Genomic DNA, 56,465 nt, shown 5'->3' with positions numbered 1-56,465 from the left:
GCCGATGGATCCGATGCACGGCACGGTCGGGGTGGCGCCGGCCAACCTGGAGGTGCGCTCGGCGCTCGTCCCGGATGCGCACGGCGGCAACATGGACACACCGGAGATGCGCGCGGGTGTCACCTGCTACCTGGGCGTGAACGTCGAAGGGGCGCTGTTCAGCCTGGGTGACGGGCACGCCCGCCAGGGTGAGGGCGAGACCTGCGGCGTCGCCGTGGAGACCGCCATGCACAGCGTCGTGATCGTGGAGCTGCTGAAGGGCGTCGCCACACCGTGGCCGCGTCTTGAGTCGGACACCCACCTCATCTCGACGGGCTCCGCGCGCCCCCTGGAGGACGCGTTCCGCATCTCCCAGCTGGACCTGGTCCAGTGGCTGGCCCGCGACTTCGGGCTGAGCGAACTGGACGCCTACCAAGTCGTCACACAGGCGGTCGAATCGCCGCTCGCCAACGTCTGTGACAGCAACTACACCTGCGTCGCCAAGATCCGTAAGGAGTGGCTGCCACCCGCCGACGTGCACGGCGGCCTGCACGGCGAACTCCGGAGGCGGGCGGCGGCGCTCGGCTGACCCGCCGACGGCTGCCGCGCCGCGGGAACGCGGGGACGCACGGCCTATCGTATGGGCCATGTCCGCCCCTGAGTTGATCCGCATCGTCTCCCGTGACTCGCCGATGGCGCTCGCCCAGGTGGAGCGCGTACGCGCCGAACTGGCCGCGCTCCACCCGCACCTGCGCACCGAAGTGGTCCCGGTCAAAACCACCGGTGACAAGTGGATGGGCGACCTCTCCCTGGTGGAGGGCAAGGGGGCGTTCACCAAGGAGGTGGACGCCGCGCTGCTGGCCGGTGAGGCGGACCTCGCGGTGCACTGCGTCAAGGACATCCCGGCCGACCGGCCGCTGCCGGCGGGGACGACGTTCGCCGCGTTCCTCCGCCGTGACGACGTCCGTGACGCGCTCATCCACCCCGGTGGCCGCACCCTCGACCAGCTCCCCGCCGGCACCCGTATCGGCACCTCGTCGGTGCGCCGCAGGGCCCAACTCGCCGCCTCGCACCCGCACCTGGAGTGCGTGCCGATGCGCGGCAACGCCAACCGCCGGATGGAGAAGCTGGCCGCGGGCGACGCCGACGCGCTGCTCCTCGCCGTCTCCGGTCTGGAGCGCATCGGCCGCGAGGACGTCATCACGGAGGTGCTGTCCACCGAGGTGATGTGCCCGCCGATCGGCGCCGGGATCCTGGCACTCCAGTGCCGCGAGGGCGACACCGACCTCATCGGCACCATCAGCACCCTCGGTGACCCCGCCGCCCACCGCGAGGCCACCGCCGAGCGGATGTTCCTGCACGTCCTCCAGGGGCACTGCAACTCCCCCATCGCCGGGTACGCCCGCTCCGAGCGCGGCGGCGAACTCTCCCTGCGGGCCTGCGTCTTCACCCCCGACGGCAAGACCGTGCTCAACGCCCACGAATGGGCGGGCCGCCTCGACCCGGCGACCCTGGGCACGTCGGTGGCGGTCGCCCTGCTCCGCCAGGGTGCCCGCGAGCTGATCGACGGCATCGGGCACTGACCGGCCGCGGGCACCGGAGCTTCCGGTCGGCCGGGGCACGGTCCGGCCGCGGCGACGGGCCGTGCGCCCCCTATGCGCCCCGGCCCGTTCCCCGGATCGGGTTATTACCCGCGGTATTTACCCGTTGGCCGTTCGTATCGGGAACACGCTTCGGCTGCGAGACGCTGAGCAAGCAGGAGGTGGCCGACATGGGCGAGCGTCAGGACGGCACGAGGAACGGCGAACAGGGGAGCGACGGCGCGGAGTACCGCACCGAGCACGACTCCATGGGTGAGGTGCGGGTGCCCGCGCACGCGAAGTGGCGGGCGCAGACCCAGCGGGCGGTGGAGAACTTCCCGATCTCCGGGCAGCGGATCGAGCGGGCGCACATCGAGGCGCTGGCGCGGATCAAGGCGGCGGCTGCCAAGGTCAACGCCGAGCTGGGGGTGCTCGACAAGGAAGTGGCCGAGGGCATCCAGGAGGCGGCGGGAGAGGTCGCCGACGGCCGGTGGGACGCGCACTTCCCCATCGACGTCTTCCAGACCGGGTCCGGCACCTCGTCGAACATGAACACCAACGAGGTCATCGCGACGCTGGCGAGCGAGCGGCTGGGGCGGGACGTCCACCCGAACGATCACGTCAACGCCAGCCAGTCGTCGAACGACGTGTTCCCCTCGTCGATCCACATCGCGGCGACGGCGGCGGTCACCCGGGATCTGATCCCGGCGCTGGAGCACCTCGCGGCCTCTCTGGAGCGCAAGTCCGCCGAGTTCGCCGAGGTGGTGAAGTCGGGGCGGACGCACCTGATGGACGCCACACCCGTGACCCTCGGGCAGGAGTTCGGCGGGTACGCCGCGCAGGTGAGGTATGGCGTCGAGCGGCTGCGCGCCTCACTGCCGCGGCTGGCCGAACTCCCGTTGGGCGGCACGGCGGTGGGGACGGGCATCAACACCCCGCCCGGGTTCTCTGCCGCGGTGATCGCCGAGGTGGCGCGGACGACGCGGCTGCCGCTCACGGAAGCGCGCAACCACTTCGAGGCCCAGGGCGCCCGCGACGGCATCGTGGAGACCAGCGGGCAGCTGCGGACGATCGGCGTCGGGCTGACGAAGATCGCCAACGACCTGCGGTGGATGGCTTCGGGGCCGCGCACCGGCCTCGCGGAGATCGCGCTGCCGGATCTCCAGCCGGGCTCCTCGATCATGCCGGGCAAGGTCAACCCGGTGATCCCGGAAGCCGTGTTGATGGTCGCCGCGCAGCTCACCGGCAATGACGCGACGGTCGCCGCGGCCGGGGCGGCCGGCAACTTCGAGCTGAACGTCATGCTGCCGGTGATCGCCAGGAACGTCCTGGAGTCGGTCCGGCTGCTGGCCAACGTGGCGCGGCTGCTGGCCGACCGCACGATCGACGGCATCACCGCCAACGCCGAACGGGCCCGGGAATACGCCGAGTCGTCGCCTTCGGTGGTCACCCCGCTCAACAAGTACCTCGGCTACGAGGAGGCGGCGAAGGTGGCGAAGCGGGCGCTGGCGGAGCGGAAGACCATCCGCCAGGTGGTCATCGAGGGTGGTTTTGTCGAGCGCGGGCTGCTGACCGAAGAGCAGCTTGACCAGGCATTGGATGTGCTGCGGATGACGCGTCCCTGACGGCCGGTGCGGTCCGCGTCACGGCGGCCGTAACCCGGCGCCCCTAAGATCTGCGCATGACAGCGGACATGATGAGGACTACGGAAGGCGAGACAGCCGGTACCGGCACCGCGATCGGCACGGCGGAGAACGGGCGGCCGGACCGGGCCGGTCCGGTGCGGTGGTCTCCGGGCGAGCACATCCTGTGGCGTTACCGCGACAACGCCGACAGCCGGCGCATCCACATCTGCCGCCCGATGACCGTGGTCCAGGACACCGACGAGATGCTGGCGGTGTGGATGGCGCCCGGCACTCCCTGCATCAAGCCGGTGATGGCCGACGGCACCCCGGTCCACCGCGAACCGCTGTCCACGCGTTACACCAAGCCCCGGCGCACCGCCCGTGACCAGTGGTTCGGCACCGGAGTGCTCAAGCTGGCGCGGCCGGACGACCCGTGGTCGGTATGGCTGTTCTGGGAACGCGGCTGGCATTTCAAGAACTGGTACGTCAACTTGGAGGAGCCACGGATCCGTTGGGCGGGCGGCGTGGATTCGGAGGACCATTTCCTGGACCTCTGCGTCTACCCGGACCGGCACTGGGAGTGGCGGGACGAGGACGAGTTCGCACAGGCGCAGCGGGACGGGCTGATGTCCCCGGAGCAGGCGGCCGGGGCACGGGCCGCCGGGCGGGCCGCGGTGGACCACATCGCGGCATGGGGACGCCCGTTCGGCGACGGCTGGGAGGACTGGCGGCCGGATCCGGGCTGGACGGTGCCGCACCTGCCGGACAACTGGGACCGTACGCCGGAGCATTTGCGGTCGTGAGCAAACGACGCACATCGGGGCGAGTGAAGAGGGCGAACCGTGGAAAGACGCGCCTATGGGCAACGCCTCTCCTCGCATGGCGAGCAGCGGGAACGAGCCCCCTTGATGCGCCCTGGGTCACAAACCGTAGGATCGTCCTCCGCGAGACTGCACAGGCGCAACTCCGGAACTGGAAACCGAACTTGACCGCGGTCGCGGGAGGGGCGAGGTCGTGAGCGCTGAGAGCTACGACAAATATGAAGGTCTGAACCGGTTAGCACTGGACCGGGCCGGCCAGGCCGAGGCGTTCGACGCGATCGGCGACCGCTACGACGAGGCGTTCCCCCACAAGGACGGCCAGCTGTCGTCGGGTGCCTGGCTGGCGGACGAACTGCCGCCCGACTCGCGGGTGCTGGACATCGGCTGCGGCACCGGCCTGCCGACCGCCCGGCAGCTGTCGGACGCCGGCCACCGCGTCGTGGGTGTCGACCTCTCCCCCGCGATGGTCGAGCTGGCCGGGGACAACGTCCCGAAGGCCGAGTTCCACCGGCTGGACATCGCGGACCTGCGAGGCGGTCGGCTCGGCGGCGCCGGCTCGTTCGACGGCATCGCCGCTTTCTTCACCCTGCTGATGCTGCCGCGCGCAGAGATTCCCTATGCGCTGCGGATGTTGCATGATCTGCTACGACCTGGCGGGCTGCTCGCCCTGTCCATGGTCGAGGCGGACGTGGACGACTTCACGATTCCGTTCCTGGGCAACTCGATCCGGGTATCGGGTTTTCTGCGGGAGGATCTGCGTCGAGTCGTGCACGACGCGGGTTTCGACGTCATCGGGGAGGACTCCTACGCCTATGCCCCGGCCAGTACGGACGTACCACCCGAGATCCAGCTCTTTCTGCACCTGCGACGCGCTTGAGACGTAGCGGGTCAGGCGCGTCCCCCAGGATGTGCTTGAAACGCGGCGCGTCGGGCGCGCAGCCCCGGACGGATGGAATCCCACGCGTGACGGAGCACCCCACCTCCCCCCAACTGCGGCAGTCGGCCACGCCTGCCGCGTCCTCGGCGTCCCCTGTGCGGGGGCCGGCCGGGACGGCGCCGCTGGGCGCGGTCCCCGACCCGCGCAGCGCCCTCCAGCAGCCCGGCGCGCCCGGGTTCGCCCCGCTCCCCGGTGCCGGTTTCGCCATCCGCGGCGGTGACGACACGGGCTTCGGCGACGGCGCGGGACCGGGCGGCAGCGTGCCGCACGATCCTCCTGGCGCCCCGTTCGACGGAGCGGCGGGCCCGGCGGTTCCCCTGAGCGGTCCGCCGGGTGTGCCCGGTGCGGGCGGGGACGCCGCCGCCCGCGCGGGGCGGGCCGACGACGCATCGGCGGCCGGCCACTCACTGCCTGACGCGTCGGGCGAAGGCCGCGGGGGCGGTCCTTACGACGACCACCGGGCGGCACACGGTGCGGTGGGCAGCGCGCAGCCGCCCGAGCCCGGCGAGGGCCACCGCGCCGCCGAAGGGATCGGCAGGCCGCGCGAGGGCGGCAGGTCCAGGCCGCCGGGCGACGGCGCGTCCGTGCCGCCGCCCGCGGGCCCCGGGGATCCGGCGGTGCCGCCTGGCTCGCGCGCCGAGCCGACGCGGGCGGGCGAGGGGTCCATGGCCGCTCCGGTGCCGCCGCCCGCCCGTTCGGCGCATCCAGGCGAGAGCGGGGAGATCGCGGCGGCCCGGCAGGCGGGTGGTGACCGGCTGCGGTTCATCGGGGCGGCCACCCGGCGGATCGCCCGCGGCATAGACCTCGACGAGATCGTGCTCGGCCTGTGCCGGGCGACGGTGCCGACGTTCGCCGACGCGATCCTCGTCTACCTTCGGGATCCGCTGCCGGTGGGCGACGAGCGGCCGACGGGGCCTGTGGTGCTGCGGCTGCGCCGTACCGACCGGATCCCGGAGGAGCCCGACACCAACGGCACCCGGCTGCCGGTGCTGCCCGCGCAGCCCGATCTGGGTCCTGCGATGGGCGGCAGCGCGGCGGAGCTGGCCGAGGTGCGTCCCGGCGGTCCGCTGGCGGAGGTGTTGCGCGGGGTGCGCCCGCTGTTCGGCGAGGTGCAGGCGGCGCGGACCGCGCTGCCCGAGCTGCTGGGCTCCGCCACCCGGCTGCCCGCGGGGAACCGGGTGATCCTGGCGCCGCTGCGCGGGCGCCGGCGGGTGATCGGTGCGGCGGTGTTCCTGCGGCGCCCGGACCGCCCGGCGTTCGAGCCGGACGATCTGCTGGTGGCGGCGCAGCTGGCGACGCACACCGCGCTGGGTGTGGACAAGGCGGTGCTCTACGGCCGCGAGGCGTACATCGCGGACGCGCTCCAGCGCACGATGCTGCCCGATTCGCTGCCGCAGCCGACCGGTGTGCGGCTGGCCAGCCGCTATCTGCCCGCCGCCGAGACGGCGCGGGTGGGCGGCGACTGGTACGACGCGATTCCGCTGCCCGGCAGCCGGGTGGCGCTGGTCGTCGGCGACGTCATGGGCCACTCGATGACCTCGGCCGCGATCATGGGCCAGCTGCGGACGACGGCGCAGACCCTGGCGGGCCTCGACCTGCCGCCGCAGGAGGTGCTGCACCACCTCGACGAGCAGGCGCAGCGGCTGGGCTCGGACCGGATGGCGACGTGCCTGTACGCGGTCTACGACCCGGTGGCGCACCGGATCATCATCGCGAACGCGGGGCACCCGCCGCCCGTGATGCTGCACCGCGGCGGGCGCGCGGAGGTCCTGCGGGTGCCGCCGGGCGCGCCGATCGGCGTCGGCGGGGTGGATTTCGAGGCGGTGGAGCTGGACGCGCCGGCGGGCGCCACCCTCGTGCTCTACACCGACGGCCTGGTCGAGTCGCGGATCCGGGACGTCTGGACCGGCATCGAGCAGCTGCGGGAGCGGCTGGCGGAGACGGCCAGGCTGACCGGCCCCAACCCGCCGCCGCTCGAGCCGCTGTGCGACGAGGTGCTGGACATGCTGGGCCCCGGCGACCGCGACGACGACATCGCGCTGCTGGCCGCCAGGTTCGACGGCATAGCGCCCAGCGACGTCGCGTACTGGTATCTGGACCCGAAGGCGCAGACGGCGGGGCAGGCGCGCCGGCTGGCCCGCAGGGCGCTGGCGCGCTGGGGCCTTGAGGAGCTGACCGATCAGCTGGAGCTGCTGGTCAGCGAGGTCGTGACGAACGCGGTCCGGTATGCGGAGCGGCCGGTGACGCTGCGGTTGCTGCGGACGGATGTGCTGCGGTGCGAGGTCGGTGACGATGTCCCGCAGCTGCCGCGGCTGCGGCAGGCACGGCCGTCGGACGAGGGCGGGCGCGGCCTGTATCTGGTCAACCGGATGGCGCGGCGCTGGGGTGCGACGCGGCTGAGCATGGGCAAGGTCGTCTGGTTCGAGCTGTCGATGCCGCCGGGGGCCGCGCGCCGCTGACGCCGGGGGCGCTCCCCTTGCCGTTCAGGCCCTCGTCCGGGATCGGGCGGGGGCCTTTTCGGTGGTGTGCGGGCACCGGACAGGGTTGCCGACATGCCGTCGGCGGAGTTGACTGCTTGGGTGGGCAAAAGGGACTGACTGCCCCTTTCACCCCCACACCAGTCGACCGGGAGGCGTTCCTCCATGACCAGTTCAGCGCAGAACGTTCCGCGCACGACGAACAACGCCGGCATCCCCATCGGCAGCGACGAGCACTCGCTGTCCGTCGGGGCGGACGGCCCGATCCTGCTGCACGACCACTACCTCATCGAGAAGATGGCCCTGTTCAACCGTGAACGGGTTCCCGAGCGGGTGGTGCACGCCAAGGGCAGCGGCGCGTACGGCGTCTTCGAGGTCACCAACGACGTCAGCCAGTTCACCAAGGCGGACCTCTTCCAGCCGGGCAAGAGCACCGACATGCTGGCCCGCTTCTCGACCGTCGCGGGTGAGCAGGGCTCCCCCGACACCTGGCGCGACCCGCGCGGCTTCGCCCTCAAGTTCTATACCGAGGACGGCAATTACGACCTGGTGGGCAACAACACCCCGGTCTTCTTCGTCCGTGACACGATCAAGTTCCAGGACTTCATCCGCTCGCAGAAGCGCCGTCCCGACAGCGGGCTGCGCGACAACGACATGCAGTGGGATTTCTGGACGCTGTCGCCGGAGTCCGCCCACATGGTCACCTGGCTGATGGGCGACCGCGGCATCCCCAAGACGTACCGGCACATGAACGGCTACGGCTCGCACACGTACATGTGGGTCAACCGCGGCGGCGAGAAGTTCTGGATCAAGTACCACTTCAAGACCGACCAGGGCATCGACTTCCTCACCCAGGAGGAGGCGGACCGGCTGGCCGGTGAGGACGCCGACGTCCACCGCCGGGATCTGTACCAGGCCATCGAGAGCGGCAACGCGCCGTCCTGGACGCTGTACGTGCAGGTCATGCCGTTCGACGACGCCCCGGACTACCGGTTCAACCCGTTCGACCTGACCAAGGTGTGGCCGCACGGCGACTACCCGCTGATCGAGGTCGGCCGGATGACGCTCAACAGGAACCCGGAGGACTACTTCATCCACATCGAGCAGGCGGCGTTCGAACCGTCGAATCTGGTGCCCGGCATCGGCCCGTCGCCGGACAAGATGCTGCTGGGGCGGCTGTTCTCCTACCCGGACACGCACCGGTACCGGATCGGCCCGAACTACGCCCAGCTGCCGCCCAACCGGGCGCACGTCCCGGTCCACTCGTACGCGAAGGACGGCCCGATGCGGTTCGATCCGTCGCGGGCGGCCCGTCCGTACGCGCCGAACTCGTACGGCGGACCGGCGGCGTCCCCGGAGCAGTCCAGGGATCCGGTGGGCTGGCGGACCGCGGGCGAGCTGGTCCGCGAGGCGTACACGCTGCGCCGCGATGACGACGACTGGGGGCAGCCGGGCACGATGGTCCGCTCGGTCCTGGACGACGCGGCCCGCGAGCGGCTGGTGAACAACGTCTCCGGGCATCTGCTGGGCGGGGTGAGCAAGCCGGTGCTGGAGCGCGCGTTCCAGTATTGGCGGAACGTCGACAAGGACATCGGCGACCGGATCGCCAAGCGGGTCAACGGCGGCTGACCCGCACACGGCCGCGGCCCCCGCCTCGTTCCGTACGAGGTGGGGGCCGCGGCCGTGTGCGGTGGGTGTACGCCGGTCACTCGAAGCCGTTCAGGGCGCCGGGTCCGTTGCCGCCGCCGGTGCCGTTGTTGCCGCCCGCGCCGTTCGCGCCGCCGTTCCCGGTGGCTCCGCCGTTCTCCTCGCCGCCGGTCGGTGATCCGGTGTCGCCGCCCGTGGTGGTCGGCGTCGGGTCGGTCGGGGTCTGGGTCGGGTCCGTCGGGGTGTGGGTCGGCGTCGGGTCGGTCGAGGCCGAACCGGTCGGGGTGCCCGTGGGGGTCGGCGGCCCGGACGGGGTGTGGGTCGGGGGCGGCGATGCGGTCTGGGTCTGGGTCGGGGCCACGCCGGCGCCGAGCTCCGTGTCGAGGTCGAAGGTGGCGTTGGCGTCCGCGCCGAGCGCCGCCGCGTTGTAGGCGGCCCACACCTGGGCGGGGTAGCCACCACCGTTGACGCGACCGCCGCCGCCGGTGCCGCGCAGCGTGACCTGCCGGCCGCCCTCCGCCTCGCCGAACATGCCGACGGCGGTGACCAGCTTGGGCGTGTAGCCCACGAACCAGGCCGACTTGTTGTCGTCGGACGTACCGGTCTTGCCCGCGGCCTCGTAGTTGGTGCCCCGCACGGCGGTGGCCGTACCGTCGTCGACCACGCCGCGCAGCACGGAGGTGACGGTGTCGGCGGTCTGCCTGCTGAGGATCTGGTCGCCGATGGGGTCGGGCAGGTCCGGGGCGGGCTCGCTGGCGTGCTCGGCCTTGGTCACCAGCGTCGGGGTGACCTTCTTGCCGTGGTTGTCGAAGGTGGCGTAGACGCCGGCCATCTGGACGGGGCTGGCGCCCATGCTGCCCAGCGTCATGGCGGGCTGGACGTCCATCTTGCTGCTCATGCCCAGGCTCGTCGCCGTCTTCTTGAGGTTGTCGAGCCCGACGTCGGCGCCCATCTGCGCGAACACCGAGTTGACGGAGTTGTTCATCGCCTGCTGGACGGTGATGTTGCCGTAGCTGCGCTGGTCCTCGTTGGGCGGTGCGAAGGCGCCGCCGGTGCCGCCGACGACCGGGCGGCGGTTGTTGCCGTCGTAGATCGTGTTGGGCGTGATCGGAAGCCCGTCCTGGGTCTGGGACTGGTTCTCCATCGCCGAGGCGAGGATCAGCGGCTTGAAGGTGGAGGCCGGCTGGTAGTCCTCACGCGTCGCGTTGTTGATGTAGTGCTGGGTGAAGCCCGCGCCGCCGTACATCGCCACGATGTGGCCGGTCTTGGGGTCGACGGACGCGGCGCCGAGCTGGGCGTCCTTGTCGGCCTTGCGCGTCTTGGGGCTGAGGTCGGCGGTGAGCTTGTCCTTGACGGACTTCTCCAGCGCCAGCTGCTTGTCCTTCTCGATGCCGAGGGTGATCGTCCAGCCGCCCAGCTCGAACTTCTTCTCGTCGACGCCGTGGGCGAACAGCTCGTCCTTGGCGGCCTTGACGAGATAGCCGGTGCGTCCGGTCAGGCCCTCTTCCGGCTTCGGGTCCTTCGGTATGTCGAACTTCTGCTTGTCGCGCTCCGCCTGGGACAGCCACTTCATCTCGACCATGTTGTCGAGGGTGTAGGCCCAGCGCTGCTTGACCAGCTTCTTGCCCGCCGGGGTCGCCTGCGCCCAGTCGTACTGGTTCGGCGCCTGGAGCAGCGAGGCGAGGTAGGCGCCCTGCGAGACGGTCAGCTTGTCGGCGTCCACGTGGTAGTACGCCTGGGCCGCGGCCTGGATGCCGTACGCGCGGCGGCCGTAGAAGCTGGTGTTGATGTAGCCGGCGAGGATCTTCTCCTTGGAGAACTTGGCGTCCACCTTGAGCGAGATGACCATCTCCTGGAGCTTGCGGGAGACCGTCTGCTCCTGGCTCAGGTAGTAGTTCTTGACGTACTGCTGGGTGATGGTCGAGCCGCCCTGCTTGCCCTCGCCGCTGAGGGTCTTGAGTACGCCGCGCAGGGTGCCCTTGAGGTCGATGCCGGAGTCGTCGAAGAACGTCTTGTTCTCGGCGGCCACGAAGGACATCTGCACGTCCTTGGGTATCCGGCTCAGCGGCACGCTCTCGCGGTTGACCTTGCCGGTACGGGCCAGGACCTTGCCGTCGGCGTACTTGTAGACGTTGCTCTGCGCGACGGCGAGTTCGTTGCCCGCCGCGGGGACGTCCACGTAGAGGTACAGCCCGACGACGGACGCGATGCCCAGCAGGCACACGCCGAAGAACGTGCCGAGCATCTTCTTCCAGGTGAAGAGGCGGCGTATGCGGCCCTTCTCCTGCTTCTTACCGCCAGGGCGGGCACGACCTTGTTCCGCCCGCCTCACGTCCGCTCGGCCCATCGCTCCCGCAACTCCAGTCGTTCCGCCCCCAGCTAACTCAGCTGTTGAAGCTAACACCGCATCTGTCAGCAAATCCTCATCGATCAAGGCTTTTCCCGACGTGACAATCAGCACCTGTCAAGAGGGGAACCGTCGCGCAGTGGTTGCGCATCCAGAGCGGCAGTGGAATAAAGTGATATCACTTTGCTAGATTGGTGACATCGTGATCGTCACGATGACCGGCACCACGAGAAACGGGGGATCCCCATGTCCGACCAGACACCGGGCGGCAGCACCACAAGGCCGGCCGCCGACGCACCCGAGATGCCCGAACCGCAGGTCCGCGAGAAGCCGGCGCACAGCATCCCGGGCGGCGTCGCCCTGCTGCTGACCGTGCTCGGCGTCTTCCTCGGGATCGCGCTCATCATCGGCGGCGGCGTGCTCGGCTCCGGCGGCCACAACGCGGTGGGTGTGCCGATGCTGGTCGTCGGCATCCTGATGCTGCTCGGCTCGTTCTTCTGCATGACCGGCGTGAAGATGGTCGCGCCCGGCGAGGCCCGCGTCATCCAGCTCTTCGGCCGGTACGTCGGCACCATCCGCACCGACGGGCTGCGCTGGGTCAACCCGCTGACCAGCGCGCGGAAGATCTCCACCCGGGTCCGCAACCACGAGACCGCGGTGCTGAAGGTCAACGACGCCTACGGCAACCCGATCGAGCTGGCCTCGATCGTCGTCTGGAAGGTCGAGGACACCGCCCAGGCGCTCTTCGAGGTCGACGACTTCCTGGAGTTCGTCGCCACCCAGACCGAGGCGGCCGTCCGGCACATCGCGATCGAGTACCCCTACGACGCGCACGACGAGGACGCCCTGTCGCTGCGCGGCAACGCCGAGGAGATCACCGAGAAGCTCGCCGTCGAACTGACCGCCCGGGTGCAGGCCGCCGGCGTCCGGATCATCGAGTCCCGCTTCAGCCACCTCGCCTACGCCCCCGAGATCGCCTCGGCGATGCTCCAGCGCCAGCAGGCGGGCGCGGTCGTGGCGGCCCGCCAGCAGATCGTCGAGGGCGCGGTCGGCATGGTCGAGCAGGCGCTGGTCAGGATCAGCGAGCAGGGCATCGTCGAACTGGACGAGGAGCGCAAGGCGTCCATGGTCGGCAACCTGATGGTGGTGCTGTGCGGCGACCGCGCCGCCCAGCCGGTCCTCAACACGGGCTCGCTCTACCAGTGAGTGCCGACACCCCCGGGGAGTCCGGAGCCGACGGCGACCGGAAGCCCGCGCGACGGCCGCAGCAGCGCAAGCAGGTGCTGCTGCGGCTCGACCCGCTGATCCACGACGCGCTCGCCCGCTGGGCCGGTGACGAGCTGCGCAGCACCAACGCGCAGGTCGAGTTCCTGCTCCGCAAGGCGCTTTCGGACGCGGGCCGGCTGCCGCGCGGCGCGGGCGGCCCGGCCCGCCGTGGACGCCCGCCCAAGGAGCCCCGCCCGCCGTCGGACGGCTGAAGTACCGCCGTACCGCCCCGAGTTCACCCCTCCCCCTCACTACACACTCCATCTATACATCACATGTATACACCTCATGTAGAGTGCGCGGCATGTCCATCGGATGTCCCCTGCCCGCACTCTCGGAGGCCCGCGTATGACACCGGCCGGATCCCTGCTCGAAGCCGGCGCGCTGCACAAGGCGTACGGCACCACATCCGCGCTCGACGGCACCGGCTTCTCGATCCACGCGGGCGAGGTGGTGGCCGTCATGGGCCCGTCCGGCTCCGGCAAGTCGACGCTGCTGCACTGCCTCTCCGGCGTCCTGCGCCCGGACCGCGGCAGCGTCCGCTACGGCGACCGCGAGCTGACCACCCTGAACGACGCACAGCTCAGCGCGCTGCGCCGCACCGACTTCGGCTTCGTCTTCCAGTTCGGCCAGCTGGTACCCGAACTGACCTGCGTGGAGAACGTCGCGCTTCCGCTGCGGCTGAACGGCCTCGCGCGCAAGGAGGCCGAACGCCAGGCACGTGCGTGGCTGGAGCGCCTGGAGGTGGACGACGTCGCGGCCAAGCGGCCCGGTGAGGTCTCCGGCGGCCAGGGCCAGCGCGTCGCCGTCGCCCGCGCGCTCGCCACCCGCCCGCGCGTGATCTTCGCCGACGAACCCACCGGCGCCCTCGACTCCCTCAACGGCGAACGCGTCATGACCCTGCTGACCGAGGCGGCCCGCGACACCAGCGCGGCCGTCGTCCTCGTCACCCACGAATCCCGCGTCGCCGCCTACTCCGACCGCGAGATCGTCGTCCGCGACGGCATCGCACGCGAAGCGGCGGTGGGCGCCGTATGACCCTTCTCGACGAACGGCGCGGCGGCCCGCCCCCCGGCGCGCCCGGCAACCCGGCCCCGCCCACCGGCCCGGCGGCCTGGGCCCGCGACCTCGCCATGGGCCTCCGCTTCGCGGCCGGCGGCGGCCGTGCGGGCTGGACCCGTACGCTGCTCACCGCCGTCGGCGCCGCCCTGGGCGTGGCACTGCTGCTGACCGCCGCGTCCGTTCCGCAGCTGCTGCAAGGCCGGTACACCCGCGGCGAGGCCCGCCAGGCCGCGTCCGACAGGCCCGTCGAGCCGTCGCCCTCGTCCCTGGTGACCGCATCGGCCGACACCGAGTTCCGCGGCGCCCGGATCACCGGCGTCCTGCTGCGCCCCGACGGCCCGCACGCCCCCGCCCCGCCGGGCGTGACCGCGCTGCCCCGTCCCGGCGAGATGGTGGCGTCGCCCGCGCTGAAGGAGCTGCTGGCCTCGCCGGACGGCGCGCTGCTGCGCGAGCGGCTGCCCTACCGGATCACCGGCACGATCGCGGAAGCCGGCCTCATCGGGCCGTCCGAGCTGGCGTACTACGCGGGCAGCGCCACCCTCACCACGGAGCACGGGGGCCACCGCACCGGCTCGTTCGGGGCCGGGGGCGGAAACGGGCAGTCGGCGCCGAGCGCGATCCTGGTGATGCTGATCATCCTGGCGTGCGTGGTGCTCCTGATGCCGGTCGCCCTCTTCATCGCCACCGCGGTCCGCTTCGGCGGCGAGGGCCGCGACCGGCGGCTCGCGGCCCTGCGGCTGATCGGCGCCGACGTCCACATGGCCCGCAGGATGGCCGCGGGCGAGGCGCTGTTCGGCTCGCTGTGCGGTCTGCTGCTGGGCGGACTGCTGTTCCTGACCGGCCGGCAGTTCACCGGCCTGGTCACCCTGTGGGACGTCAACGCCTTCCCCTCCGACCTGACCCCGAGCCCGGCGCTGACCGTGCTGATCGCCCTCGCGGTCCCGGTGTCGGCCGTGGTGGTCACCCTGGCCGCGATGCACGGCGTCACGATCGAGCCGCTGGGCGTCGTCCGGCACGCCACGGCCCGCCGCCGCCGGCTGTGGTGGCGCATCCCGGTGCCGCTGATCGGCCTGGCGATGCTGCTGTTCAGCGACCCGGTGGACGCGGCCAACGCCCGCGTCGACCCGTTCGCCGTCGCGGGTGGCGCGGTGCTGGTGCTGCTCGGCGTCACGCTGCTGCTGCCGTGGGCCGTCGAAGCGGTGGTGGCCAGGTTCAGGGGCGGCCCCGTGCCCTGGCAGCTGGCCACCCGCAGGCTCCAGCTCGGCAGCGGCGCCGCGGCCCGCGCGGTCAGCGGCATCACCGTCGCGGTCGCCGGCGCCATCGCCCTCCAGCTGTTCGTCTCCGCCGTGCAGAGCGACTTCCTGAAGCACACGGGAGCGGACGACCGCCGGGCGCAGCTGAGCGTGATCCTGCCGGCGCACGACATGCGCACCATCCGCACCATGATCGAGAAATTCCGGGGCACCCAGGGTGTCCGCGGCACCATCGCGGTGGTCGAGTCGTCCGTCACCCGGCCGGGACCGCTGCGCAAGGGCGAGGAGTTCGCGCCGAGCGCCGCGGTCACCGTCGGCGACTGCACCGCGCTGCGGGAGCTGGCACGGACCGGCCCCTGCAAGGACGGAGACGCCTTCATCGTCACCGGCGGCACCGACGACGACTTCGTCCTGAAGACCGCACGGCCCGGCGCGCCGGTGCTGTTCAACGCCGCCCCGGAGACCGGCAGGCCCGTCGGCAGGCCGCGGCTGTGGACCGTCCCCGAGAAGACCCGGACGGTCCGCGCCCGGGTGGATCCGTCCGGCCGGCTCGCCCCCGGCATCTTCGCCACCCCCGGCGCGGTGGATCCCGGACGGCTCGACGAGCCCACGGCACGGGCCATGCTCAAGATCGACCCGGCGGTGTCCGACACGGTGGAGCACGTACGCAACACCGCCGCCCGCATCGACCCGACGATGCAGGTCATCACGTTGCGCACCGCCACGCGCGACCAGAAGTTCACGACCGTCCGCACGGGTCTGCTGGTCGGCTCCACGCTCACCATCGCGCTGATCGCGGCCGGGATGCTGGTCTCCACCCTGGAGCAGTTGCGCGAGCGCCGCCGGCTGCTTTCGGTCCTGGTCGCCTTCGGCACCCGCAGGTCCACCCTCGCCTGGTCCGTCCTGTGGCAGACCGCGGTCCCCGTCTTCCTGGGGCTCGCGCTCGCCCTGGCCGGCGGCGTCGGGCTCGGCAGCGTGCTGCTGCGGATGGCGGGCAAGGGCGCCTTCGACTGGTCGGCGGTCTGGCCGCTGCCGTTGGCGGGCGCCGGACTCGTCCTGCTGATCACGCTGCTCAGCCTGCCGCCGCTGTGGCGGATGATGCGGCCCGACGGACTGCGCTCCGAGTAGCGCTCCCCCGGTGTGGGGGCCGGTCGCACCCGGGCCCCACACCGGACATTTCCGGCTGCGCGCCGGTAGGTATACAACGGGCGTATACACCACGGATACACCCACGACGTAAGGTGGTCGGCATGTCAATCGGTCATACGCTGCTGGGCCTCCTGGAGTCCGGTCCCCGCCACGGCTACGACCTCAAGCGGGCTTTCGACGAGCACTTCGGACACGATCGTCCGCTGCATTACGGGCAGGTCTACTCGACCATGTCCCGGCTGCTGAAGAACGGCTTGGTCGAGGTGGACAGCGTGGAGGCCGGGGCGGGGCCCGAGCGCAAGCGGTACGCCATCACCGACGCGGGAGTCACCGACGTCGCCCAGTGGCTCGGCCGGCCCGAAAAGCCCGAGCCCTACCTCCAGTCCACGCTCTACACCAAGGTCGTCCTGGCCCTGATGACCGAGCGCGACGCCGCCGAACTCCTCGACACCCAGCGGGCCGAGCACCTGCGGCTGATGCGCGGCCTGACCGAGCGCAAGCGCAAGGGCGACCTCGCCGACCAGCTGATCTGCGACCACGCGCTGTTCCACCTGGAAGCCGACCTGCGCTGGCTCGAACTGACCGCGGCACGGCTCGACCGCCTCGCGGATTCGGTACGCGAATGACCCCGGAAGGATCCCTGCTGGCGGCCGACGGGCTGCACAAGGCGTACGGCGCGACCCCGGCGCTGGACGGCGCCGAGTTCTCCATCCACCCGGGCGAGGTCGTCGCCGTGCTCGGCCCGTCCGGCTCCGGCAAGTCGACGCTGCTGCACTGCCTCGCCGGCATCGTGCGCCCGGACCGCGGCACGGTCCGCTACGGCGACCGCGAGCTGACCACCCTGAACGACACCGAGCGCAGCGCGCTGCGCCGCACCGACTTCGGCTTCGTCTTCCAGTTCGGCCAGCTGGTACCCGAACTGACCTGCGTGGAGAACGTCGCGCTTCCGCTGCGGCTGAACGGCGTCAAACGCAAGGAGGCCGAGCGCCAGGCACGTGCGTGGCTGGAGCGCCTGGAGGTGGACGACGTCGCGGCCAAGCGGCCCGGTGAGGTCTCCGGCGGCCAGGGCCAGCGCGTCGCCGTCGCCCGCGCGCTGGCCACCCGCCCGCGCGTGATCTTCGCCGACGAACCCACCGGCGCCCTCGACTCCCTCAACGGCGAACGCGTGATGTCGCTGCTCACCGACGCCGCGCGGGACACCAGCGCGGCCGTCGTCCTCGTCACCCACGAATCCCGCGTCGCCGCCTACTCCGACCGCGAGATCGTCGTCCGCGACGGCAAGGTGAAGGACATGCTGGCGGGCCTGCAGTGAACCCGCTCCGCTCCAGGGCAGACCGGCGCACGCCCGGCACGCCCCCCGAAACCGACCCGCGCCGGCCCGCGCCCGTCCGCCCGCGCAGCCGCCCCCGCGCCTGGGCCGACGACCTCGCCATGGGCATGCGCTTCGCGGCCGGCGGCGGGCGCGACGGCTGGATCCGTACCGCCCTGACCGCGACCGCCGTGGCGCTCGGCGTCGCCGTCCTGCTCATCGGCGCCTCGGTGCCGACCCTGATGGACGCCTGGCACGGCCGGGAGAAGGCCAGGGAGAACCTCGGGCAGCAGCACGAACCGCCGCGCGGCGACACCACCGTCCTCTACGGCTCAGCCGACACCGTCTTCCACGGACAGGCGATCCGCGGCCGGCTGGTCCGCCCCGACGGCGCGCACCCGCCCGCGCCGCCCGGCATGCGGCAACTCCCCGGCCCCGGCCGGATGCTGGTGTCGCCCGCACTCAAGAAGCTGCTGGACTCACCCGACGGCGCGCTGCTGCGCGAGCGCCTCGACTACCGGATCAGCGGCGTCATCGGCGACGAGGGCCTCAGCGGCCCGGCCGAACTCACCTACGTCGCGGGCAGCGCGACCCTGCACGAGCCCAGCGGTTACCGCATCGACCACTTCGGCAAGGTCTGGGAGCCGCCGCCGATGCAGCCGCAGGCCGTCCTCCTGGTGATCATGACCTGTGTGGCGCTGCTGACGCCCGTGATGGTCTTCATCGGCACCTCCGTACGCGTCGGCAACGAGCAGCGGGAGCGACGCCTCGCGGCCCTGCGGCTGGTCGGCTCCGATGTGGCCACCACCCGCCGGATCGCGTCCGGCGAGTCGCTGTTCGGCTCGCTGCTGGGGCTGGTCGCCGGGGCCCTGCTGTTCCTCGGCGTCCGGCAGCTCGCCTCGGTGATCACGCTGTGGGACATCAACGTCTTCCCCTCCGACATCCGCCCGGGACCGCTGCCCGCCACACTGATCGCCGTCCTGGTGCCGGCCGCTTCGGTGCTGGTGACGCTGTTCGCGCAGCGCCGCGTGACGGTCGAGCCGCTGGGCGTGGTCCGCGACCGCCCGGCGGTGCGCCGCAGGCTGTGGTGGCGGGTGCTGCTGCCGGTCCTGGGCGCGCTGCTGCTGCTCCCGCTGGCCCGGGAGCAGCAATGGACCGACAGCCCGCTCAACACCGGGCGTCTCGCCGTCGGTTCGATGCTGCTGCTGCTCGGCGTCACCGCGCTGCTGCCCTGGCTCGTCGACGCCGTGGTGAACCGGCTGCGCGGCGGCCCGGTGCCCTGGCAACTGGCCGTGCGCAGGCTCCAGTTGAGCAGCGGCTCGGCCACCCGCGCGGTCAGCGGCATCACCGTCGCGGTGGCCGGCGCCATCGCCATCCACATGCTGTTCACCGGCATGCAGACCGGGTACGCCCAGGCGTACGCGCAGTCCGCCAAGGAGCGCCCGGAACTCGGCTACTGGGGGCACACGGACAGCTGGCGGCAGACCGAGCAGGCACTCGCCGCGCTGCGGGCGACGCCGGGCGTGCAGTCGGCCCGCGGCGTCGTCACCGCGCACGTCGGCGAGCTCCCGGCCCCGGGGCACCCGGCGGACGACACCCGCTTCCTGCTGGTCGGCGTCGGCGACTGCGCCGAGCTGCGCAGGCTGGCGGCCCTGCCGTCCTGCGGATCCGGCGACGTCTTCCTCACCGACCAGCGCGACAAGGACGTCATCAAGCCGGGCGCGGCCATCGACCTCGACCCCCCGGTGATGGGGAGCGAGGCGCCCAAGCCCCGCCCCTGGCAGATCCCCCGCCACACCCTGCCCACTCGCCTCGCCTCCCCCGGCGGCGGCACCGGCCCCGACCACTACTCCTACGACCTGCTGGCCACGCCGTCCGCCCTCGACATCAGCGGGCTCAACAGCACCGACATGGAACTGACCGTCGACTACGACCGGAGCCTGCCCGACGCCGTCGAGCACATCCGCAACACCGCGGCCCGCGTCAACCCGGCGTTCTACGAGTCCTCCACCGTCGACAACCCGCACGACCAGCAGCTGTCCAGCGTCCGCAACGGCCTGTTCGCGGGTTCCGTGATCACCCTGCTGCTGATCGGCGCCGGCCTGATCATCACGACCGTCGAGCAGCTCAACGAGCGCCGCAGGATGCTGTCGTCCCTGCACGCCTTCGGCACCCGCAGGGCCAGCCTGGGCTGGTCGATCCTGTGGCAGACCGCGGTCCCCGTCACCCTCGGCCTGGCGCTCGCGGTCGGCTGCGGTCTGGCCCTGGGCGCGCTGCTGCTGTCGATCATCAGCAACGGCGTGACGGTGGACTGGACGGCGGTGGCCGGGATGGCCGGAATCGGCGCCGGCGTGATCCTCTTCGTGACGGCCCTGAGCCTGCCGCCGCTGTGGCGCATGATGCGCCCCGACGGCCTCCGCACGGAGTGATCAGGACACCGGCCCGCCAGGCCCTGTCGCCATCCGCACCGGCAGCCCCCGCAGCGCCACCCGCAGCGCGTCCGCGAACTCCTCGAACTCACGCTGCCTGGCCGCCCCGCTGCGCATCGCAAGGGCGACCCGGCGGCTGGGCGCCGGATCCGCGAAGTACCCGGTCGTCAGCTCGTCGTTGCGCCCGGTCTCCACCCGCAGCGCGGTCCGCGGCAGCAGCGTCACCCCGAGCCCGCCGGCCACCAGCTGCACCAGCGTCGACAGGCCGGCCGCGCTGGTGGTCACCGGCGCGCCCTCCTCCCGGCCCGCCTCCCGGCAGATGTCCAGCGCCTGGTCGCGCAGGCAGTGCCCCTCGTCGAGCAGCAGCAGGTCCAGTTCCCGCAGCGCCTGGCGCGGTATGTCGCCGCGGCCACCCAGCCAGTGGTCCTTGGGCGCCACCAGGACGAAGTCCTCGTCGAACAGCGGGATTTCGGTGACCTGCGGGACGCCGAGCGGCACCGCGAGCAGCAGCAGGTCGAGACGCCCGTGCGCGAGCCCGTCCAGCAGCGAGGCGGTCTGTTCCTCGTGCACCTGGAGGTCGAGGTCCGGGTACGTGCCGTGCACCAGCCGCAGTACGGTCGGCAGCAGGTAGGGCGCGACGGTCGGAATGACGCCGAGCCGCAGGACGCCGGTGAACGGCGCGCGCGCCGCCTCCGCCTCCTCCATCAGGTCGCCGACCGCCTCCAGTACCACCCTGGCCCGCGCCGCGACCCGCTCCCCCGCCGGTGAGAGCAGTACCTTGCGCGTCGTACGCTCCAGGAGTTGCACTCCGAGCGTCTCCTCCAGCGCGGAGACCGCTCCGGACAGTGCGGGCTGGCTCATTCCGATCTCGGCCGCCGCCTCCCGGAAGTGCAGGGATTCGGCCACCGCGGCAAAGGCCCGCAGCTGCGCCAGGCTGGGCTGCCGCGCCCGTCCGCCGTTCGCCGGTACCACCACTGATAACCACCTCCGATCAACATCAACCACTCTAGCTATTTCCCTGATCAATGGCATCTGTGGCACCGTGTGATGCGTCCAACCCCCTAGGAAAGTCCCCAAAAAGGACTTCTGGTTGCAAGGAGAGCGCGTGCTCACTGTCGGTGACAAGTTCCCCGAGTTCGACCTGACCGCTTGCGTTTCGCTCGAATCCGGCAAGGAATTCGAGCAGATCGACCACAAGACCTACGAGGGCAAGTGGAAGATCGTGTTTGCGTGGCCGAAGGACTTCACCTTCGTGTGCCCCACCGAGATCGCCGCCTTCGGCAAGCTGAACGACGAGTTCGCCGACCGTGACGCCCAGATCCTCGGCTTCTCCGGTGACTCCGAGTTCGTGCACCACGCCTGGCGCAAGGACCACCCGGACCTGACCGACCTGCCCTTCCCGATGCTCGCCGACTCGAAGCACGAGCTCATGCGCGCCCTGGGCATCGAGGGCGAGGACGGCTTCGCGCAGCGCGCCGTCTTCATCGTCGACCAGAACAACGAGATCCAGTTCACCATGGTGACCGCCGGCTCCGTCGGCCGTAACCCCAAGGAGGTCCTGCGGGTGCTCGACGCCCTGCAGACCGACGAGCTGTGCCCCTGCAACTGGTCCAAGGGCGACGAGACCCTCGACCCGGTCGCGCTCCTGTCGGGCGAGTGATCTGAGATGGCACTCGACGAACTGAAGTCCGCGGTACCGGACTTCGCCAAGGACCTCAAGCTGAACCTCGGCTCGGTCATCGGCAACAGCGACCTCCCGCAGCAGCAGCTGTGGGGCACCGTCCTGGCCTGCGCGATCGCCTCGCGCTCGCCGAAGGTGCTGCGCGAGCTGGAGCCCGAGGCGAAGGCGAACCTCTCGGCCGAGGCGTACACCGCCGCCAAGTCGGCCGCCGCCATCATGGCGATGAACAACGTCTTCTACCGCACGCGTCACCTCCTCTCCGACCCGGAGTACGGGACGATGCGCGCCGGTCTGCGGATGAACGTCATCGGCAACCCCGGCGTGGACAAGGTCGACTTCGAGCTGTGGTCGCTGGCCGTCTCCGCCATCAACGGCTGCGGCATGTGCCTGGACTCGCACGAGCAGGTGCTCCGCAAGGCCGGCGTGGACCGCGAGACCATCCAGGAAGCCGTCAAGATCGCGGCCGTCCTGCAGGCCGTGGGCGCCACCCTGGACGCCGAGGCGGCGCTGGCGGAGTAATCCCCCGCACCCTCGCAAAGACCCGGGCCCCGTGGACAGTTGTCCATGGGGCCCGGGTCTTTCGTGCGGGTACCTGAGCGGCGCGGGGAACGGTCCGCCGGCCCCCGGCCGCGCCGGGTCCTTCAGTCCTCCACGGCCTTCGGAGGGGCCGTGGGCGCCACCCCGATCGCCGTGGCGCCCCGCGGCTGCGGAGCCATCCGTACCGCCTGTTCCTGGGAGTACGCGCGGAGATACCCGACCACGGTGTTGGTCACGGCGACCAGCGGCACGGCCACCACCGCGCCGCCGATCCCGGCGATCAGCCCGCCGGCCGCGACCGACAGGATCACCGCCAGGGGGTGCACCCGCACCGCGCGCCCGAGAATGAACGGCTGGAGGATGTGCCCCTCGATCTGCTGCACGGCCAGCACCACGGCCAGCACCATCAGCGCCGTGAACACGCCCTGGGTGACCAGCGCGACGACGCACGCGAGCGCACCTGACACCACCGCGCCGATCAGCGGGATGAAGGCGAACAGGAAGATGAACACGGCCAGCGGCACGGCGAGCGGCACGTTCAGGAAGTACAGCCCGATGCCGATGAAGATCGCGTCGATCAGGGCGACCAGGACCGTGCCCCGCACATAGGCGGTCAGCGTGCGCCAGGCGCGCGGCCCGGCGCCCGCGACACCCTCACGGGCCGCGCCGGGAACCAGCTTGAGCACCCACGACCAGATCCGGCGGCCGTCGTACAGCAGGAAGAGCGTGGTGAACATCGCCAGCAGAATGCCGGTGAGGACCTCCAGCACGACGGTGACGCCTTCGAGCCCCGCCGAGGTGATCGCCTCGGTGTTGGCACCGACCGCGTCCTGAAGGTTCTTGGCGATGTTGTTGATCTGCGCCTCGGTCACGTGGAACGGGCTCTTGAGCAGCCAGCCCTTCAACTCGGTGATGCCTTCCAGGATGCGGCTGGAGACCGAGTCGATGTTGTCCTGCACCTGCCACACCACGAACCAGCCGACCAGGCCCATGATGACGAAGCCGCCGATGAAGGTCAGCGCCGTGGCGAACCCGCGCGGCAGCCCGCGGCGGCGCAGCCAGGCCACCGTCGGCTGGAGCAGCGCGGTGATCAGCAGGGCCGCGACGAAGGCCAGCACGACCAGTTCGATGGTGGTGATGACCCGGGCCAGCACCCAGAGCGTCCCGGCCAGCACCAGCAGCCGCCAGCCGGCCTCGGCGGCGACCCGTACGCCCCACGGCACGGCGGCGACCGGATCGGGCCTGGCGGACACCGCGGGCGCGTACGCGGGCGGCGCGGGCACGGATTCCGGTGGGCGCACCAGGACGGCGCCCTCGCCCTCCAGGGGCACGTCGGAAAGCCGCGCCTCCTGGGGGGACTCGGCGCCCTTCTGAGGAGCGGTCAGCGGCATGGGCGGGGCTTCGCCGCCCGGCGCGGCCCCTCCCCCGACGGACGGCAGACCGGTCTCCGCGGCCCCTGCGGCCCCCGGGGCTCCCGGGGCTCCCGCGGCCCCCGGGGCTCCCGACTCGGCCGTACCGTCCGGGACATCGGGGCGTACGGCATGCCGCAGCTCCTCGGGGTCGTCGGCCGCCGCCGCGGACTCCGCACGGCGGCGCTGGTCCTCCAGCCGCTGCGAGAGCCGCGTCAGACCGGCGCCGAGGCCACCGACCCACTCAGGCAATCTGGACATGTCGCTTCCTCTTCCCCTCCCGTCCCCCACATCTGACGGGACGACGTTACCCGCGAAGGACGCACGAGACCCCCGACGCTGACGCGGTCGGGGGTCTCGGTTGCGCTGTGGTGCTGCTGGAAGCCGGCGGCGGACCTAGTACCAGCTGTTGGCCTGCCAGAACTGCCAGGCGCCACAGGGGCTGCCGTAGCGGCTGTTCATGTAGTTCAGGCCCCACTTGATCTGGGTGGCCGGGTTGGTCTGCCAGTCGGAGCCCGCGGAGGACATCTTGGAGCCGGGGAGTGCCTGGACCAGACCGTAGGCGCCCGACGAGGCGTTGGTGGCCTGGTAGTTCCAGCCGGACTCGTGGCTCACGATGTTGCTGAAGCACTGGAACTGCTCGCCCGGGATCATCTGGCGCGCAATGGCCTGCGTCTCGGCGACCGTGTAGGAACCCTTGGCAACGAAGTCGCTGGCGTCACGCGCTGCGGAACGGTTGGCGGCGAGCTTCTTCTTCTCGCGCGCTTCCGCGTCCGCCTTCGCCTTGGCGTCGTCGGCGGCGTCCTTCTTCTCCTGCGCGGTTTGTGCGGCTGCCTTGCGTGCCGACTCCTGCGCGGTCTTGAGGGCTGCCGCATCCGCCTGGGTGGACTGGTCGTCCGCCTGCTGCGTCAGGGAGGCCGTCTGCACCTGGGCCTGCTGGCCCGCGGGAATGTCTGCGATCGTCGCATCGGCGGCGGTGGCTTCGGTGTTGGCGACCGAGCCAGGCTCATTGCCTGCGGCGACGCCGACCACGGCGCCGACGGTGGTGACCGCGGTGGCGGAGGCCACGGCGAATCCCCGGACCGAGATCCGGCTCACACGATTTCCTTCCAGCATCGCCCGCATAGGTGACCTCGCGGACGCAATCGTGCCCCTGGCGCTGGTCTCCCCTTGTTCCGCCCCCTGTTGAGCGGTAGGGGGCGGCTGGTCACGGGAGGCACGGGCCCGGTACGTACCCCTCGGGGTCCGCGTGGTGCTCGGGCGGCATACGGCGGTTCGCTATGAAGTTCGGGTGTTCCGCACCTCTGGGGATGCTGGTTGTGCCGTATGCGGGGCCTGACAGGACCCAGACTCTGCCCGAACGAGACGCCGGGAATCAATTCTCCACTGGGTGTGAAAGCTCACACCTCGTTTACCCCCAAGTAATTTCGGTTATTCCCGCGCACAGGAACGCCGTCCGGCTAAGCTCCTTGGCTTTGCCGGACGGCGCCGTGGTTCACAACCGGTCAGATCCTGCCGTCCTCCAGCATTTCGGTCACCAGCGCGGCGATCGGCGACCGCTCCGAGCGGGTCAGCGTGACGTGCGCGAAGAGCGGATGCCCCTTCAGTTTCTCGACCACCGCCACCACGCCGTCGTGCCGCCCGACCCGCAGGTTGTCGCGCTGTGCGACGTCATGCGTGAGCACCACGCGCGAGTTGGCCCCGATGCGGGACAGCACGGTCAGCAGGACGTTCCGTTCGAGGGACTGGGCCTCGTCCACGATGACGAACGCGTCGTGCAGCGACCGGCCGCGGATGTGGGTGAGCGGCAGCACCTCCAACATGCCGCGCCCCACCACCTCTTCGATGACCTCCTTGCTCGTCACCGCGGACAGCGTGTCGAAGACCGCCTGAGCCCAGGGGCTCATCTTCTCCGCCTCGCTGCCCGGCAGATAGCCGAGTTCCTGGCCGCCGACGGCGTAGAGCGGGCGGAACACCATCACCTTGCGGTGCTGCTGACGCTCCAGCACCGCCTCCAGGCCCGCGCACAGCGCCAGCGCCGACTTGCCGGTGCCGGCTCTGCCACCCATCGAGATGATGCCGACCTCCTGGTCGAGCAGCAGATCCAGGGCGATCCGCTGCTCGGCGCTGCGGCCGTGGATCCCGAACGCCTCCCGGTCGCCGCGCACCAGCCGGACCGCGCCCTCCGGGGTGACCCGGCCGAGCGCCTTGCCCCGCTCGGACTGGAGCACGAGCCCGGTGTGCACCGGAAGTCCGGCGGCGTCCGGTACGGGGGCGACCTCGTCGGCGAACAGGTCGTCGATCTGCTCGGCGGCGACGGTCAGTTCGGCCATCCCCGTCCAGCCGGAGTCGGTGACCGCCAGTTCGGCGCGGTACTCCTCGGCCAGCAGGCCGACCGATGACGCCTTGATGCGCATCGGCAGGTCTTTGGAGACGACGGTGACGTCGTAGCCCTCGGCCTGGAGGTTGCGTGCCACCGCCAGGATCCGCGAGTCGTTGTCGCCGAGCCTGCTGTGCTCGTTGAGGAAGGCGGCGGGCAGGAGCGCGGGATCGGAGTGGTTCAGCTCGACCCGGAGCGTCCCGCCCAGATCCCCGATGGGAAGGGGCGCGTCCAGCCTCCCGAACTGCACCCGGTACTCGTCCAGCAGTCGGAGCGCCTGCCGCGCGAAGTAACCCAGCTCTGGATGGTGCCTCTTGGCCTCCAACTCCGTGACCACGACGACCGGCAGCACGACTTCGTGCTCGTCGAAGCGGGACATGGCGCCTGGATCCGCCAGCAGGACGCTGGTGTCGAGGACATAAGTGCGCCGGCCGTTCTCACGGCGCTTCTTGCTGTTCACCACGGGTGGACGAACCCCCTCGGATGAGGTCGGGGTGCGACGGCGTCGCGGGGGACAGGACCGGCATCCGGCCACGTTGCACGGGCCGAAGACCGGCCCTCCGCGTCGGCCGTGCACGGGGCACGATCGTCCGTGATGTGCAAAGGGCCTCCCGGGCGGACGACCCCATGCCGTCCGCTGAGATACGGCGCCCGTGTCTGATTCCGGACGCCGACCTGGAAGGGATATTCCCGCGAACCCGCACGCCCATGCCACGGCATATGACGCACAGGTGATGAACCTTGGGTTACACGGCGCCACGACGGGGGCGCGCCCCGCCGGAACGCGCCCGCTCACTGCGCCCCGGCGGGCCGGGAACGGCCTTCCTGCCGGCGCACTGACGGCCGGGCACATCCTGGTGGGGATGTGCCCGGCCGTCAGGTGTGGCGGTGCCGTTCCGGTGGCGGTGCCGCGCTAGAAGCCGTAACGCCGGTGCCTGGCCGCGTAGTCGCGCAGCGCACGCAGGAAGTCGACCTTCCGGAACGCCGGCCAGAAGACCTCGCAGAAGTAGTACTCGGAGTGGGCGCTCTGCCAGAGCATGAAGCCGGAGAGGCGCTGTTCGCCGCTGGTGCGGATCACCAGGTCCGGGTCGGGCTGGCCGCGGGTGTAGAGGTGCTCGGAGATGAGGTCGATGTCGACGATCTCGGCGAGCTCGTCGAACGACGTGCCGCGCTCGGCGTGTTCGTGCAGCAGGGAGCGGACCGCGTCGGCGATCTCCTGCCGGCCGCCGTATCCGACGGCGACGTTCACCAGGACGCCGGTGTTGTCGGCGGTGTCCTGCTCGGCCTTCTTCAGCACGTGCTGGGTGTCGGCGGGCAGCAGGTCGCGGTTGCCGACGTGGTGCACCCGCCAGCGACCGCCGACCGCCAGATCGCGCACGGTGTTCTCGATGATGCCCAGCAGGGGCGTCAGTTCCTCTTCGGGCCGGTCGAGGTTGTCCGTCGACAGCAGCCAGAGGGTGACGACCTCGACGTCGGTCTCCTCGCACCACCCGAGCAGTTCGCTGATCTTGGCGGCGCCGGCCTGGTGGCCCTGTTCCGTCGTCCGGCCGTCGGCCCGCGCCCAGCGGCGGTTGCCGTCGAGGATCACGCCGATGTGCTTGGGCACCTGGGTGTGATCCAGGCGGCCCTCCACCCGGCGCGCGTACAGCCGGTACACCAGATTCCGCAGTGCAGGCGGATACGGGATGCGCACCCCGGAAGATCGCAGCATGTGTGGTCCAGCCCCTCCGTGCCCATGGCGGTCGCCCCGTCGCCTAAGTCGGCAACTTTACTTCTCGGGCGTCTCAACAGCCCAATCAGGTATGTCACAAGTCCGTGATAAGGAGATGACCATGACTGGTTCCTCTCCTTACTGCGCCGCGGAATCACGCTATGACTCCATGGAGTACCGGCGTACCGGCCGCAGTGGCCTCAAACTTCCGGCCATCTCCCTTGGACTCTGGCACAACTTCGGCGACGACCGCACCCTGACGTCCCAGCGCGCGATCCTGCGACGCGCCTTCGACCTGGGCGTCACCCACTTCGACCTGGCCAACAACTACGGCCCGCCGCCCGGCTCGGCCGAGCTGAACTTCGGAAAGATCTTCGCGCAGGACTTCAGGCCCTACCGCGACGAGATGATTCTCTCGACCAAAGCCGGATATCGGATGCACCCCGGTCCTTACGGGGAATGGGGATCGCGGAAATATCTCCTCTCGTCGTTGGATGCGTCGCTGAAGCGGATGGGTGTCGATTACGTCGATATCTTCTACTCGCACCGCTTCGACCCGGAAACCCCGCTGGAGGAGACGATGGGCGCCCTCGCGTCCGCCGTCCGGCAGGGCAAGGCCCTGTACGCGGGTGTCTCCTCGTACAACGCCGAGCAGACCCGCGAGGCGGCCAGGATCCTGCGCGGGATGGGCGTCCCCGCGCTGATCCACCAGCCGTCCTACTCGATGATCAACCGCTGGACCGAGGACGACGGCCTGCTGGACACCCTCGAATCCGAGGGCATGGGCTGCATTTCCTTCGCACCGCTGGCGCAGGGCCTGCTGACCGACAAGTACCTGCACGGCATTCCGGAGGGCTCGCGCGCCGCGCAGGGCAAGTCGCTCGACCCGGGCCTCCTGTCCGACGAGGTCGTCCGGCGGCTGCGCGGTCTGCACGACATCGCCGCCCGCCGCGGCCAGTCACTGGCCCAGCTGGCGCTCGGCTGGGTGCTCCGCGACGCGCGGATGACGTCGGCCCTGATCGGCGCGAGCAGCGTCGGGCAGCTGGAGGCGAACGTCGCGGCGCTGTCCGCCCCGGTGCTGACGGAGACCGAGCTGGCCGAGATCGACAGGTTCGCCGAGACGACGGACGGCGTGAACATCTGGGCGCGCCGGGGCTGACGTACCTCCGGTGCCCCTTACGGGCGGCAGGCCCGGCGCGCCGCCCGTGCGGTCAGTTGCCCCACCGTGCCGCCGCCGTCCGCTCCTCGATGGCGGCGCGGTACGGCGGGGTGGTGCGCTCGTGCAGCACCCCGCCGGGGAACGAGTGGGGCGGGGCCTTCTCCGGGCGGGCCACGGCCTGCGCGACGACCTCGTCGACGAGCGCGGTGGTCATCGAGAGCCGCGGGTAGGCCGCGTGGATCGCGGCGCCCGTGGCGTCGCTGACGAAGTCCGTGTCGCGGCCGAAATCCATCCCCACCCCGGCCCTGACGAAGGCGCACAGCGTGCCCCGGCGTTCGGCGATGCCGGGCGATGTGTGCAGCGCGATGGCTTCCCACACGGCGTCGACCTGCCCGGCGGGCAGGTTCTGCTCGGTGAGGAAGGCCGCGGCGGCGTCCGCCCCGTCGACCTCGAAGCGCTGCCTTCCGTTGCCCCGCTCGCTGAGGCCGATGTCGTGCAGCACACAGGCGAGGAAGAGCAGCTGCGGGTCGTAGTCGCGGCCCGGCTCGGCGCCGCGGTGGTCGGCGAGCAGCCGCGCGAACAGGGCGCTGCGGATGCTGTGGTGGGCGATGGGGGCGGATTCCTCCCGGATGACGAGGTGGAGCGCGCGGCGGGTGAGCGGGTCTTCCGGCAGCGCGGGGATCAGCTCCTGCGGCGCGGGAACGGCCTTCAGACCGGCTGTGACCTGGGATTCTCCTGGAGTCATGGCTCCATGCTCGGCCCGGTGGCGGCGCATCTACAGTGGCAGGAACGCCAGGTTGCGAGAGGATCCTGCCATGTCCGACCGCTCCCCCGCTCCCGCCGTCCTGCCGCCGCACGACGTGGCGGTCCTGGTGCTCCCTTCGGTGCTGCCGCTGGACCTCGGCATCCCGGCGCAGATCTTCGCGCCGCGCGAGGAGCCGACGCCGTACCGCCTCACCCTCTGCGGCGCGGCGCCAGGACCGGTGCCCACCACCGCCGGGTTCGGCGTCACCGTGGAGTCAGGTCTTGAGGCGGTGCGCCGGGCGGACACGGTGGTGGTCCCGGGGTTCGCTCCGCATCTGCGCCCGCCGGAGCCCGCGGTGCTCGACGCGCTGGCCGCCGCGTACGCCAGGGGCGCGCGGCTGGTCTCGATCTGTACCGGCGCGTTCGCCCTGGCCGCGGCCGGTGTGCTGGACGGCCGTACGGCGACCACCCACTGGCAGAACGCCGACGAGCTGGCCGCCCGCCATCCGCGGGTACGGGTGGATCCCGGCGTGCTGTACGTCGACGAGGGGCAGGTCCTCACCTCGGCGGGGGTGGCCGCCGGCATCGACCTGTGTCTGCACCTCGTGCGGCGGGACGTGGGGGCGAAGACAGCCAACCGGGTGGCGCGCAGCTTGGTGGCCGCGCCGCACCGCGAGGGCGGCCAGGCCCAGTACGTGCAGCATCCGCTGCCGCCCGAGTCCGACGGCGCCTCGCTGGCCGCGACCCGCAGCTGGGCGCTCGACCGGCTGGGTGAGCCCCTGTCGGTGGCGCTGCTGGCCGGGCACGCCAGCGTCTCGCCGCGGACCTTCGCCCGCAGGTTCGTCACGGAGACCGGGGTCACGCCCCTCCAGTGGCTGCTGGCCGCCCGCCTCAACCGGGCCCGTGAGCTGCTGGAACACAGCGATCTGAGCGTCGACAGGGTCGCCGACCAGTGCGGCCTCGGCAGTCCTTCCAACCTCAGGCGGCACTTCCGCCGGCTGCTCGGCACCTCGCCCCGCGCGTACCGGATGGCCTTCACGGCGCCGGAGAGCTGACAGGCGTCGTACGGCGGATGCGCCCGGGAAACAAAAAGCGGGCCGGTCCGTGGGGGGGATACGGACCGGCCCGAGGGGGGGTCTCCACCATAACCCCGACCGAGGGGTGGTGCGTGCAGGACGCGCAACCCGGTGTGCCCCGGTCGCGCGCCGGGGCTCACCGGCCGCCGCTCAGCCGGCCACGGCGGCTGCGGGCAGCAGTCCGCAGAGGGCTCCGACGATCATGAACGGGCCGAGCGGCATGGGCTCCTGGCTCCGGCCACGGCGGGCGAGCAGCAGCCCCGCGCCCCACAGCGCGCCGATGAACACCCCGGCGGCGCCGCCGATGAGCAGGGCGCGCCAGCCGTACCACCCCAGGGCGATGCCCAGGCCGAGTGCCAGCTTGGCGTCGCCCAGGCCGATCCCGCCGGGGTTGACGGCGAAGAGCAGCAGGTAGCACGCGCCGAGCAGCAGGCCGCCCAGCAGCGCCCGCAGCCAGGAGTCCGACGTGCCGGTGAGCCAGCCGACGAGCCCGAGCGCCGCGGCGGCCAGGGCGGCGAGCGGCAGCGTCAGCGCGTCCGGGAGGCGTCGCACCCGCCAGTCGACGGCCGCCAGGAGGACGGCCACGGGGGCCATCAGCAGCCAGGCGGCCAGCTCGGGGCGGGCGCCGGTGGCCGCCGCGAGCGCCGCGCAGACCAGTGCGGTGGCGGCGGCCACCGGCAGCGCCGCGGGCCCGCAGGCCGTCCGGCACCGCGGGCAGCGCGGCGGTCCCAGCCAGCCGCGGGCGTATCCGGTGAGGGGATGGCCTGTGGGGCAGTGCGCGCGCCAGTCCTCCTCCGGTTCGACGGCCATCCGGTGGGCGGGGCGGGGCAGCAGCAGTCCGGCGGCGGCACCGTAGGCGGCGGCGAGGATCATCAGCGTCGGCGACACGCGACGACTGTAGAACGCGGCGGTCCCGGTGCGTTCGGACTCCCGCGCGCGGGGCTGGTAGAACGGCGCCCATGGGCTCGACGAAGCGATGGCGGGACGGCGCGGGAACGTTGCACGGCGCGGATGTGGTGGTGCCCGTCGAGGTCGCGGCGTCCTACCGGGCGCGCACCCGGGGGCTGTTGGGACGCGACGGCATCGAGGGCGCGCTGCTGCTGACCCCGGCGAGCGGGGTGCACACCTTCCGGATGCGGTTCGCGCTCGATGTCGCCTATCTGGGGCGGGACTTCAGGGTGCTGGCGGTGCGGACCATGCACCCGGGGCGGCTGGGGCTGCCACGGCCGCGGTCCCGGCACGTGCTGGAGGCCGAGGCGGGCGCGATGGCCGGGTGGGGCCTGCGGCCCGGCCTGACGCTGGAGGTGCGCCCGGCACCCGAGCCGCCCAACTCGCCCTGAGAGACGCCTGGTTGATCAATCACCTCTAGGACGCGCGGGGAAAGCTGACCTCCACCCGGCGGTTCTTCTTGCGGCCGGCTTCGGTGCCGTTGTCGGCGATGGGGTACTGCTCGCCGTAGCCGCGGACCTGGAACGTCACCGATGAGTCCAGGCTCTCGGCCAGTTCGCGCTGGACGGCGTGGGCGCGTTCCTTGGACAGTGTGACGCCGTGGGCGGACGAGCCGAGGCTGTCGGTGAAGCCGAAGACCCGCAGATCGGTGGCGTGTTGGCGTTCGGACTCGGTGGCGATGGCACCGATGCGGGAGCGGGCGTCCGATGACAGTTCGGCGCTGTCCTTGCCGAACAGCACCTCGGCCTGGAGCGAGAACGTCACGTTGTCGTTGGTGTCCTGCCGCTGCTCGGCGCCGTCGTCGGTCTCGACGACCGACTTGATGTTGAGGACCTTCGACGGGGCCAGCTTCGCGCCCTGGACCATGCGCAGGTCGGGGTCGCGGGCGTCGATCCGGACCGGTGGTGTGCTGTCCTCCGTGATGCCGGGCGGGGTGGTGGCCCGCGCGGCGGGGACGGTGAGCGCGGCGGTCAGCAGCAGCACGGCTGCGGTGGCTGCGGTGCGCGGCAGAGAGGGGGTGCGGGGCGGGTGCGGCGCGGTCATCGGCCTCTCATTCCGTGATCTGCACGCTGGCCGGCGGCATGGTCGGCAGCTGGAAGTCGACCTCGGTCACCTTGGCGGGCGGCGCGGGGAACTGGGCGAAGATCGGGCGGCTCGCGCCGGGTTGCAGTCCGCTCAGGCCGGTGGTGCACAGGCACTCGCCGTCGGTGTCGCGGAGCACCAAGTACCGCTTCTTGCCCTCCTTGTCGACGAGCGTGGCACCGGAGAGGGAGGACCTGGAACGCATCTCCGATTCGTTGGAGCGCCAGTCGATGGCGTTGAAGACGCGGCTGCCGTGGTTGGCGACCGTGCCGTTGACGGTGACGAAGCCGCCGGAGTCGCGGATCACGGAGTGCAGCGTGACCACGACGCCGTCCGGGCCCTTGATCTCCCCGATGGCGTCGTCCGCTTCGGCGGCGGGGGCGGTGGAGCCGGTCTCCTGGGGGGCGGTGCTCCGTTTCGGGTGGCTGCCGTCCGCCTTCTGGGAGGCGGCACCGCCGCCACCGCAGCCGGCCACGACCAGTGCCAGGCCGGCCGCGCTCGCCATGGCGACCGCTCCTCGGGCGGCTTTCGTGGTGCGCCGCATGCTCATGGGTGCGAATCCTTTGGTCGTCAGCGGGTCATCGGTCCGGCCGGGCGGCGAGGGCTCCTCGCGGTGCGCGCGGCGGCCGGTGTGCCGCGTGGGCGGGCGGTCATCGGGCGAGCCGCACGGAGAACAGGTCGGCGGCTTCCGGGAGACCGTGGAGCGCGGCGGGGTCGAGCTGCCAGGCCCGTCCGTCACAGACGAGGCGTACGGGGGACGGCGCGTCCCCCGACCCGCCCCCGCCGGGCTTGCCTTCCCCCTTGCCGTCCTTGCCGGTCTCGCCGTTGGCGTCCTTATTACCGTCCCCGCCCTTGCCGTCGCCCGATCCTTCGCCCGGCGTGTCGGTGACCGTGCAGCGCGGGGCGACGACCGCGGTGGCGTCGGCGGTGGCGTGGGTGTGCTCGGTGCCGGGGATCACCGAACTCCCCACGGCGGTACGGGAGGTGACACGCACCGCGAAGGAAGTGGGCCAGGAGTCGGGGGTGCAGGAGGAGACCGTGGCGTCGTTGCGTCCGGCGAACCAGGCGGCGTGGTCGCAGGCGGCGCCGGAGTCGACGCCGCGGCCCTCGATCAGGTCCTGCCAGGCCGTGCCATGCCGCAGCGCGTCGATGAAGCCCTCGCCGAGCTGGTCGCGGTACTGCTGCCCGGCGGCCAGGGCCGCGGCGTCGGCCGCGGTCTGGGCGCCGTTGCGCGTCGCGGCGGCCTGGCCGACGGCGAAGAAGGCGAGGGCGAGGAAGAGCAGTCCTGCGACCGCCACGATGTAGATCGGGAAAGCCTGGCCGGCATCGCGCCGGCGGCGCGCGGTGAGGGCCGTCATGGCGGTGGCGGCAACTAGATGCCGACGACGTCGGAGATCTTGTTGGCGATGGCGTTGGCGATCTGGCTGCCGAAGTCCGTGGTGGACAGCACCAGGACGATCGCCACGACCACCGCGATGATGCCGAGGTACTCGATCGAGGTCTGTCCCCGGTCGTTCCCCAAAATCCGCTTCGCCATCGTCTTTCCCTCCATGGGCGGCCGTCCCGCTCTGGTCCGGCTGGGCTGTCCCCCCGGTGTCGGCGCGTGGTTCCGCGGTCACGACACGAGAAAAGTACGCCGGATAGGCGTTCCCGGAACAGGGAATCCGTACCCAATACTCCTGCGGGGACACGGAGAAGAGACACAGCGTAGATTTTCGGCCACTCAGGGCACTCGGGCCCGGCAGCGCTCTTCGCACCCCGTTCACCCCCGATCCCCCTCCGGGACCATCCGATAGCGATACGCCGGCGCCGTGTCGGGCCGGCCGGCCCGACCGCACCGGGGTGCGGGGGAGCCGCCGAGGCCCCACTGTGGCACAACTCGTTGCTCCAGCGAAGGCGTTGACCCAAAGCTGCGGTGTCCCGCGGAGGGATCCGGCCGGTTGCGCGGGCGCGCTGTGCGACGGGGGTACGGCCGCCCCGGCGCGCGGCGCCCTGCGCCCTCTTCCGCCCCCGGCGGTCCCGCCTGACGCCCCGTCCCTCACTCCCCCAGCAGGGAGCCGAAGTGGGTGCCGGAACCGAGGAAAAACCCTGCGATCAGCAGGATCATGGTGGCCGGGACCATGAAGGTGGTGACGACCATGGTGGCTTTGGGTACGGCGCGGGCGGCACGCCTGCGGGCGTTCTGCGCGTCCGTGCGCCGCATGTCGTCGGCGATCTGGATCAGCGTGTCGACGATCGGCGCGCCCAGCTCCTCGCCCTGCTGAAGTGCGGTGACGAACTGCGCGACCTGCTCCGAGTCGTTGCGTTTGCGCAGTTCCTCGAAGGCTTCGCGGCGGCTGACACCCATGTCCATCTGACGCAGGGTGATGCGGAGTTCGTCGGCCCAGGGGCCTTCGTAGCGGTCGGCGACCCGGTCCAGAGCCTGGCGGAAACCGAGCCCCGCGCTGACGACCACCGCGAGGACGTCCAGGAAGTCCGGCAGGGTCCGCTCGATGGTGTCCTTGCGCTGGCGGATGGCGGCCCAGATGCCGACCTCGGTCCAGAACAGCGCGAAGAGGACCATCAAGACGCCCAGGAGCGGCTGGCCGCGCAGGAACATCACCAGCGCGCCGAAGACGCCGAGCGCGCCGTAGACGGCACGGCGGGCGGCGTAGCGGTCGACGGTGAGACCGCCGGGGTTGCCCGCGAGGTCGATCCGGCGGCGGACCCGGGCGACGCGCTTGTCGCCCATCAGCCGCAGGACCGCGGGCGCGTAGCGCATGCCCGTACGGTCGACGGCCGAGCCGACGGCGGTGGTGCGGGTCGCGCCGACCTCCAGGGACACCGCGAGGTCGGGCGGCAGCCGGGCCTCGCTGCGGAAGAGCGCGAGGCCGTAGCAGATGCCGGCGACCGCGAGCGCGAGGACGAGCGCCAGCAGGATTCCGATTCCGATGCCCATGGCGGTACCCGTCCCCTACACGTCGATCTTGGAGAGCTTGCGGATGAAGAAGAAGCCGAGTCCGTAGAGGGCGAAGGCGGCGACGACCGCGAGCTGGCCGAGGAAGGAGGAGGTCATCCGGTCGATGGCGCCGGGCGCGATGCGGTTCATGAGCAGCAGGGTGCCGATGCCGAGCAGCGGGACGACGTAGGCGGTGACGACGACCTGGGAGAGCTGGGTGCGGACCTCGCGGCGGGTCTCCTTGCGCTCCTCCAGGGTCTTGGTGAGGTTGCGCAGCGAGCCGACGACGGTGCCGCCCGCGCGGTTGGCGAGCACCAGCGTGGTGACCAGGACGACCAGTTCGCGTGAGGGCAGGCGTTCGGCGAGTTCGCCGAGCGCCTCGTCGACGGAGTGGCCGACGGCGAGCTTGTCGGAGACCTTGGCCAGCTCCTCGCCCGCCGGGGCCTCCAGTTCCTCGGCCGCCATGCCCAGGGCGGTGCGCAGCGCGAGCCCCGCCTGGGTGGCGTTGGCCAGGATGCGGGAGAGTTCGGGGAGCTGGTTGATGAACTTCTCGATGCGCTTCTGGCGCTGCCAGTTGAGGAAGGCGAAGGCGGCCCAGATCACGGTGAGCGCGGCGATCGGGCCGAAGAACGCGGCGAGGGTGGCGTGCGCGACCGCCCAGAGGACGACGACCGCGGCGAGCAGGTAGACGGTGAACTCGCCGGGGGTGACGTCGAGGCCGGTGGCGGTCAGCCGGCGTTCGATGCGGCGGCCGTAGCGGGTGCGGCGCAGCGCGCGGTCGACGGAGCGGAAGCGGCGGCCCCGCCCGGCCACCGGCAGCCCGCGCTCGTCGGCGAGCCGGTCCACGACGGCCTGCCGCTGGGCCCGCCCGGCCGCGTACGTCCGTATCCCGGCCACCGCGAGCGCCCCGCAGAGCAGGGTGGCGCCGACGGCGGGCAGCGCGGGGTCGATGCCGCTCATCGGGTGTGCTCCCTGGGGGACTTGGGGGTGGGGCGGCGCGGGGCGGCCGGCGGGGCGGGGGTCATCGGGCTTCCCGGGTGGCGAGTTGGTCGTCGGTGGTGGCGACGCCGAAGGCGGGCGGGGTGGCCTCGCCCGCCATGAAGAGGCGTTCGGCGATCCTGCGGGGCAGCGGGAAGTAGCGGAACCTGCCGTGCACGACGCGGTCGGCGGCCATCGGTTCGGCGTCGAAGCGGCAGACGGTGGCGATGCGGTAGTCCTCGTGGCCGCGTGAGTCGAGGAGGGCGATCTCGCTGATCCGGCGGGTGCCGTCGGCGTGTCTGCCGAGCTGGACGAGGCAGTCGACGGCGCTGTTGATCTGGTCGCGCAGCGCCTCGAAGGGGATCTTGACGTCGGACATGGAGGCGAGGGTCTGGAGCCGCATCAGGGCGTCCTCGGCGCTGTTGGCGTGCACCGTGGCCAGCGATCCGTCGTGTCCGGTGGACATCGCCTGGAGCATGTCGAGGGTCTCGCCGCCGCGCACCTCGCCGACGATGATGCGGTCGGGGCGCATGCGCAGGGAGTTGCGTACGAGGTCGCGGATGGTGATGCGGCCCTTGCCCTCGACGTTGGGCGGTCTCGATTCGAGGCGGATGACGTGGCTCTGCTGGAGCTGGAGTTCGGCGGCGTCCTCGACGGTGATGATCCGCTCGCCGTCGGGGATCAGCCCGGACAGCGCGTTGAGCAGGGTGGTCTTGCCGGCGCCCGTGGCTCCGGAGACGACGATGTTGACCTTGGCGCGGACCAGCGCGGCCAGCAGCATCAGCATCTGGTCGTCGAGGGTGCCCATGCCGATGAGTTCGGCGAGGGTGTAGGCGCGCGGGAAGCGGCGGATGGTGAGGGTGGCGCCGTTGAGGGCGAGCGGCGGAATGATGACGTTGACGCGTTCGCCGGACGGCAGCCGGGCGTCGACCATCGGATTCGACTCGTCGACGCGGCGGTTGACGGTGGAGACGATCCGCTCGATGGTCTGCATCAGCTGCTCGTGCGAGGCGAAGCGGACGGGGACCAGCTCGACCCGGCCGGAGCGTTCGACGTAGACCTGGTCCGGGCCGTTGACCATGATCTCGGTGATCGAGGTGTCCTCCAGGAGGGGTTCCAGGACGCCGAGGCCCAGCGCCTCGTCGACCACCCGGCGGATGAGGCGGCCCCGTTCGGCGGTGGAGAGCACCGGGCCCTCGCGGCTGATGATGTGGCCGAGTACCCGCTCAAGGCGCGAGCGGCGTTCGGCTGCGGCCAGCGACGACATCTCCGCGAGGTCGATCTCCGCGAGGAGTTTGGCGCGGTAGACGGGCACCAGATGGCCGTCCTGGCGGGGCTCTCCGGCGGGCTCCGGCGTACTGATCCGGCCTTTGAGGCTCATCGCGCGACGGCTCCTTCCCAGGCGGCGACGCCCGGCGCGGGCCGGTCCGCGGGGCGGGGCATCGTCGCGCTGCGGCTGGCGGTGCCGAAGCCGACGCCGGGGATGACGGAGGGGATGGTGACGGTCGCCGTGGCACGCACCGCGCCGCTGCCGCCGCCGACGCTGATCCGCGCCCCCTCGGCGACCCAGCCGCTCATCGCCGCCCGCCCGGCGGCCTGCGGCCCGCTCTCCCGGTCCGCCGCGTCGAGGGACGCGGTCCTGGCGGCGGCGCGGGCTCCGGTGCCGGCCTGCTGGACGGCGTAGGCGGCGAGGCCGAGTTGGACGACGGCCAGCGCGACGAGCAGCAGCAGCGGCAGGAAGCCGAGGAACTCGATGGACGCCTGCCCGCGGTCCCGGCCGCGCCCGCGCAGCCGGGCGGGCACCAGGTGCCGGACAGGCACGACTTCGGACGTCTTCATCTCAGTTCTCCTTCGCCGCGCCCGCGGTGCCGGTGACCGTCCACGGGAAGTCACCGGCCCCGGGGAAGAGCACCGGGACCTTGATGCGTACGGTCGCCTTCCACAGTCCTGCTTCGGTGCCGCAGGACGTGCTGGCGCCCTCGCGCCAAGAGGCGGGCAGGTCGCGCTCGGCGGCGGTGCGGCAGGCGCCGGGGCCGCCGTCGAGGGTCGCGGTGGCCGCGCGGGCGCCCTTGTCCGCGGAGTTGGCGGCGAGCGTGAAGGTGTAGCCGACCAGCACGAACTGCCAGAGCAGGACGAGGACGAGCAGGATCAGCGGGAGCATGCCGAGGAACTCCACGGAGACCTGGCCCCGGTCGCTGCCGCCCAGCGGGCGCCGCACCGCTCAGCCCTCCGGGGCGGCCGGGTCGCGCGGTCCTGGCGCCGCCGCTCCCGGCGCCCGGTGGGAAGCCGTGCCGGGGCCCGCCGTCAGGGCCTTGCGTTTGCGGCCGGTCAGCGAGGGCCTGGCGCGGTGTCCGGTGCGGCCGTGGACGGCCTCGGGGGCGTCGATCAGGCCGAGTTCACCGGCCAGCGCCCCCAGGGCGGCGCGGACCGTGGACCGGCTGTCGAGGTCCTGCATCCGGCCGGAGTCGACGCACGGCTGGAGTTCCTTGAAGGCGGCCGGGACCGTGGTCCTGGCGACGTGGGTGCCGGTGGCCTTGGCGACCAGCGGCGGCTGGATCTCGGTGTGCCGGGTGAGGCGGTTGACGACGGTGGTGGTGTCCTCGGCCTTGCGGATCCGGAGCCGGTCCCAGAGCCGCACCTGCCGCTTGGCTGCGCGTACGGAGACCACGTCGGGGGTGGTCACCAGCAGGGCGGTGCCGGCGAGTTCGACGGCGGCGGCGTTCGCGGACTGCATCTGGGAGCCGCAGTCGACGATCACTACTTCGTAGCGGGAGCGCAGCGCGGTGAGGATCTGGCGGGCCGCCCGGTCGTCGACCTCCTCGCCGCGCTCCCCCTCGTCCGGGGCGAGCAGCAGGCCGAGCCCTGTGGGGTGGTCGTGCACCGCGTCCTGGAGGACCCGTACGGAGATGTCGGCGATACCGGCGAGGTCGACGACGGAGCGGCGGAACTGGACGTCCAGGTAGGAGGCGACGTCACCGGACTGGAGGTCCAGGTCGACCAGCGCGACGCTGCGTCCCGCGCCGCGGGCGGCGAGCGCGAGCTGCACGGCGGCGACGGTGGTGCCGACGCCGCCCTTGGCGCCGGTGACGGTCACCAGGGTGCCGGCCGGTCCTGGCGCCGCGTCCTGGCCGGCCCCTAGGTGGGCGCGTACCCCGGCCGACCACTGGGCGGCGGCCTGGACGCGGGCCGCCAGTTCGTCGTGGTCCAGGGGCAGTTTGACGATGCCGCGGGCGCCGGCGTCCATGGCGGCGGAGAACAGCGCGGGCCCGGCGTCGGTGGTGATCAGGACGACGCCGACGGCGGGGAAGCGGAGCGCGACCTCGCGGATCAGGTCGAGCGCGGGCAGCGGCCCGATCCGTTCGTGGACGAGGACGACTTCGGGCAGCGCCTCGACGGCCGCCGGGCCGCTCGCTCCGGGCGGTACGGCGCCGGCCAGCGTGTCGAGCAGCGCGGTGGAGTCGGCGGCCGGGGGCGCGGGTTCGGCGTGCGGGAGCCGGCCGAGCAGCGCGGCGACGGCACGTGCGGTGTCGGGGTCGCCGATGGCCGGCAGGATGCGGATGGTCACCGGTGCCTCCGGGTCACTTGTCGCCGTCCAGGGTGTAGGTGCGCTCGCCGGGCGGGATGGTGTTCTGGCTGCCGGGGGCGAGCAGGGCCAGGCGTACGTGGGAGGCGAAGGACTCGGCGTAGGCGACGCGTTGGGCGTCGCGGGTGCCGAGTGCGAAGGTGATCGGGACGGCCTCGCCGTCGCGGCGGGCGGCGGTGGTGTCGCCGGGGTCCTTGGCCTCCAGCGGCGTGAGCTTGCCGACGTCGATGACCTGGGCGCCGGCCACGATGACCTTGGAGACCGGCTTGTCCTCGGGGCGCCTGCCGTCGAAGGTGGCGTAGATGTTCACCCGGGCACCGGGGTTGATCTTGCCGGCCACGCCGGTGGCTGCGTCGATCATGATGGCGATCTCCTGCTCGCCCGGCTTGAGCGCGGGCCGGTCGACGATCATGTCGTCCTGGAGGAGCGATCCCTTGTGCAGCGGGGTGACCGCTATTTTGCCGCTGAGGTCGTCCAGCCGGGTCACGGCGGTGGCCGGCAGCCACCGCTGGGGCACCGTCACCTTCTCGAACTGCCCGGGATCCAGCGCCTTGTAGGCCGCGACGTCGGTCTTCAGCCGGTAGGCGGTCTTCTCCGGGCCGACCTTGGACTCGACGTTCCTGATGACCGACAGCACGCCGATGAATGCGGCGGCTGCGCACAGGGCCGACAGGAGCAGCAGAATCAGTCCGCGGCGCTGGCGTGCGTTCATGGGTGGGGGACCTCGATCGGGGCGGGGCGGGACGGGAAGGGGCGGTCGGCGGGTCCGTACGGGCCGCCCGTACGGCTCAGGGTGTCCGGGCCCCGTACGTCCGCCGGGCCGCCGGGCGCCGCACGGCCGCGGGCGCCCGGGACACCCGGCAGGGCCACCGGGGACAGGCCGAGGCCGGTCGGCGGCGAGTGCGGCGGGGCGGGCGCGGCGGGGCCGGGCGGGGGCGGTGCGGACGGTCCCGGCAGCGGTGGGCCCGCGGGCTGCGGGCCCGCTATGGCGGCGACCGCGCCGCCGGTTCCCGGTCCCGCGCTCACCGCGCCGCCGGGTGCACGGGCCGCGGTCACCGCGCGTCCACCTGCGGTTCTGCTGTCCCGTGCGGGCAGCGGCGTGGCGCAGAACGCGCAGCGGTCACCGATGAGTTCGAGCCCGCACCAGCGGCACGCCTCGCGGCGTACGGAGGACACCAGCCGGTGCAGCAGGGCCGGATCCGGTATGGCCGCGGCGAACTCGACGAGCTTGCGGGTGCCCCACCAGTGGGCCGACTCGGCGGGCAGCGGCACTTCGTAGCCGCCCTGGACCTGCCAGGAGGGTGCCAGCACGCCGGACACCCAGTCGCCCGCGAAGTGACCTCGCGCCGTCGCGAGTTGGGTGCCGTACGCGGGCCCCTTCAGTCCGGCGGTGGTGGAGTTCCGCTCCAGGCGGACCAGTTGCGGTTCGGGGTGGGCGAGGACCGCGAACTGCGCGCCGGGCAGCCAGGACGTCACGTGGGAGCGCAGGTCGACCGGCACCCGGTCCAGGCCGCTGACGGTGCCGAGCAGCGCACCGGCGTGGATGTAGTGCGCCAGCAGCCGTGCGGCGCAGGCCAGTACGCCGGGGGTGAGCGCGGACAGGGACAACTGGCGGAGCTGGCGGGCGAGTACGGCGACGCCGAGCGGCGGCAGTTCCAGCGGGACGATCGCGATCCGGTCGCTCTCCAGGAGGGCGCGGAGCGTGTGGAGTCTGCGGACGTGCTCGGGCGGGCAGGCCGCGGAGTACAGCACGATGAGGTGGCCGTGGTGTTCCAGCACGGCGGCGGTCTCCGTCAACGCCTCGTCCAGCGGCTGAAGTCCGGGGGCGCGCAGCACGACGGCGGCGGGGGTCTGCCGGTCGGTGGCGGGCAGGGCGAGGTCGGGGCTGGTGACTGCAATCGCCGTCGGCACGTCGCTCCCCCACTCCCTTCGGCCTCCGGGGGCCCCGGGACCGCGGATCGGCACAGCTCTGCGCCATCGGCGCCATACGCCCAGCACTTTATCCGCGAGATACGTCCGGGAGAACACGTTCCGGGTCACTCGTCACTCCCACGGGACGCTGCGGAACATGCCGTTCCACTGCCTCCCCCTTCGCCTTCCCGCTTGCGCGCCGCTCACGCGCGGCAACCGGTTGTGTCCTGAACCTTGACAGGCTCAATGGTCTGGACCACGTTGTACGGCAGCACAGGGGCCCCTGAGCGCGTATCCGCATACCAGCCAACTCCCCCCCACGGAGGCAGTCGTGGTTCGCGCACGATCAGGAAAATTGAAGAGAGGGCTGCTGGCCACAGCAGCCGCCGCCGCGCTGGTGTCGGCCGGCGTCGCCACGTCGGGCACCGCGCAGGCCGCGCAGGACACCCGGCCGCAGCAGTCCGCGCCCGCCCCGTCGGCGGGTGCAGCCGCCGTACCCGAACACGCGGTGACCGGTTACTGGCAGAACTTCGACAACGGCGCCACCGTGCAGAAGTTGAAGGACGTCGACGACGCGTACGACATCATCGCGGTCTCCTTCGCCGACGCGACGGGCAAGCCGGGCGAGGTCACCTTCAAGCTCGATCCGGCGGTCGGCTACGGCTCGGACGACGACTTCAAGGCGGACATCAAGGCCAAGCAGGCGGCCGGCAAGTCGGTGATCCTTTCGGTCGGCGGCGAGAAGGGCGCGGTGTCGGTCAGCGACTCCGCGTCGGCCGAGAACTTCGCCGCGTCCATCAACAAGTTGATGGACGACTACGGCTTCAACGGCGTCGACATCGACCTGGAAAATGGCCTGAATTCCACCTATATGACGCAGGCGTTGAAGGCCGTGCACGCCAAGCACAGCGACGTCGTGGTGACCATGGCGCCGCAGACCATCGACATGCAGTCGCCGCAGAACGAGTACTTCAAGACGGCGCTCGGCATCAAGGACTTCCTCACCGCCGTCAACATGCAGTACTACAACAGCGGTTCAATGATCGGCTGTGACGGCAACGTCTACTCGCAGGGCACCGTGGACTTCCTGACCGGCCTCGCCTGCATCCAGCTGGAGAACGGCCTCGACGCCTCGCAGGTCGGCATCGGCGTCCCGGCGTCCTCCAGCGCGGCCGGCGGCGGCTACGTCGCCCCGTCCGTCGTCAACGACGCGCTGGACTGCCTGACCAAGGGCAGCGGCTGCGGCTCCTTCAAGCCGTCCAAGACCTACCCGGGCCTGCGCGGCGCGATGACCTGGTCGACGAACTGGGACGCGTCGAACGGCAACGCCTTCGCGAGCCAGGTCGGCGGGCACGTGCACAGCCTGCCGTAACGGATTGACGGGCCCGGGTGCGGCGGGCCCCTCGTGCGCCACCCCCCACGGCCGGGCCCCGTGCAGTCACGCTGCGCGGGGCCCGGCCTGCTGCGTGGGTGGGTCAGCGGCGGGCGCCGGACGGCTTCGGCAGCGTGCAGCCGTCCTGGCTCAGGTCGAGCTTGTTACCTGCCGCGAAGCACTTCGGGATCCCGTAGGTCTCCTCGGCGTAGTTGGTGCCCTTGTGGACGGTGACGTTGCCGCTCTCGTCCACCTCGCACGGGTTGTTGACGGTGCACTTCTCGCCGTCCTCGTTGCCCGTGTTGTTGATGGCCGCGACCTTGCCGGTGGCGTCGTCGAGCACCGGGGAGCCGGAGGTGCCGCCGATGGTCTGGCACTCCGGGGTGTAGCGGACCGAGTCCTTCCAGGTCCAGTCGCCTTCCTTGAGTTCGTGCACGAACCCGTCGACCTTGCAGGAGTAGGTCTTCTTCCAGTACCCGGACACCACGGTGATCGCCGCGCCCTTGGCGGGGTGCTCGGTGGCCAGCTCCAGCGGCTTGATGCCGTACTTCTGCTGGATGTCGGCGTAGGTGGAGCCGGTCTCGTAGAGCGAGACGTCGGTGTCGGTCATCGTGGCGTACGCGACCTTGGTGGCCTTGATCGTGCCCAGGTCGCCCGCCTTGGCGTCCAGCACGGTGAAGCTGCGGCTGGACGGCTGGTCGACGAGGACCTCGCCCGCGCCGGGCATCCCGGACTCCAGGCAGTGGCCGTTGGACATGACCAGGGCCTTGTCGGTCTCCTTCGACGTGGGCATCTTGACGATCGAACCCGAGCAGTTGCTCAGCGCGACCGTGCCGGCGAAGTCCACCGCCTTGGTGTGCTGCCCTGCCTTCGCGGGGGCCGCGGATATGTGTGCCGCGCCCTTCGCCGCCGCCGCGTCGGACGCGGTGGCCGCCTTGCCCGGGAGGGGGGCGGCGCCGGCCGTACCGGCGGTGCCCACCAGGGCTGCGGCGCCCAGAACGGCCGTGGCCAGGGTGCCGACGAGAGGTCGATTCATTGTGGGGGTCCTCTCAAGCTTCCGTCACCGAAGGCCCGTACGTACCTTCGGTTTTGTCGTGCGCATTGTTGGCGCCGACGGGCCCTGAGGCAATGAATCCGGGGATATTGATGGCAAGTTGATGTGGCGACAGGAAACCGCCGCGTGGGCCGCTCCCTGTCGCCACTCCGCGCTACCTGTCCCGATCGCGCCTGTCCAGCCGGTACTTCTTGCGCCGCTCGGCCGCGCCGGTCGACTGGTTCTGGGTGGTCTGGCGGTGCGTGTAGCCGTAGTCCTCCAGGGAGCCTTCGGAGTCCGACCGCGCGGAGGACACGTCCATGTTGGTGCCCGCCAGAGCGTTGCGGCTCTCCATCCCGTAAATCCTGTCGTGGGTGCGCGGGTCGTTGTAGTAGTCCGGGCGCGGCGTCGTGACGCTCACCGTCATGTCGTCACGGCCCAGCCGCTCGGGCAGCCTGGCGGTGTCACGGATGAGCTGCTGGGTGGAGTAGCCGGGGGTGCCCTGCGGCACACGTGGCATCTGGTTGTGGATGTTGGCGCCGGGCGCGGCCCCGCTGAGCTGGCCCATGGCTTCCTCGTCCCGGACGTCCATGTTCGGGAAGTGCGGCACACCCAGCCGTCGCAGGTCGTCGGCGTGGGCCGGAAGGTCCTGGTAGCGGGGGTCGGGGCCCGCGTCGAACGTCGTGTACGCCATCCGGTCCGCCATGCGGGGATCCCTCCGGACCCGCGCACGTGCCGCGGAGGCGTCGCCCTCGGACAGGAAGATCTGGTCACGGCCGTCCAGGTTCTGGGCGGGCGGCCTGCTCCGGCCCGGCGGGTGCATGCCGCCCGTCGTCGCGCGGACGCCGAGGATGTCCCGCTCCGGCACCCTCACCTGGCCGAACCTGGCGGTGTCAAAGATCTCTCCGCCCCGCGAAGACCTGCGCACATACCTGCCGATGACCTCGCGGCCTTCGTAGAGGATCTCGAACTGCTGCCCCACGTCGGCGGGATACATCTGCCTGCCGGGACGGCTGGAACGCACCCGGGCGACCGTGATCCCGTCGCTGTGCGCCGTCCGGGCCGCGTCGGCCGGCCCCTCCTGGGCCGTCGCCTGCGGGGTGGGGACGTTCCCCCGTGCCATCTCCCGGCCGAACGCCGTGGCGTCCTTCTCGAAGGGGTCACCCTCGCTGGAGACGTTCACGCCGGCCCCGTTGTCGGTGCCGTCCACCGCTCCCTTGGACTGCTGGTCGACGTGGCGCAGTTCGTGGTACATCGTCTCGTCGTCGGCGCCTTCCGGGCCGATGACGATGTCCGTGCCCGTCGTGTACGCGCGGGCCCCCAGGTCCTGCGCCGACCGCTGCGCGGCGGGCCCGGTGTGCACCCGTACGGCACTGAGGTCCATGCCCAGGCCCGCTTCCGCCCGTTCGCGGATGTGCGGGGCCAGCGGGCTGCCGCTGGACCGCACCGCGTCGAGCACCGACTGCTGGCCGCCCGGCTGCTCGTGGCCGCAGCCCGCGCCGTGCTGGTGGCGTTCCTCTTCGAGCATCCGCGACACCGCGGCGTTCCCCGCCGCCCGTTGCAGGGCCAGCAGGGGCGGCAGCGCGGCGGGGGTGCGCGCGGGAACGCGCTCCGGTTTCCGGCCGCGGGGCAGTCGACTCTCGTCATGTGCGTGCATGGGGGTGCTCCACGATGCTCGTCGGAGCAGTCGACGGTATCCGGCGGCACGCGGCACCGGGAGGGCCCCGAGGGCAGCCTTCGGGGCAGGGCGGGCGGGCCGGGGCTGCCCCTGGGGGCGAACTCAGCGCCGCCGGGCGGCTTCCGGGCCGTCACGCGTCGCGGCGGGCGGCGTGATCGCTGTCCGTCCGCGGCGGACGGCACGTTCACCGTCCTACGACGGCGCATTCGCCGTCCAACGACGGCACGTTCGCCGTCCGCCCACGGCCCGTTCGCCGCGGTCCCGCCCAGCGCGTTCGCCGTCCCGCCCAGCCCGTCCGCCCGGCGCGTTCGCCGTCCGTCCGCCCACGGCGAAGCCTGCCCGCGCCCCGGCGGCGTACGGGCAGGCTGCCGCCATGACCGCCTTCCGCTTCTCCACCAACGTCTTCACGACGGGCTCCCCCGCCGCGTTCGCCGCGACCTGCCGCCGCATCGAGGCACAGGGCTACGACACCCTGTTCGCCGCCGACCACCTCGGGATCGCCGCGCCCTTCCCCACCCTGGTCGCGGCGGCTGCGGCCACCGAGCGCCTCACCGTCGGCACCCTCGTGCTCAACACGCCTTTCTGGAACCCGGCGTTGCTCGCCCGGGAGATCGCCACCACCGACCAGCTCACCGGCGGACGCCTCGAAGTGGGCCTGGGCGCCGGGCACATGAAGTGGGAGTTCGACGCGGCGGACATCCCCTGGCAGCCACTCCCCGCCCGTACGGAACAGCTGGCCGCGACCCTCGACCACCTCGACCGGGCGTTCGCCGCCGACGGCTTCGCCCGCCAGGCCGACCTGCGTGCGGCGGGCGAGCCGGTGCTGCGTCCCGTCCAGCGGCACGGCTTCGGCGGCTTCGGCCCGCCGCTGATCATCGGCGGCACCGGCGACCGGGTGCTGCGGCTCGCGGCCGAGCGCGCCGACATCGTCAGCATCGCGGGAATCCACCAGGTCAAGGGCGCGGAGCCGGGCATCCTGCGGATCGGCTCCGCGGCCGAGGCGAAGGACCGGGTGCGGTTCGCGCGCGGCTGCGCGGGCGACCGGGCCGATGCCGTGGAGTGGCATGTGCTGGTCCAGGCGGTGGTCCCCGCCGACGACCGCCGCGCCGCCGCCGCGGAACTCGCCGGTCGGTACGGCCCGGCGCTCACCGCCGACGACCTCCTCGACACCCCCTTCCTCCTGATCGGCACCGTCGAGGAGATGGCCGGTCAAGTGCTGCGCAACCGCGAGCGGTTCGGCTTCACGTACTACTCCGTCCAGGCACCGTCCGCCGAGGCGTTCGTGCCGGTGATGGACCGGGTGCGGGCCCTGGGCGGCTGACCGGGGCGGGCGGCCGGGGCGGCTGGCCGGGGCGGCTGGCCGGACGCCCGGCCCGGGGCGGGCCGGTGCTCCTTCCCACGGGGACGGGCAGAGCACCGGCCCGCATCCGGTGGGGCTTGGCGGCCCCGCCCTAGACGAACAGGCTCACCACCGCCGCCACCACGAACCCGGCGACCGACAGCACCGATTCCAGCACCGTCCAGGACTTCAGGGTGTCCCGCTCGGTGATGCCGAAGTACTTCGACACCATCCAGAACCCGCCGTCGTTGACGTGCGAGGCGAAGATCGAACCGGCGGATATCGCCATGATGATCAGCGCCAGATGGGCCTGGGACATGTCCTGCCCGTCCACCAGCGGCAGCACGATGCCGGCCGTGGTGACGATGGCGACGGTCGCCGAGCCCTGGGCCACCCGCAGGACGAGGGAAAGCAGGTAGGCCAGGACGATGACCGGGAGGCCGACGTTGTGGAAGGTGTCGGAGAGCGCGTCGGCGACGCCGCTGCCCTGGAGGACCGCGCCGAAGACACCGCCCGCGCCGACCACCAGCAGGATGTTGCCGATCGGCTTCAGCGAGGCGGTCGAGACGGTCTCCAGCGACTTGCGGGACCAGCCCCGGCGGATGCCCAGCAGGTAGTAGGCGACCAGCAGCGCGATGGTCAGGGCGACGAACGGGTTGCCGAAGAACTCGATGACCGAGCGGGCGGTGCTCGGGTCCATCGCGATGGACGAGAACGTCGACAGCAGGATGAGGATCAGCGGGATCAGGATGATGGTGAGCACGGCGCCGAGCGACACCGGCTTCTCCTGCGGGGTGACGCCGGAGGCCCGCTGCTCGGCGAGGACCGCCGCCTTCGCCTCGTCGGCGGCCTCCACCATGTCCTGCGGGATGTCGACGAAGATCCGCTTGCCGATCCAGGCGGCCCACGCCCAGGTGGCGAGGACGGCGGGTATGCCGCAGATGACGCCCATCAGGATGATCCAGCCGAGGTCCACGTGGAACAGGCTCGCCGCGGCCACCGGGCCGGGGTGCGGCGGCAGGAAGGCGTGGGTCATCGACAGCGAGCCGAGCAGCGGCAGGCAGTACAGGAGCATCGACTTGCCGCCGCGCTTGGCGGCTGCGTAGACGATCGGCGCGAGGACGAAGATGCCGATGTCGAAGAAGACCGGGATGCCGAAGATGAGGCCGGTCAGGCCCATGGCCAGCGGGGCCCGCTTCTCGCCGAAGAGGTTCAGCAGGCGGGTGCTGAGCACTTCGCCGCCGCCGGAGACCTCCAGGATGGAGCCGAGCATCGTGCCGAGCCCGATGATGATCGCGATGTGGCCCAGGGTGCCGCCCATGCCGCTTTCGATCATGGACTTCACGTCGGACTTCTGGACGGTGCCGAAGAGTTCGGTGACCGAAAGGCCCGCGCCCAGGCCGACCGCTATGGAGACCGTGAGCAGCGCCACGAAGGGCTGGAGGCGGAGCTTGATGATCAGCAGGAGCAGCAGGGCGATGCCCAGGACGGCGACCGTCAGGAGCCCTGCGGTGCCCGGGATCAGGGCGAGCAGCCCACCGGTGTGGGGTGGTGGCGACGGTGGGGCGGCGGTCGTGGCGGCGAGGAACATCGTGTGACTCCGTTGTCAGGCAGGGGGCCCGGTGGTCCGGGTGTGTCCCCTGGAATGCATCCAGGCAGGGGGGACCGCGGCACGGCGCCCCGTCGGTACGGGGCGCCGCGCCGTGCGGCGGGGTGAGCGGGTGAATCAGCGCTAACGGCAAGGCAGTTGCTCAGTTCGGGTGGTGCGGTTCGGGGTCGTGCGGTTCAGGGCGGTGCGATTCAGAGTGGTGCGGTGTGCCGAGGACAGCGGAGGGGACGGTTCCGCGTGTCCGTCCGGCGGCGGGCGGTCTCCGCTCAGCTGAGGACGGCGAGCGCGTCGATCTCGATGAGCAGGCCCTTGGGCAGCCCGACATAGACCGTGGTGCGGGCGGCGGGCGCCTCCTTGAGACCCTCGGCCTCGAAGTAGGCGTTGTAGATCTCGTTCATCTCGGCGAAGTGGTCGACGTCGGTGAGGTAGACGCGCATCATCATGACGTCGTCCCAGCTCGCGCCGCCCTCTTCGAGGATGGCCTTGACGTTCGCGAACGTCTGGAGGGTCTGCTCGCGCAGCGTGGGGCCGGCCGGGGTGGGGGCCTGGCCCTCGACGGCGGGGAGGAAGCCGACCTGGCCCGCGACCTGAAGGATGTTGCCCTTCTTGACGCCGTGGGAGAACTTCGCGGGCGGGGTGGTGTGGGTGGCCGGGGTGAGCGCGGTCTTCTCGGTCATGGTGTTCAGGCTTCCTGTGCGGGTCCGGCTTGTGGCCGGGGGATTGCGGTTCCGGAGTACTCCCGGCTGATGGCGTCGGCGGTGCGGCGTACCAGCGGGAGCAGGGTGAGGAGTTCCTCTGCGGTGACGACGACGTTCGGTGCGGAGACCGACATGGCGGCGACCAGGCGTCCGTCCGCGCCGCGGATCGGGGCGCCGATGCAGTTGATGGACTCCTCGTGACCACCGAGGTCGGTGGCCCATCCCTGTTCGCGGACCTTTGCCAGTTCGGCCAGGAAGGCCGCGGCGTTGGGGGTCGAACGGGACGTGTAGAGGGGGTAGTCGAGCCTTTCCGCGAGGGCGCGGCGCTCGGGTTCTGCGAGGTCGGCGAGGAGCAGCTTGGCGACGGCGGCGACGGTGATCGCGACCGGCTTGCCGATCCGGGAGTACATCCGGACCGGGTAGCGGCTCTCCACCTTGTCGATGTAGAGGACTTCGTTCTCCTCGTAGACCGCGAGGTGGACGGTGTGTCCGCATTTCTCGTTGAGGTCGACGAGGTGGGGGTGGGCGATCTCCCGGACGTCGAGGTTTTCGACGGCTTCCTGGGCGAGCGCGAACAGCCGGGCGCCGAGGCGGTAGCGCTGGTCGGGCTGGCGGTAGACGATGCCGTGCTCGTGGAGTGTGCGCAACAGGCGCAGGGCGGTGGATTTGTGCACGCCGAGCCGGACGGCGACCTGTTCGAGGTTGGCCGGTCCCTCCGCGAGCAGCGGCAGGATGCTCAGGGCGCGGTCGACTGTCTGGCTCATGCGCGCACCTCGCCGTGCTCGCCGTGGCGGGATCCGGGGACGTGCTGTCCGGCGTTCCGCTCGCTTCGTTGGCTTGGTTCGTTCATGGTGCGGGGACCTCCACCCGTGATGTGCGCACCCCGTCGGTCGTCCAGCCGGGGCCGAGTCGCAGTGTGCCCCAGTCGGCCGGGTCGAGGGCGGCCAGGCGGTCGGCGAGGGCGCGGGCCGGTGGTGTGCCGAGGTCGCCGGGGACGGTGAGGGAGGCGGCGGCCATCAGGTGTCCGTGCCGGATGCGGGCGGGCACCGGCAGGTCGCGGAGGGTGCCGGAGAGGAATCCGGCGGCGAAGGCGTCCCCGGCTCCGACGGGCGCGACGACCTCGACCTTCAGGGCGGGGACGAAGGTCACGGAGTCGGTGCCGTCGGCCCTGCGGTCGTAGACGGTGGCGCCTTCGGAGCCCTGCTTGACGACGAGGGTGGCGGGCTCGGGCAGCGCCTCGCGCACCGCTTCGGGCCCGTGCAGATCCCAGGCGGCCTCGGCCTCGTCCTCACCGACGAAGACCAGGTCGCAGCCCCGGGCGAGGTCGAGCAGGATCTCAGGACCGTGCGCGCCGGCCCGCCAGAGGCCGACGCGGTAGTTGACGTCGAAGGAGACCAGCGGCCGGCCCGGGGTGCGGCGGGTGAGGGTGCGCAGGACGTCCAGGCAGCCGTCGGAGAGGGCGGCGGTGATGCCGGTGAGGTGGCGGATGCGGGCGCCGTCCAGCGCGGTGCGGTCGAGGAGTGCGGGGGCCATCGCGGAGGCGGCGGATCCGGCGCGGTAGTAGAGCACTTCGGCGCGGCCTGCCTCCTCGCCGTCGACGCCGGTGGCGCGCTCCCCTGCGGTGCGGAAGTAGATGCCGGTGGGGCGATGCGGGTCGCGCTGGACGTGGCCGACGTCGACGCCGTGGCCCGCGATGGTGTCGACGAGATGGTCGCCGAAGCCGTCGGCGCCGACCCGGGAGATCCAGCGTGCGGTGTGTCCGGTGCGGGCCAGCGCGCAGGCGACGTTGGACTCGGCGCCGCCGATGGCGCGGTCGAATGCGGGGACGTCGGCGAGGCGTCCCGGCCGGGTGGGTAGGAAGGTGACCATGGACTCGCCGAGGCAGACGACATCCACGCCGGCATCCGGGACGGTGCCGCCGTCCGGGCCGGCGGTGCCGCTGACGTTCGAGGGCCTGGTCACGATCGGGGGTACTCCTTAGCTGCGCGGCTGCGCCGGGTGGCTGTGCTGCCGGGTGGCTGTGCTGCTCTGCGGGGTCGCGGAGGTTTCGCGGCGGGTTCCGTGAAAGGTGTCGCGGAAGGCGTCCGGAGGGTTTCCGAGGGTTTCGCGGACGGTTTCCCGGGGCGATTCTCACCATTGACCCGGTGATGGCTCGGATGCTAGACACCTATAAGCGATATACGCAATGGGTGTTGCAGAGAATGCAACAAGATCTTTGAGGAGGGCCCATGGTCGACGACCGGGACCGGCTCGCGGCGGACCACGCGAAGGGGCTCGCCCAGGGACTCGCGGACGAACGCGTCGACCACCGTTTCAAGGCCCTCCCGCCGGACGCCGACGGCCGCACCGTCGGCGAGCTGGCGGCCGAGCGCCGCAACCTCTTCGACGGCGGCTTCACCACCCCCGTCCTGGCCCTCTCCGCCGAGTCCGTCGAGCACAACCTCGCCCTGATGGAGACCTACTCGGCCCGCCACGGCCTGGCCTTCGCCCCGCACGGCAAGACCTCCATGGCCCCCCAGCTCTTCGCCCGCCAGCTGGAGCACGGCGCCTGGGGCATCACCGCCGCCGTCCCCCACCAGGCCCGCGTCTACCGCGCCTACGGCATCCAGCAGATCTTCCTCGCCAACGAACTCGTCGACCCGGCCGCCCTGCGCTGGCTCGCCGCCGAGTTGGATGCCGATCCCGGCTTCCGCTTCATCTGCTACGTCGACTCGCTGCGTGGCATCGCGCTGATGGACGCCGCACTCCGCGAGGCGGGCGCGAGCCGCCCCGTCGACGTCGTCATCGAACTGGGCGCGGGCGAGACCGCCCGCACCGGCGTCCGCACCGAGGCCGAGTGCCTCGAACTGGCCGACGCCATCGCGGGTGTGGACACCCTCCGCCTGGTAGGCGTGGCCGGCTACGAGGGCGAGGTGCCCGACGCGACCCCCGAGCGGGTGACGGCCTGGCTGCGCCGACTCGTCGCGCTGGCCGTGGAGTTCGACAAGACCGGACGCTTCGCCGACCTCGACCGGATCGTCGTCAGCGCGGGCGGCAGCGCCTGGTTCGACTCCGTCGCCGAGGTCTTCGCCGAGATCCCCGCGCTCTCCGCCCCGGTCCTCAAGCTGCTGCGTTCGGGCGCGTACGTCTCCCACGACGACGGCCACTACCGCCACCTCACCCCCTTCAACCGCGTCCCGGAAGAAGGCACACTCCAGCCGGCCTTCCGCCTCTGGGCGCAGGTCGTCTCCCGCCCCACCCCTCACCAGGCGTTCCTCAACGCCGGTAAGCGCGACGCCGCCTACGACCTCGATCTCCCGCAGGCCCAGGTCGTACGCTCCGGCCGGGACGGCACCGAACGCCCCGCCACCGGCATCACCGTCACCGGCCTGTCCGACCAGCACGCCTGGATCGCCACCGAGGGCGCGGACGACCTGGAGGTCGGTGACTGGGTGGGGATGGGCCTGTCCCACCCCTGCACGTCGTTCGACAAGTGGCAGTTGATCCCGCTCGTCGAAGCCGACGGCACGGTCACGGACTTCATCCGCACGTTCTTCTAATACAGCGGCTAATAAAGCGACTGCCGGAGCACCCCTCCAAGCCGTCCCCCAAGCCGTCCCCCAAGCCGTCCCCCCAGCACTCCCCCGAGCGCCTTCCCCCGCACTTCCCCGAGCAGTTTCCCGAACCTGCATCTCGCACCTTCCCCCGTCTCGCTCTCTCATCAGGAAAACGCTCCGCGCCCCCGTTTCGTGAGACGCCCGGGGAAGATTTCCTGAGCCACCGCCCCCGGCAGCCCCCGCGCCGCCCGCACAGACCCCGGCGGTGCGCGCCGACCCCCGCGGCCCGCACCGCCGGTCTCAGAAAGGCCCCCCATGGACACCGTGTTCCGCGACGCACGCGTCATCGACGGATCCGGCGGCCCGTCCTACCGCGCCGACGTCGCCCTGTCCCACGGCCGGATCGCCGCGATCCACCGCGAGGGCGACGCCGGACCCCGCCCCTCCGCCCGCCGCACGGTGTCCGCCGACGGCCTCGCCCTCTCCCCCGGCTTCATCGACATGCACGCCCACAGCGACCTCGCGCTGCTCCGCGACCCCGCGCACGAAGCGAAGGCCGCCCAGGGCGTCACCCTCGAAGTCATCGGCCAGGACGGCCTGTCGTACGCCCCGGTCGACGACCGCACACTCGCCGAGGTCCGCGCCCAGATCACCGGCTGGAACGGCGACGGCTCGGACATCGACTTCACCTGGCGCACCGTCGGCGGCTACCTCGACCGCCTCGACCACGGCTTCGACGGCCACGGCATCGCCGTCAACGCCGCCTACCTCATCCCCCAGGGCACCGTCCGGATGCTCGCCATGGGATGGGACGACCGCGCCGCGACGGCCGAAGAGATCGCGCGCATGCGGCAGTTGGTCGCCGAGGGCCTGGAACAAGGCGCCGTCGGCCTCTCATCCGGCCTGACCTACACCCCCGGCATGTACGCGTCCGACGCCGAACTGACCGAACTCTGCCGGGTCGTGGCGCAATACGACGGCTACTACTGCCCGCACCACCGCTCCTACGGGGCGGGCGCCCTCCAGGCGTACGAGGAAATGGTCGCCCTCACCCGCGAGGCCGGCTGCGCCCTCCATCTCGCGCACGCCACCATGAACTTCGGCGTCAACAAGGACCGCGCCCCCGAACTCCTGGCCCTGCTCGACGCGGCCCTGGCATCCGGCGCCGACATCTCCCTGGACACCTACCCCTACACCCCCGGCTGCACGACGCTCGTCGCCATGCTCCCGAGCTGGGCGAGCGAGGGCGGCCCGGACGCGATCCTGACCCGCCTCCAGGACGACGCGAGCGCCGCCCGCATCCGGCAGGTCATGGAGGTCGACGGCGCCGACGGCTGCCACGGCGTCCCCATCGAGTGGGACGCGATCGAGATCTCGGGTGTCTCCGACCCGGCCCTGACCAGCTACGTCGGCAAGACCGTGGCCCGCAGCGCCGCCGAACGCGGCGAGGAGCCCTGGGTCACCGCCCGCCGCCTCCTGATCGAGGACCGCCTGGGCCCGACGATCCTCCAGCACGTCGGCCACGAGGAGAACGTCCGCCGCATCATGCGCCACCCGGTGCACACCGGTGGCAGCGACGGCATCCTCCAGGGCGCCAAGCCGCACCCCCGCGCGTACGGCACCTTCCCGCACTACCTCGGCAAGTACGTCCGTGAGCTGGGCATCCTGCCCCTGGAGGAGTGCGTCGCCCACCTCACCTCGCGCGCCGCCGCCCGCCTGCGGCTGCCCGACCGCGGCCTGGTCCGCGAGGGCTACCGCGCCGACCTGGTCCTTTTCGACCCGGAAACGGTCGCGGCAGGCTCCACCTTCGACGTCCCGCGCGCCCTGCCCACCGGCATCCCGCACGTCCTGATCGACGGCCGCTTCGTCATGCAGGACGGCAAACGGACCGACATCCTGGCGGGCCGCTCCGTCAGGCGCTCAGCGCCCCGCCCTTGACAGCGTCGACAAACCGGCTCCAGGCGACGGCGGGGACGATGACCGTCCCCCCGTCCCGGTCCTTGGTGTCGCGGACGGGGACGATGCCGGGGAGGTCGTCGGCCACCTCTACGCAGTTGCCGCCGTCGCCGTTGGTGTAGGTGCTGGTGCGCCAGCGGGCGGCGCTCAAGTCAATCTGCTTGCTTGCCATTTCGGAAGTCCTCTGCCGTTGCCTCGATCATCGACAGGGACGCCGCCGGTGACAGTGCGGCGGCCCTGAGCAGATCGTACGACCTGCGGTACTTCTCCACGAGCGCCGGATCGTCGATGGTGTCACCGCTGTACGCGGACTCGATGTAGATCAGCGGCGGGGCATCGGGGAACGTCATAGCTGTGACTGAGCCGAGCATCAACGCATGAGGTGCGCTGTTACGCGGAAGGATCTGCGGAACGATCCGGCGACGCCTCCCCAATGCTGCGATGCACTCCAACTGTTCGGCCATCTCCTCAGGCGGGAGCAGAGGGTCACGCAGCACCGATTCATGGAGGACCGACCAATACATCGGGGTCTTGTGGTTCTCTTCGAAGAGCCGCGCCCTCGCCAGTCGGGCGGTGACCCTCTCCTGCACTTCCTCGTCGGACGCGAGCGGATGCGTAGCCAGCACCATCACTCGCGCATACGCCGCTGTCTGCAACAGGCCCGGGACGAGTCCCGGATACCACTCCTCAATGCTCTTCGCCTGCTTCTCCGCTTCCAACGCCCGCGCGAAATAGTCCGCGTGGCCGACCCGTCGCGCCTTCCGCACATCCTCACAACGCCGCTCGAAGAACCCGTCCGTCTTCAGTACGCGGTCGATATGCGCGGCCAGATCCCCGGGCATCCGCCGCATCCCCCGCTCGATCTCGCTCAGATAGCTCACCGCGTAATAGCTCCCCTCCACCGTCGCCTGGAGGGTCAGCCCCGCTTCCTCCCGCTTCCAGCGAAGCTCCGAGCCGTAAAAGGCCGGGACACTGGCTGAACCGTCAACTTCCTTGCGTGCAGGCATTTTTCACCGCTCCACGATGTACGCGCCGAAAGGGAAATCCCTTCCACGCTACGCCGTACCGCGTCACTCTGTGAGCAGTTGGTCACGATACGCACAGGAAGACGAAACCATGCCCGACCGGACACACACCCCTCGCCCCCACCACGACGACGACGCGGACGACTGCGCCGAAGCGCTCCGCGCCGCACTCGCCGCCAACGGCATCTCCCTGCCCTCCC

At 71.6% G+C, this 56,465-nt stretch carries 52 protein-coding genes (2 of these 52 cut by a window edge); 24 read left to right on the top strand and 28 right to left on the bottom strand.

What is annotated here, in order from left to right:
* The 7 genes from ACIBK8_RS00490 to ACIBK8_RS00460 all read left to right on the top strand — a co-directional run.
* Positions 1–568, top strand: partial view of an acetamidase/formamidase family protein gene (locus tag ACIBK8_RS00490; protein ID WP_399039297.1) — the 3' portion only. The gene continues 455 nt to the left of window position 1, outside the view; the window shows 568 of its 1,023 coding nt (coding positions 456–1,023); its start codon lies off the left edge, out of view; its stop codon occupies positions 566–568.
* Between the two features lie 58 nt (positions 569–626).
* Positions 627–1,562 (top strand): hydroxymethylbilane synthase, encoded by a 936-nt coding sequence (gene hemC, locus ACIBK8_RS00485; protein WP_399039295.1) that lies wholly within the window; start codon positions 627–629, stop codon positions 1,560–1,562.
* 188 nt (positions 1,563–1,750) lie between these two features.
* Positions 1,751–3,184: a class II fumarate hydratase gene (locus tag ACIBK8_RS00480; protein ID WP_399039294.1), complete on the top strand. Its 1,434-nt coding sequence runs from the start codon at positions 1,751–1,753 to the stop codon at positions 3,182–3,184.
* Between the two features lie 56 nt (positions 3,185–3,240).
* Positions 3,241–3,987, top strand: coding sequence for a DUF402 domain-containing protein (locus ACIBK8_RS00475; protein ID WP_399039293.1), 747 nt, complete (start codon positions 3,241–3,243; stop codon positions 3,985–3,987).
* A 211-nt stretch (positions 3,988–4,198) separates the two neighbouring features.
* Positions 4,199–4,882, top strand: a complete 684-nt coding sequence (locus ACIBK8_RS00470) for a class I SAM-dependent DNA methyltransferase (protein WP_393682884.1) — start codon at positions 4,199–4,201, stop codon at positions 4,880–4,882.
* A gap of 86 nt (positions 4,883–4,968) precedes the next feature.
* On the top strand, positions 4,969–7,401 hold the full coding sequence (locus ACIBK8_RS00465; protein ID WP_399039292.1) for a SpoIIE family protein phosphatase: 2,433 nt from the start codon (positions 4,969–4,971) through the stop codon (positions 7,399–7,401).
* Between the two features lie 183 nt (positions 7,402–7,584).
* Positions 7,585–9,048 (top strand): catalase, encoded by a 1,464-nt coding sequence (locus ACIBK8_RS00460; protein WP_399039291.1) that lies wholly within the window; start codon positions 7,585–7,587, stop codon positions 9,046–9,048.
* A 76-nt stretch (positions 9,049–9,124) separates the two neighbouring features.
* Here the strand turns inward: ACIBK8_RS00460 and ACIBK8_RS00455 are convergent, their stop codons facing one another.
* Complete coding sequence (locus tag ACIBK8_RS00455) at positions 9,125–11,413, bottom strand: transglycosylase domain-containing protein (protein ID WP_399039290.1); 2,289 nt, start codon at positions 11,411–11,413, stop codon at positions 9,125–9,127.
* Positions 11,414–11,659: 246 nt separating this feature from the next.
* On the opposite strand from ACIBK8_RS00455, the gene ACIBK8_RS00450 reads away from it, so the two are divergent.
* From ACIBK8_RS00450 to ACIBK8_RS00420, 7 genes are all read left to right on the top strand, one after another.
* Entirely contained in the window at positions 11,660–12,619 is a 960-nt protein-coding gene (locus ACIBK8_RS00450) for an SPFH domain-containing protein (protein ID WP_399039289.1), read from the top strand.
* On the top strand, positions 12,616–12,891 hold the full coding sequence (locus ACIBK8_RS00445) for a hypothetical protein (RefSeq protein WP_399039288.1): 276 nt from the start codon (positions 12,616–12,618) through the stop codon (positions 12,889–12,891). The genes ACIBK8_RS00450 and ACIBK8_RS00445 overlap by 4 nt, the downstream gene beginning before the upstream one ends.
* Before the next feature lie 136 nt (positions 12,892–13,027).
* Positions 13,028–13,717, top strand: a complete 690-nt coding sequence (locus ACIBK8_RS00440) for an ABC transporter ATP-binding protein (protein ID WP_399039287.1) — start codon at positions 13,028–13,030, stop codon at positions 13,715–13,717.
* Positions 13,714–16,122 (top strand): FtsX-like permease family protein, encoded by a 2,409-nt coding sequence (locus tag ACIBK8_RS00435; RefSeq protein ID WP_399039286.1) that lies wholly within the window; start codon positions 13,714–13,716, stop codon positions 16,120–16,122. The genes ACIBK8_RS00440 and ACIBK8_RS00435 overlap by 4 nt, the downstream gene beginning before the upstream one ends.
* Before the next feature lie 122 nt (positions 16,123–16,244).
* A complete protein-coding gene (locus tag ACIBK8_RS00430) occupies positions 16,245–16,769 on the top strand; it encodes a PadR family transcriptional regulator (protein WP_399039285.1) in 525 nt (174 codons plus the stop codon).
* Positions 16,766–17,455, top strand: a complete 690-nt coding sequence (locus ACIBK8_RS00425; RefSeq protein WP_399039284.1) for an ABC transporter ATP-binding protein — start codon at positions 16,766–16,768, stop codon at positions 17,453–17,455. Before ACIBK8_RS00430 ends, ACIBK8_RS00425 begins: the two co-directional genes overlap by 4 nt.
* Positions 17,452–19,881 (top strand): FtsX-like permease family protein, encoded by a 2,430-nt coding sequence (locus ACIBK8_RS00420; protein ID WP_399039283.1) that lies wholly within the window; start codon positions 17,452–17,454, stop codon positions 19,879–19,881. Before ACIBK8_RS00425 ends, ACIBK8_RS00420 begins: the two co-directional genes overlap by 4 nt.
* Here the strand turns inward: ACIBK8_RS00420 and ACIBK8_RS00415 are convergent, their stop codons facing one another.
* Positions 19,882–20,856, bottom strand: coding sequence for a hydrogen peroxide-inducible genes activator (locus ACIBK8_RS00415; RefSeq protein ID WP_399039282.1), 975 nt, complete (start codon positions 20,854–20,856; stop codon positions 19,882–19,884).
* Positions 20,857–20,986: 130 nt separating this feature from the next.
* Here ACIBK8_RS00415 and ACIBK8_RS00410 point away from each other — a divergent pair, with 130 nt between their 5' ends.
* The gene (locus tag ACIBK8_RS00410; protein WP_393682904.1) at positions 20,987–21,541 is read left to right on the top strand and encodes a peroxiredoxin; all 555 of its coding nucleotides are present in this window, start codon (positions 20,987–20,989) and stop codon (positions 21,539–21,541) included.
* Positions 21,542–21,547: 6 nt separating this feature from the next.
* Positions 21,548–22,081 (top strand): alkyl hydroperoxide reductase, encoded by a 534-nt coding sequence (locus ACIBK8_RS00405; RefSeq protein WP_393682905.1) that lies wholly within the window; start codon positions 21,548–21,550, stop codon positions 22,079–22,081.
* Positions 22,082–22,203: 122 nt separating this feature from the next.
* On the opposite strand, the gene ACIBK8_RS00400 is transcribed toward ACIBK8_RS00405, so the two are convergent.
* The 4 genes from ACIBK8_RS00400 to ACIBK8_RS00385 form a co-directional block, all read right to left on the bottom strand.
* Entirely contained in the window at positions 22,204–23,769 is a 1,566-nt protein-coding gene (locus ACIBK8_RS00400) for an AI-2E family transporter (RefSeq protein WP_399039281.1), read from the bottom strand.
* 135 nt (positions 23,770–23,904) lie between these two features.
* On the bottom strand, positions 23,905–24,606 hold the full coding sequence (locus ACIBK8_RS00395) for a transglycosylase SLT domain-containing protein (protein ID WP_399039280.1): 702 nt from the start codon (positions 24,604–24,606) through the stop codon (positions 23,905–23,907).
* A 407-nt stretch (positions 24,607–25,013) separates the two neighbouring features.
* Complete coding sequence (locus tag ACIBK8_RS00390; RefSeq protein ID WP_399039279.1) at positions 25,014–26,351, bottom strand: PhoH family protein; 1,338 nt, start codon at positions 26,349–26,351, stop codon at positions 25,014–25,016.
* Between the two features lie 450 nt (positions 26,352–26,801).
* Complete coding sequence (locus ACIBK8_RS00385) at positions 26,802–27,599, bottom strand: isoprenyl transferase (protein ID WP_399039278.1); 798 nt, start codon at positions 27,597–27,599, stop codon at positions 26,802–26,804.
* Between the two features lie 121 nt (positions 27,600–27,720).
* Here ACIBK8_RS00385 and mgrA point away from each other — a divergent pair, with 121 nt between their 5' ends.
* Positions 27,721–28,758, top strand: coding sequence for an L-glyceraldehyde 3-phosphate reductase (mgrA, locus tag ACIBK8_RS00380; RefSeq protein ID WP_399039277.1), 1,038 nt, complete (start codon positions 27,721–27,723; stop codon positions 28,756–28,758).
* A gap of 52 nt (positions 28,759–28,810) precedes the next feature.
* Here the strand turns inward: mgrA and ACIBK8_RS00375 are convergent, their stop codons facing one another.
* A complete protein-coding gene (locus tag ACIBK8_RS00375) occupies positions 28,811–29,503 on the bottom strand; it encodes an HD domain-containing protein (RefSeq protein ID WP_399039276.1) in 693 nt (230 codons plus the stop codon).
* Positions 29,504–29,573: 70 nt separating this feature from the next.
* Between ACIBK8_RS00375 and ACIBK8_RS00370 the strand changes: the two genes are divergently transcribed.
* The gene (locus ACIBK8_RS00370; RefSeq protein ID WP_399039275.1) at positions 29,574–30,557 is read left to right on the top strand and encodes a GlxA family transcriptional regulator; all 984 of its coding nucleotides are present in this window, start codon (positions 29,574–29,576) and stop codon (positions 30,555–30,557) included.
* Positions 30,558–30,728: 171 nt separating this feature from the next.
* Here the strand turns inward: ACIBK8_RS00370 and ACIBK8_RS00365 are convergent, their stop codons facing one another.
* On the bottom strand, positions 30,729–31,466 hold the full coding sequence (locus ACIBK8_RS00365; RefSeq protein ID WP_399039274.1) for a prepilin peptidase: 738 nt from the start codon (positions 31,464–31,466) through the stop codon (positions 30,729–30,731).
* 71 nt (positions 31,467–31,537) lie between these two features.
* Here ACIBK8_RS00365 and ACIBK8_RS00360 point away from each other — a divergent pair, with 71 nt between their 5' ends.
* A complete protein-coding gene (locus ACIBK8_RS00360; RefSeq protein ID WP_399039273.1) occupies positions 31,538–31,918 on the top strand; it encodes a DUF192 domain-containing protein in 381 nt (126 codons plus the stop codon).
* 25 nt (positions 31,919–31,943) lie between these two features.
* On the opposite strand, the gene ACIBK8_RS00355 is transcribed toward ACIBK8_RS00360, so the two are convergent.
* The 12 genes from ACIBK8_RS00355 to ACIBK8_RS00300 all read right to left on the bottom strand — a co-directional run bounded on the left by ACIBK8_RS00355 (position 31,944) and on the right by ACIBK8_RS00300 (position 42,019).
* The gene (locus ACIBK8_RS00355; protein WP_399039272.1) at positions 31,944–32,570 is read right to left on the bottom strand and encodes an OmpA family protein; all 627 of its coding nucleotides are present in this window, start codon (positions 32,568–32,570) and stop codon (positions 31,944–31,946) included.
* A 7-nt stretch (positions 32,571–32,577) separates the two neighbouring features.
* Positions 32,578–33,159 (bottom strand): hypothetical protein, encoded by a 582-nt coding sequence (locus ACIBK8_RS00350; RefSeq protein WP_393682917.1) that lies wholly within the window; start codon positions 33,157–33,159, stop codon positions 32,578–32,580.
* 100 nt (positions 33,160–33,259) lie between these two features.
* A complete protein-coding gene (locus ACIBK8_RS00345) occupies positions 33,260–33,967 on the bottom strand; it encodes a pilus assembly protein TadG-related protein (protein ID WP_399039271.1) in 708 nt (235 codons plus the stop codon).
* A gap of 14 nt (positions 33,968–33,981) precedes the next feature.
* Complete coding sequence (locus tag ACIBK8_RS00340) at positions 33,982–34,146, bottom strand: membrane protein (RefSeq protein WP_018089307.1); 165 nt, start codon at positions 34,144–34,146, stop codon at positions 33,982–33,984.
* Positions 34,147–34,647: 501 nt separating this feature from the next.
* Positions 34,648–35,547: a DUF5936 domain-containing protein gene (locus ACIBK8_RS00335; protein ID WP_399039270.1), complete on the bottom strand. Its 900-nt coding sequence runs from the start codon at positions 35,545–35,547 to the stop codon at positions 34,648–34,650.
* Between the two features lie 15 nt (positions 35,548–35,562).
* On the bottom strand, positions 35,563–36,507 hold the full coding sequence (locus tag ACIBK8_RS00330) for a type II secretion system F family protein (RefSeq protein ID WP_399039269.1): 945 nt from the start codon (positions 36,505–36,507) through the stop codon (positions 35,563–35,565).
* A 61-nt stretch (positions 36,508–36,568) separates the two neighbouring features.
* On the bottom strand, positions 36,569–37,906 hold the full coding sequence (locus ACIBK8_RS00325; RefSeq protein ID WP_399039267.1) for a CpaF family protein: 1,338 nt from the start codon (positions 37,904–37,906) through the stop codon (positions 36,569–36,571).
* Entirely contained in the window at positions 37,903–38,364 is a 462-nt protein-coding gene (locus ACIBK8_RS00320; RefSeq protein ID WP_399039266.1) for a TadE/TadG family type IV pilus assembly protein, read from the bottom strand. The genes ACIBK8_RS00325 and ACIBK8_RS00320 overlap by 4 nt, the downstream gene beginning before the upstream one ends.
* A 1-nt stretch (position 38,365) precedes the next feature.
* Positions 38,366–38,743, bottom strand: a complete 378-nt coding sequence (locus ACIBK8_RS00315) for a TadE/TadG family type IV pilus assembly protein (protein ID WP_399039265.1) — start codon at positions 38,741–38,743, stop codon at positions 38,366–38,368.
* Between the two features lie 3 nt (positions 38,744–38,746).
* On the bottom strand, positions 38,747–40,090 hold the full coding sequence (locus ACIBK8_RS00310; RefSeq protein WP_399039264.1) for a CpaE family protein: 1,344 nt from the start codon (positions 40,088–40,090) through the stop codon (positions 38,747–38,749).
* Between the two features lie 13 nt (positions 40,091–40,103).
* Positions 40,104–40,820: a Flp pilus assembly protein CpaB gene (gene cpaB / locus ACIBK8_RS00305; protein WP_393682931.1), complete on the bottom strand. Its 717-nt coding sequence runs from the start codon at positions 40,818–40,820 to the stop codon at positions 40,104–40,106.
* Positions 40,817–42,019 carry a hypothetical protein gene (locus tag ACIBK8_RS00300; protein WP_399039263.1) on the bottom strand — a complete coding sequence of 401 codons (1,203 nt, stop codon included), beginning with the start codon at positions 42,017–42,019 and terminating at the stop codon, positions 40,817–40,819. The genes cpaB and ACIBK8_RS00300 overlap by 4 nt, the downstream gene beginning before the upstream one ends.
* 331 nt (positions 42,020–42,350) lie before the next feature.
* On the opposite strand from ACIBK8_RS00300, the gene ACIBK8_RS00295 reads away from it, so the two are divergent.
* On the top strand, positions 42,351–43,391 hold the full coding sequence (locus tag ACIBK8_RS00295; protein WP_399039262.1) for a chitinase: 1,041 nt from the start codon (positions 42,351–42,353) through the stop codon (positions 43,389–43,391).
* A gap of 103 nt (positions 43,392–43,494) precedes the next feature.
* Here ACIBK8_RS00295 and ACIBK8_RS00290 read toward each other — a convergent pair whose 3' ends face one another.
* Both ACIBK8_RS00290 and ACIBK8_RS00285 read right to left on the bottom strand, forming a co-directional pair.
* Positions 43,495–44,427 (bottom strand): serine protease, encoded by a 933-nt coding sequence (locus ACIBK8_RS00290; RefSeq protein ID WP_399039261.1) that lies wholly within the window; start codon positions 44,425–44,427, stop codon positions 43,495–43,497.
* Positions 44,428–44,599: 172 nt separating this feature from the next.
* Complete coding sequence (locus ACIBK8_RS00285) at positions 44,600–46,081, bottom strand: DUF4157 domain-containing protein (RefSeq protein ID WP_399039260.1); 1,482 nt, start codon at positions 46,079–46,081, stop codon at positions 44,600–44,602.
* 394 nt (positions 46,082–46,475) lie between these two features.
* Between ACIBK8_RS00285 and ACIBK8_RS00280 the strand changes: the two genes are divergently transcribed.
* Entirely contained in the window at positions 46,476–47,423 is a 948-nt protein-coding gene (locus tag ACIBK8_RS00280) for a TIGR03621 family F420-dependent LLM class oxidoreductase (protein ID WP_399039259.1), read from the top strand.
* A 130-nt stretch (positions 47,424–47,553) separates the two neighbouring features.
* Here the strand turns inward: ACIBK8_RS00280 and ACIBK8_RS00275 are convergent, their stop codons facing one another.
* The 4 genes from ACIBK8_RS00275 to ACIBK8_RS00260 all read right to left on the bottom strand — a co-directional run bounded on the left by ACIBK8_RS00275 (position 47,554) and on the right by ACIBK8_RS00260 (position 51,617).
* Positions 47,554–49,032 carry a GntP family permease gene (locus ACIBK8_RS00275; protein WP_399039258.1) on the bottom strand — a complete coding sequence of 493 codons (1,479 nt, stop codon included), beginning with the start codon at positions 49,030–49,032 and terminating at the stop codon, positions 47,554–47,556.
* A 284-nt stretch (positions 49,033–49,316) separates the two neighbouring features.
* Positions 49,317–49,727 carry a RidA family protein gene (locus tag ACIBK8_RS00270; protein ID WP_227050070.1) on the bottom strand — a complete coding sequence of 137 codons (411 nt, stop codon included), beginning with the start codon at positions 49,725–49,727 and terminating at the stop codon, positions 49,317–49,319.
* A 5-nt stretch (positions 49,728–49,732) separates the two neighbouring features.
* Positions 49,733–50,512 (bottom strand): IclR family transcriptional regulator, encoded by a 780-nt coding sequence (locus ACIBK8_RS00265; protein WP_399039257.1) that lies wholly within the window; start codon positions 50,510–50,512, stop codon positions 49,733–49,735.
* 82 nt (positions 50,513–50,594) lie between these two features.
* On the bottom strand, positions 50,595–51,617 hold the full coding sequence (locus ACIBK8_RS00260) for a sugar kinase (RefSeq protein WP_399039774.1): 1,023 nt from the start codon (positions 51,615–51,617) through the stop codon (positions 50,595–50,597).
* Positions 51,618–51,976: 359 nt separating this feature from the next.
* Between ACIBK8_RS00260 and ACIBK8_RS00255 the strand changes: the two genes are divergently transcribed.
* Both ACIBK8_RS00255 and ACIBK8_RS00250 read left to right on the top strand, forming a co-directional pair.
* Complete coding sequence (locus tag ACIBK8_RS00255; protein WP_399039256.1) at positions 51,977–53,287, top strand: amino acid deaminase; 1,311 nt, start codon at positions 51,977–51,979, stop codon at positions 53,285–53,287.
* Positions 53,288–53,599: 312 nt separating this feature from the next.
* Positions 53,600–55,222, top strand: a complete 1,623-nt coding sequence (locus ACIBK8_RS00250) for an amidohydrolase family protein (protein WP_399039255.1) — start codon at positions 53,600–53,602, stop codon at positions 55,220–55,222.
* Here the strand turns inward: ACIBK8_RS00250 and ACIBK8_RS00245 are convergent.
* Positions 55,197–55,412, bottom strand: coding sequence for a DUF397 domain-containing protein (locus ACIBK8_RS00245; RefSeq protein ID WP_399039254.1), 216 nt, complete (start codon positions 55,410–55,412; stop codon positions 55,197–55,199). The two genes, ACIBK8_RS00250 and ACIBK8_RS00245, sit on opposite strands and share 26 nt — an antisense overlap.
* The gene (locus ACIBK8_RS00240) at positions 55,393–56,247 is read right to left on the bottom strand and encodes a helix-turn-helix transcriptional regulator (protein WP_399039253.1); all 855 of its coding nucleotides are present in this window, start codon (positions 56,245–56,247) and stop codon (positions 55,393–55,395) included. Before ACIBK8_RS00240 ends, ACIBK8_RS00245 begins: the two co-directional genes overlap by 20 nt.
* Before the next feature lie 109 nt (positions 56,248–56,356).
* Between ACIBK8_RS00240 and ACIBK8_RS00235 the strand changes: the two genes are divergently transcribed.
* Positions 56,357–56,465: the 5' end (the start) of a hypothetical protein gene (locus ACIBK8_RS00235; protein WP_399039252.1), read on the top strand. 122 nt of this gene lie beyond the right edge of the window; only the first 109 of its 231 coding nucleotides appear in the window; its start codon is at positions 56,357–56,359; its stop codon lies off the right edge, out of view.

Origin of the sequence: Streptomyces sp. NPDC050161, assembly GCF_044460025.1 — a bacterium.
Lineage (GTDB): Bacteria > Actinomycetota > Actinomycetes > Streptomycetales > Streptomycetaceae > Streptomyces.
Note: the sequence above shows the minus strand (reverse complement) of the source record. Positions and strands in the feature narration are given on the sequence as shown.

What these genes read in the sequence shown, in the direction of transcription:
- hemC (WP_399039295.1), top strand. Translation starts at nt 627, where the DNA reads ATGTCCGCCCCTGAGTTGATCCGCATCGTCTCCCGTGACTCGCCGATG.
- ACIBK8_RS00480 (WP_399039294.1), top strand. Translation starts at nt 1,751, where the DNA reads ATGGGCGAGCGTCAGGACGGCACGAGGAACGGCGAACAGGGGAGCGAC.
- ACIBK8_RS00475 (WP_399039293.1), top strand. Translation starts at nt 3,241, where the DNA reads ATGACAGCGGACATGATGAGGACTACGGAAGGCGAGACAGCCGGTACC.
- ACIBK8_RS00460 (WP_399039291.1), top strand. Translation starts at nt 7,585, where the DNA reads ATGACCAGTTCAGCGCAGAACGTTCCGCGCACGACGAACAACGCCGGC.
- ACIBK8_RS00455 (WP_399039290.1), bottom strand. Translation starts at nt 11,413, where the DNA reads ATGGGCCGAGCGGACGTGAGGCGGGCGGAACAAGGTCGTGCCCGCCCT.
- ACIBK8_RS00450 (WP_399039289.1), top strand. Translation starts at nt 11,660, where the DNA reads ATGTCCGACCAGACACCGGGCGGCAGCACCACAAGGCCGGCCGCCGAC.
- ACIBK8_RS00440 (WP_399039287.1), top strand. Translation starts at nt 13,028, where the DNA reads ATGACACCGGCCGGATCCCTGCTCGAAGCCGGCGCGCTGCACAAGGCG.
- ACIBK8_RS00435 (WP_399039286.1), top strand. Translation starts at nt 13,714, where the DNA reads ATGACCCTTCTCGACGAACGGCGCGGCGGCCCGCCCCCCGGCGCGCCC.
- ACIBK8_RS00430 (WP_399039285.1), top strand. Translation starts at nt 16,245, where the DNA reads ATGTCAATCGGTCATACGCTGCTGGGCCTCCTGGAGTCCGGTCCCCGC.
- ACIBK8_RS00425 (WP_399039284.1), top strand. Translation starts at nt 16,766, where the DNA reads ATGACCCCGGAAGGATCCCTGCTGGCGGCCGACGGGCTGCACAAGGCG.
- ACIBK8_RS00405 (WP_393682905.1), top strand. Translation starts at nt 21,548, where the DNA reads ATGGCACTCGACGAACTGAAGTCCGCGGTACCGGACTTCGCCAAGGAC.
- ACIBK8_RS00400 (WP_399039281.1), bottom strand. Translation starts at nt 23,769, where the DNA reads ATGTCCAGATTGCCTGAGTGGGTCGGTGGCCTCGGCGCCGGTCTGACG.
- ACIBK8_RS00385 (WP_399039278.1), bottom strand. Translation starts at nt 27,599, where the DNA reads ATGCTGCGATCTTCCGGGGTGCGCATCCCGTATCCGCCTGCACTGCGG.
- mgrA (WP_399039277.1), top strand. Translation starts at nt 27,721, where the DNA reads ATGACTGGTTCCTCTCCTTACTGCGCCGCGGAATCACGCTATGACTCC.
- ACIBK8_RS00375 (WP_399039276.1), bottom strand. Translation starts at nt 29,503, where the DNA reads ATGACTCCAGGAGAATCCCAGGTCACAGCCGGTCTGAAGGCCGTTCCC.
- ACIBK8_RS00370 (WP_399039275.1), top strand. Translation starts at nt 29,574, where the DNA reads ATGTCCGACCGCTCCCCCGCTCCCGCCGTCCTGCCGCCGCACGACGTG.
- ACIBK8_RS00360 (WP_399039273.1), top strand. Translation starts at nt 31,538, where the DNA reads ATGGGCTCGACGAAGCGATGGCGGGACGGCGCGGGAACGTTGCACGGC.
- ACIBK8_RS00355 (WP_399039272.1), bottom strand. Translation starts at nt 32,570, where the DNA reads ATGACCGCGCCGCACCCGCCCCGCACCCCCTCTCTGCCGCGCACCGCA.
- ACIBK8_RS00350 (WP_393682917.1), bottom strand. Translation starts at nt 33,159, where the DNA reads ATGAGCATGCGGCGCACCACGAAAGCCGCCCGAGGAGCGGTCGCCATG.
- ACIBK8_RS00345 (WP_399039271.1), bottom strand. Translation starts at nt 33,967, where the DNA reads ATGACGGCCCTCACCGCGCGCCGCCGGCGCGATGCCGGCCAGGCTTTC.
- ACIBK8_RS00340 (WP_018089307.1), bottom strand. Translation starts at nt 34,146, where the DNA reads ATGGCGAAGCGGATTTTGGGGAACGACCGGGGACAGACCTCGATCGAG.
- ACIBK8_RS00335 (WP_399039270.1), bottom strand. Translation starts at nt 35,547, where the DNA reads ATGGGCATCGGAATCGGAATCCTGCTGGCGCTCGTCCTCGCGCTCGCG.
- ACIBK8_RS00330 (WP_399039269.1), bottom strand. Translation starts at nt 36,507, where the DNA reads ATGAGCGGCATCGACCCCGCGCTGCCCGCCGTCGGCGCCACCCTGCTC.
- ACIBK8_RS00325 (WP_399039267.1), bottom strand. Translation starts at nt 37,906, where the DNA reads ATGAGCCTCAAAGGCCGGATCAGTACGCCGGAGCCCGCCGGAGAGCCC.
- ACIBK8_RS00320 (WP_399039266.1), bottom strand. Translation starts at nt 38,364, where the DNA reads ATGAAGACGTCCGAAGTCGTGCCTGTCCGGCACCTGGTGCCCGCCCGG.
- cpaB (WP_393682931.1), bottom strand. Translation starts at nt 40,820, where the DNA reads ATGAACGCACGCCAGCGCCGCGGACTGATTCTGCTGCTCCTGTCGGCC.
- ACIBK8_RS00290 (WP_399039261.1), bottom strand. Translation starts at nt 44,427, where the DNA reads ATGAATCGACCTCTCGTCGGCACCCTGGCCACGGCCGTTCTGGGCGCC.
- ACIBK8_RS00285 (WP_399039260.1), bottom strand. Translation starts at nt 46,081, where the DNA reads ATGCACGCACATGACGAGAGTCGACTGCCCCGCGGCCGGAAACCGGAG.
- ACIBK8_RS00280 (WP_399039259.1), top strand. Translation starts at nt 46,476, where the DNA reads ATGACCGCCTTCCGCTTCTCCACCAACGTCTTCACGACGGGCTCCCCC.
- ACIBK8_RS00275 (WP_399039258.1), bottom strand. Translation starts at nt 49,032, where the DNA reads ATGTTCCTCGCCGCCACGACCGCCGCCCCACCGTCGCCACCACCCCAC.
- ACIBK8_RS00270 (WP_227050070.1), bottom strand. Translation starts at nt 49,727, where the DNA reads ATGACCGAGAAGACCGCGCTCACCCCGGCCACCCACACCACCCCGCCC.
- ACIBK8_RS00265 (WP_399039257.1), bottom strand. Translation starts at nt 50,512, where the DNA reads ATGAGCCAGACAGTCGACCGCGCCCTGAGCATCCTGCCGCTGCTCGCG.
- ACIBK8_RS00260 (WP_399039774.1), bottom strand. Translation starts at nt 51,617, where the DNA reads ATGGTCACCTTCCTACCCACCCGGCCGGGACGCCTCGCCGACGTCCCC.
- ACIBK8_RS00255 (WP_399039256.1), top strand. Translation starts at nt 51,977, where the DNA reads ATGGTCGACGACCGGGACCGGCTCGCGGCGGACCACGCGAAGGGGCTC.
- ACIBK8_RS00250 (WP_399039255.1), top strand. Translation starts at nt 53,600, where the DNA reads ATGGACACCGTGTTCCGCGACGCACGCGTCATCGACGGATCCGGCGGC.
- ACIBK8_RS00245 (WP_399039254.1), bottom strand. Translation starts at nt 55,412, where the DNA reads ATGGCAAGCAAGCAGATTGACTTGAGCGCCGCCCGCTGGCGCACCAGC.
- ACIBK8_RS00240 (WP_399039253.1), bottom strand. Translation starts at nt 56,247, where the DNA reads ATGCCTGCACGCAAGGAAGTTGACGGTTCAGCCAGTGTCCCGGCCTTT.